The 55,321-nt window shown below is 67.9% G+C and carries 57 protein-coding genes, 2 pseudogenes and 1 other annotated feature (2 of these 60 running past the window's edge); of the genes and pseudogenes, 30 read left to right on the top strand and 29 right to left on the bottom strand.

The features are described 5' to 3' along the window. Positions 1-495: the 3' portion of a GNAT family N-acetyltransferase gene (locus ABMY26_RS09835; RefSeq protein WP_372395510.1), read on the top strand. 102 nt of this gene lie to the left of the window's left edge; 495 of the gene's 597 nt are visible here — the last part of the coding sequence; the start codon falls outside the window, past its left edge; it ends in the stop codon at positions 493-495. 196 nt (positions 496-691) lie between these two features. Beyond that, positions 692-817 (top strand): hypothetical protein, encoded by a 126-nt coding sequence (locus ABMY26_RS09830; RefSeq protein ID WP_372395509.1) that lies wholly within the window; start codon positions 692-694, stop codon positions 815-817. A gap of 8 nt (positions 818-825) precedes the next feature. On the opposite strand, the gene ABMY26_RS09825 is transcribed toward ABMY26_RS09830, so the two are convergent. The 9 genes from ABMY26_RS09825 to ABMY26_RS09785 form a co-directional block, all read right to left on the bottom strand. Continuing rightward, entirely contained in the window at positions 826-1,308 is a 483-nt protein-coding gene (locus ABMY26_RS09825) for a GreA/GreB family elongation factor (protein WP_372395508.1), read from the bottom strand. Positions 1,309-1,318: 10 nt separating this feature from the next. After that, on the bottom strand, positions 1,319-2,353 hold the full coding sequence (locus tag ABMY26_RS09820) for a hydantoinase/oxoprolinase family protein (RefSeq protein WP_372395507.1): 1,035 nt from the start codon (positions 2,351-2,353) through the stop codon (positions 1,319-1,321). Next, positions 2,346-2,831 carry an ATP-grasp domain-containing protein gene (locus ABMY26_RS09815; protein ID WP_372395506.1) on the bottom strand — a complete coding sequence of 162 codons (486 nt, stop codon included), beginning with the start codon at positions 2,829-2,831 and terminating at the stop codon, positions 2,346-2,348. The genes ABMY26_RS09820 and ABMY26_RS09815 overlap by 8 nt, the downstream gene beginning before the upstream one ends. After that, complete coding sequence (locus ABMY26_RS09810) at positions 2,828-3,019, bottom strand: hypothetical protein (protein ID WP_372395505.1); 192 nt, start codon at positions 3,017-3,019, stop codon at positions 2,828-2,830. Before ABMY26_RS09810 ends, ABMY26_RS09815 begins: the two co-directional genes overlap by 4 nt. Positions 3,020-3,248: 229 nt before the next feature. Beyond that, on the bottom strand, positions 3,249-3,749 hold the full coding sequence (gene fae, locus ABMY26_RS09805) for a formaldehyde-activating enzyme (protein ID WP_372395940.1): 501 nt from the start codon (positions 3,747-3,749) through the stop codon (positions 3,249-3,251). Next, positions 3,632-4,708 (bottom strand): triphosphoribosyl-dephospho-CoA synthase, encoded by a 1,077-nt coding sequence (locus tag ABMY26_RS09800; protein ID WP_372395504.1) that lies wholly within the window; start codon positions 4,706-4,708, stop codon positions 3,632-3,634. The genes fae and ABMY26_RS09800 overlap by 118 nt, the downstream gene beginning before the upstream one ends. Next, positions 4,705-5,538, bottom strand: coding sequence for a RimK family alpha-L-glutamate ligase (locus tag ABMY26_RS09795; protein ID WP_372395503.1), 834 nt, complete (start codon positions 5,536-5,538; stop codon positions 4,705-4,707). Before ABMY26_RS09795 ends, ABMY26_RS09800 begins: the two co-directional genes overlap by 4 nt. Before the next feature lie 100 nt (positions 5,539-5,638). Further along, entirely contained in the window at positions 5,639-7,732 is a 2,094-nt protein-coding gene (gene mch, locus ABMY26_RS09790) for a methenyltetrahydromethanopterin cyclohydrolase (protein ID WP_372395502.1), read from the bottom strand. Continuing rightward, on the bottom strand, positions 7,714-8,166 hold the full coding sequence (locus ABMY26_RS09785; protein ID WP_372395501.1) for a hypothetical protein: 453 nt from the start codon (positions 8,164-8,166) through the stop codon (positions 7,714-7,716). The genes mch and ABMY26_RS09785 overlap by 19 nt, the downstream gene beginning before the upstream one ends. Here ABMY26_RS09785 and ABMY26_RS09780 point away from each other — a divergent pair. The 9 genes from ABMY26_RS09780 (at position 8,149) to ABMY26_RS09740 (ending at position 16,455) form a co-directional block, all read left to right on the top strand. Further along, complete coding sequence (locus ABMY26_RS09780) at positions 8,149-9,990, top strand: formylmethanofuran dehydrogenase subunit A (protein ID WP_372395500.1); 1,842 nt, start codon at positions 8,149-8,151, stop codon at positions 9,988-9,990. The genes ABMY26_RS09785 and ABMY26_RS09780 overlap by 18 nt on opposite strands. Continuing rightward, on the top strand, positions 9,981-10,679 hold the full coding sequence (gene fhcD, locus ABMY26_RS09775; RefSeq protein WP_372395499.1) for a formylmethanofuran--tetrahydromethanopterin N-formyltransferase: 699 nt from the start codon (positions 9,981-9,983) through the stop codon (positions 10,677-10,679). Before ABMY26_RS09780 ends, fhcD begins: the two co-directional genes overlap by 10 nt. Further along, complete coding sequence (locus tag ABMY26_RS09770; protein WP_372395498.1) at positions 10,676-11,428, top strand: formylmethanofuran dehydrogenase subunit C; 753 nt, start codon at positions 10,676-10,678, stop codon at positions 11,426-11,428. Before fhcD ends, ABMY26_RS09770 begins: the two co-directional genes overlap by 4 nt. Positions 11,429-11,774: 346 nt before the next feature. Beyond that, entirely contained in the window at positions 11,775-12,794 is a 1,020-nt protein-coding gene (locus ABMY26_RS09765) for a GlxA family transcriptional regulator (protein WP_372395497.1), read from the top strand. Between the two features lie 191 nt (positions 12,795-12,985). Further along, on the top strand, positions 12,986-13,492 hold the full coding sequence (locus tag ABMY26_RS09760) for a dihydroneopterin aldolase (protein WP_372395496.1): 507 nt from the start codon (positions 12,986-12,988) through the stop codon (positions 13,490-13,492). 4 nt (positions 13,493-13,496) lie between these two features. Then, positions 13,497-14,198, top strand: a complete 702-nt coding sequence (locus tag ABMY26_RS09755) for a uridylate kinase (protein WP_372395495.1) — start codon at positions 13,497-13,499, stop codon at positions 14,196-14,198. Between the two features lie 355 nt (positions 14,199-14,553). Continuing rightward, positions 14,554-14,760 carry a hypothetical protein gene (locus tag ABMY26_RS09750; RefSeq protein ID WP_372395494.1) on the top strand — a complete coding sequence of 69 codons (207 nt, stop codon included), beginning with the start codon at positions 14,554-14,556 and terminating at the stop codon, positions 14,758-14,760. Further along, positions 14,753-15,955: a DUF6513 domain-containing protein gene (locus ABMY26_RS09745; RefSeq protein WP_372395493.1), complete on the top strand. Its 1,203-nt coding sequence runs from the start codon at positions 14,753-14,755 to the stop codon at positions 15,953-15,955. Before ABMY26_RS09750 ends, ABMY26_RS09745 begins: the two co-directional genes overlap by 8 nt. Beyond that, on the top strand, positions 15,877-16,455 hold the full coding sequence (locus ABMY26_RS09740; protein WP_372395939.1) for a DUF447 domain-containing protein: 579 nt from the start codon (positions 15,877-15,879) through the stop codon (positions 16,453-16,455). Before ABMY26_RS09745 ends, ABMY26_RS09740 begins: the two co-directional genes overlap by 79 nt. Positions 16,456-16,501: 46 nt before the next feature. Here the strand turns inward: ABMY26_RS09740 and ABMY26_RS09735 are convergent, their stop codons facing one another. Together ABMY26_RS09735 and ABMY26_RS09730 are read right to left on the bottom strand one after the other, a co-directional pair. Next, complete coding sequence (locus tag ABMY26_RS09735; RefSeq protein ID WP_372395492.1) at positions 16,502-17,584, bottom strand: aldo/keto reductase; 1,083 nt, start codon at positions 17,582-17,584, stop codon at positions 16,502-16,504. A 25-nt stretch (positions 17,585-17,609) separates the two neighbouring features. After that, a complete protein-coding gene (locus tag ABMY26_RS09730; RefSeq protein ID WP_372395491.1) occupies positions 17,610-18,602 on the bottom strand; it encodes an MBL fold metallo-hydrolase in 993 nt (330 codons plus the stop codon). Between the two features lie 176 nt (positions 18,603-18,778). Here ABMY26_RS09730 and ABMY26_RS09725 point away from each other — a divergent pair, with 176 nt between their 5' ends. Both ABMY26_RS09725 and ABMY26_RS09720 read left to right on the top strand, forming a co-directional pair. Further along, a complete protein-coding gene (locus ABMY26_RS09725) occupies positions 18,779-19,705 on the top strand; it encodes a LysR family transcriptional regulator (protein WP_372395490.1) in 927 nt (308 codons plus the stop codon). Positions 19,706-19,780: 75 nt separating this feature from the next. Beyond that, complete coding sequence (locus ABMY26_RS09720) at positions 19,781-20,035, top strand: hypothetical protein (RefSeq protein WP_372395489.1); 255 nt, start codon at positions 19,781-19,783, stop codon at positions 20,033-20,035. On the opposite strand, the gene ABMY26_RS09715 is transcribed toward ABMY26_RS09720, so the two are convergent. Further along, on the bottom strand, positions 20,028-20,522 hold the full coding sequence (locus ABMY26_RS09715; protein ID WP_372395488.1) for a lipocalin-like domain-containing protein: 495 nt from the start codon (positions 20,520-20,522) through the stop codon (positions 20,028-20,030). The genes ABMY26_RS09720 and ABMY26_RS09715 overlap by 8 nt on opposite strands. Positions 20,523-20,574: 52 nt before the next feature. Further along, on the bottom strand, positions 20,575-21,408 hold the full coding sequence (locus ABMY26_RS09710; protein WP_372395487.1) for an SDR family oxidoreductase: 834 nt from the start codon (positions 21,406-21,408) through the stop codon (positions 20,575-20,577). Between the two features lie 95 nt (positions 21,409-21,503). Between ABMY26_RS09710 and ABMY26_RS09705 the strand changes: the two genes are divergently transcribed. Next, the gene (locus ABMY26_RS09705) at positions 21,504-22,403 is read left to right on the top strand and encodes a LysR family transcriptional regulator (RefSeq protein WP_372395486.1); all 900 of its coding nucleotides are present in this window, start codon (positions 21,504-21,506) and stop codon (positions 22,401-22,403) included. A 251-nt stretch (positions 22,404-22,654) separates the two neighbouring features. Here ABMY26_RS09705 and ABMY26_RS09700 read toward each other — a convergent pair whose 3' ends face one another. The 7 genes from ABMY26_RS09700 to ABMY26_RS09670 all read right to left on the bottom strand — a co-directional run bounded on the left by ABMY26_RS09700 (position 22,655) and on the right by ABMY26_RS09670 (position 30,184). Next, entirely contained in the window at positions 22,655-23,956 is a 1,302-nt protein-coding gene (locus ABMY26_RS09700) for an NAD(P)/FAD-dependent oxidoreductase (protein WP_372395485.1), read from the bottom strand. Between the two features lie 39 nt (positions 23,957-23,995). Next, positions 23,996-25,432 (bottom strand): FAD-binding oxidoreductase, encoded by a 1,437-nt coding sequence (locus ABMY26_RS09695; RefSeq protein WP_372395484.1) that lies wholly within the window; start codon positions 25,430-25,432, stop codon positions 23,996-23,998. A gap of 70 nt (positions 25,433-25,502) precedes the next feature. Beyond that, positions 25,503-26,579 (bottom strand): polyamine ABC transporter substrate-binding protein, encoded by a 1,077-nt coding sequence (locus tag ABMY26_RS09690; RefSeq protein ID WP_372395483.1) that lies wholly within the window; start codon positions 26,577-26,579, stop codon positions 25,503-25,505. Between the two features lie 47 nt (positions 26,580-26,626). After that, entirely contained in the window at positions 26,627-27,739 is a 1,113-nt protein-coding gene (locus tag ABMY26_RS09685) for an ABC transporter ATP-binding protein (protein ID WP_372395482.1), read from the bottom strand. Beyond that, positions 27,736-28,542: an ABC transporter permease gene (locus ABMY26_RS09680; protein ID WP_372395481.1), complete on the bottom strand. Its 807-nt coding sequence runs from the start codon at positions 28,540-28,542 to the stop codon at positions 27,736-27,738. The genes ABMY26_RS09685 and ABMY26_RS09680 overlap by 4 nt, the downstream gene beginning before the upstream one ends. Continuing rightward, positions 28,539-29,399 (bottom strand): ABC transporter permease, encoded by an 861-nt coding sequence (locus ABMY26_RS09675; RefSeq protein WP_372395480.1) that lies wholly within the window; start codon positions 29,397-29,399, stop codon positions 28,539-28,541. The genes ABMY26_RS09680 and ABMY26_RS09675 overlap by 4 nt, the downstream gene beginning before the upstream one ends. A 155-nt stretch (positions 29,400-29,554) precedes the next feature. After that, positions 29,555-30,184, bottom strand: coding sequence for a cupin domain-containing protein (locus tag ABMY26_RS09670; RefSeq protein WP_372395479.1), 630 nt, complete (start codon positions 30,182-30,184; stop codon positions 29,555-29,557). 216 nt (positions 30,185-30,400) lie between these two features. Here ABMY26_RS09670 and ABMY26_RS09665 point away from each other — a divergent pair, with 216 nt between their 5' ends. After that, positions 30,401-31,888, top strand: coding sequence for an aldehyde dehydrogenase (locus tag ABMY26_RS09665; RefSeq protein WP_372395478.1), 1,488 nt, complete (start codon positions 30,401-30,403; stop codon positions 31,886-31,888). 71 nt (positions 31,889-31,959) lie between these two features. Next, positions 31,960-32,865, top strand: coding sequence for a dihydrodipicolinate synthase family protein (locus ABMY26_RS09660; RefSeq protein WP_372395477.1), 906 nt, complete (start codon positions 31,960-31,962; stop codon positions 32,863-32,865). 391 nt (positions 32,866-33,256) lie between these two features. On the opposite strand, the gene ABMY26_RS09655 is transcribed toward ABMY26_RS09660, so the two are convergent. Beyond that, positions 33,257-33,463: a hypothetical protein gene (locus ABMY26_RS09655; RefSeq protein ID WP_372395955.1), complete on the bottom strand. Its 207-nt coding sequence runs from the start codon at positions 33,461-33,463 to the stop codon at positions 33,257-33,259. Between ABMY26_RS09655 and ABMY26_RS09650 the strand changes: the two genes are divergently transcribed. Both ABMY26_RS09650 and ABMY26_RS09645 read left to right on the top strand, forming a co-directional pair. Further along, positions 33,462-33,752: a cysteine rich repeat-containing protein gene (locus ABMY26_RS09650; RefSeq protein WP_372395938.1), complete on the top strand. Its 291-nt coding sequence runs from the start codon at positions 33,462-33,464 to the stop codon at positions 33,750-33,752. The two genes, ABMY26_RS09655 and ABMY26_RS09650, sit on opposite strands and share 2 nt — an antisense overlap. Then, positions 33,691-33,999, top strand: a pseudogene (locus ABMY26_RS09645) (ABC transporter ATP-binding protein); the annotation flags it as partial. The gene ABMY26_RS09650 and the pseudogene ABMY26_RS09645, both read left to right, overlap by 62 nt. Before the next feature lie 96 nt (positions 34,000-34,095). Here the strand turns inward: ABMY26_RS09645 and ABMY26_RS09640 are convergent. Further along, positions 34,096-34,824, bottom strand: coding sequence for a GntR family transcriptional regulator (locus ABMY26_RS09640; protein WP_372395476.1), 729 nt, complete (start codon positions 34,822-34,824; stop codon positions 34,096-34,098). 215 nt (positions 34,825-35,039) lie between these two features. On the opposite strand from ABMY26_RS09640, the gene ABMY26_RS09635 reads away from it, so the two are divergent. From ABMY26_RS09635 to ABMY26_RS09595, 9 genes and pseudogenes are all read left to right on the top strand, one after another. Beyond that, complete coding sequence (locus tag ABMY26_RS09635; RefSeq protein ID WP_372395475.1) at positions 35,040-36,284, top strand: M20 family metallopeptidase; 1,245 nt, start codon at positions 35,040-35,042, stop codon at positions 36,282-36,284. A gap of 63 nt (positions 36,285-36,347) precedes the next feature. Beyond that, positions 36,348-37,919 carry an ABC transporter substrate-binding protein gene (locus ABMY26_RS09630; protein WP_372395474.1) on the top strand — a complete coding sequence of 524 codons (1,572 nt, stop codon included), beginning with the start codon at positions 36,348-36,350 and terminating at the stop codon, positions 37,917-37,919. Positions 37,920-37,923: 4 nt separating this feature from the next. After that, complete coding sequence (locus tag ABMY26_RS09625; RefSeq protein ID WP_372395473.1) at positions 37,924-38,871, top strand: ABC transporter permease; 948 nt, start codon at positions 37,924-37,926, stop codon at positions 38,869-38,871. Next, positions 38,864-39,694, top strand: coding sequence for an ABC transporter permease (locus ABMY26_RS09620; protein WP_372395472.1), 831 nt, complete (start codon positions 38,864-38,866; stop codon positions 39,692-39,694). Before ABMY26_RS09625 ends, ABMY26_RS09620 begins: the two co-directional genes overlap by 8 nt. Then, positions 39,691-41,277: a nickel ABC transporter ATP-binding protein NikE gene (gene nikE, locus ABMY26_RS09615; protein ID WP_372395471.1), complete on the top strand. Its 1,587-nt coding sequence runs from the start codon at positions 39,691-39,693 to the stop codon at positions 41,275-41,277. The genes ABMY26_RS09620 and nikE overlap by 4 nt, the downstream gene beginning before the upstream one ends. Before the next feature lie 18 nt (positions 41,278-41,295). Then, positions 41,296-42,522 (top strand): M20 family metallopeptidase, encoded by a 1,227-nt coding sequence (locus tag ABMY26_RS09610; RefSeq protein ID WP_372395470.1) that lies wholly within the window; start codon positions 41,296-41,298, stop codon positions 42,520-42,522. Further along, positions 42,519-43,658, top strand: a complete 1,140-nt coding sequence (locus ABMY26_RS09605) for a M24 family metallopeptidase (protein ID WP_372395469.1) — start codon at positions 42,519-42,521, stop codon at positions 43,656-43,658. The genes ABMY26_RS09610 and ABMY26_RS09605 overlap by 4 nt, the downstream gene beginning before the upstream one ends. Positions 43,659-44,101: 443 nt before the next feature. Next, positions 44,102-44,686, top strand: a pseudogene (locus ABMY26_RS09600) (transposase); the annotation flags it as partial. A gap of 73 nt (positions 44,687-44,759) precedes the next feature. Continuing rightward, complete coding sequence (locus ABMY26_RS09595; RefSeq protein WP_372395468.1) at positions 44,760-44,939, top strand: hypothetical protein; 180 nt, start codon at positions 44,760-44,762, stop codon at positions 44,937-44,939. 267 nt (positions 44,940-45,206) lie between these two features. Here the strand turns inward: ABMY26_RS09595 and ABMY26_RS09590 are convergent, their stop codons facing one another. The 7 genes from ABMY26_RS09590 to ABMY26_RS09560 form a co-directional block, all read right to left on the bottom strand. Beyond that, entirely contained in the window at positions 45,207-45,782 is a 576-nt protein-coding gene (locus ABMY26_RS09590; RefSeq protein WP_372395467.1) for an ABC transporter transmembrane domain-containing protein, read from the bottom strand. A 259-nt stretch (positions 45,783-46,041) separates the two neighbouring features. After that, positions 46,042-47,079: an ATP-binding protein gene (locus tag ABMY26_RS09585; protein ID WP_372395466.1), complete on the bottom strand. Its 1,038-nt coding sequence runs from the start codon at positions 47,077-47,079 to the stop codon at positions 46,042-46,044. Between the two features lie 38 nt (positions 47,080-47,117). Then, on the bottom strand, positions 47,118-47,807 hold the full coding sequence (locus ABMY26_RS09580) for a response regulator (protein ID WP_372395465.1): 690 nt from the start codon (positions 47,805-47,807) through the stop codon (positions 47,118-47,120). Positions 47,808-47,915: 108 nt separating this feature from the next. Beyond that, entirely contained in the window at positions 47,916-49,376 is a 1,461-nt protein-coding gene (locus tag ABMY26_RS09575) for an efflux transporter outer membrane subunit (RefSeq protein WP_372395464.1), read from the bottom strand. Continuing rightward, a complete protein-coding gene (locus ABMY26_RS09570; RefSeq protein WP_372395463.1) occupies positions 49,373-50,380 on the bottom strand; it encodes an HlyD family secretion protein in 1,008 nt (335 codons plus the stop codon). Before ABMY26_RS09570 ends, ABMY26_RS09575 begins: the two co-directional genes overlap by 4 nt. Further along, positions 50,367-51,116 carry an ABC transporter ATP-binding protein gene (locus ABMY26_RS09565; RefSeq protein ID WP_372395462.1) on the bottom strand — a complete coding sequence of 250 codons (750 nt, stop codon included), beginning with the start codon at positions 51,114-51,116 and terminating at the stop codon, positions 50,367-50,369. Before ABMY26_RS09565 ends, ABMY26_RS09570 begins: the two co-directional genes overlap by 14 nt. 10 nt (positions 51,117-51,126) lie before the next feature. Further along, positions 51,127-52,254, bottom strand: coding sequence for an ABC transporter permease (locus tag ABMY26_RS09560; protein WP_372395461.1), 1,128 nt, complete (start codon positions 52,252-52,254; stop codon positions 51,127-51,129). A 227-nt stretch (positions 52,255-52,481) separates the two neighbouring features. On the opposite strand from ABMY26_RS09560, the gene ABMY26_RS09555 reads away from it, so the two are divergent. The 3 genes from ABMY26_RS09555 to ABMY26_RS09545 form a co-directional block, all read left to right on the top strand. Beyond that, entirely contained in the window at positions 52,482-53,651 is a 1,170-nt protein-coding gene (locus tag ABMY26_RS09555) for an SDR family oxidoreductase (protein ID WP_372395460.1), read from the top strand. Further along, on the top strand, positions 53,648-53,989 hold the full coding sequence (locus tag ABMY26_RS09550; RefSeq protein WP_372395459.1) for a multidrug efflux SMR transporter: 342 nt from the start codon (positions 53,648-53,650) through the stop codon (positions 53,987-53,989). The genes ABMY26_RS09555 and ABMY26_RS09550 overlap by 4 nt, the downstream gene beginning before the upstream one ends. 147 nt (positions 53,990-54,136) lie before the next feature. After that, positions 54,137-55,321, top strand: a protein-coding gene (locus ABMY26_RS09545; protein ID WP_372394606.1) for an IS3 family transposase whose coding sequence is annotated in 2 segments (ribosomal slippage) — positions 54,137-54,431 and positions 54,431-55,321 — 1,233 coding nt in all (it continues 47 nt past the right edge of the window). Because the reading frame shifts where the segments join, the coding sequence is not laid out codon by codon here. Beyond that, positions 54,421-54,537, top strand: a sequence feature (AL1L pseudoknot). It overlaps the preceding gene by 117 nt.

Genomic DNA, 55,321 nt, shown 5'->3' with positions numbered 1-55,321 from the left:
GCCGCGTACGAAGAACGCTATCTGTCGGGGTTGGGCAGCCTGCCGGACGGGCTCATCCTGGCCGCCTTCGACCGCAACCGCATGGTCGCGGCCGCCACCGGCGCACCGCTCGACCAGGAACTGGACGCCTTGCGCGACCCCTTCGCCCATGCGGGCCGCGATCCACGCTCGATTTTCTTTTTCGGCGAGGTGGTGGTGCTGCCCTCCCATCGCGGGCGGGGCGTGGGCACCGCCCTGCTCGAGATCGGCGAATTCCATATACGCGAAGCCGGCCGCTTCGCGACCGCCGCCTTCGGCGAGATCGTGCGGGCCACCGACCACCTCCGCCGTCCCAAATCGTACCGGACGCCCGATGCCGCGTGGCGGCGGCTGGGCTATCGGCTGGAGCCGGAAATCGGAGGCACCCTGTCCTGGTGCGACGCCTTCGACCGCGAGGAGACCGCCAAACCCCTTCGCTTCTGGGTCAAGCCCATCATCCCGAGCATCGGAGCGTGACGCATGCCGCAGGACGGCCTTGTCTTCGACCTTCCGGCCGGGGAGAATGCGGGCGGCGATTGCCCGCTGCTGATCCGCGAAATCCCCTACCGCGATCCGGCCGCCGCTTTCGCACCCTGGTCCGGCCAGCCTTTCGCCACCCTGCTGCACAGTGCCGAGGAGGCCGGCGGCCGGGGCCGGTGGAGCATCGTGGCCGTTGACGCCGGACCGCGTCGTCGCCCAGGCCGGCGGAGGAATCGTCGCCGATTCCGATCCCGGCCATGAGCATGACGAGATGACGGTGAAGATCAGCCCGCTTCTGCGCGCGCTGGATGGCGGCTGAGCCGGGGGTCAGGACGCCGACACCGAACGAAGGGTGAGCGACAGGGGGCCGTTCCGGCGCGGCCATTCAACCACGTCGCCGGCCCGTCCGCCCATCAGCGCCTCGCCCAGCGGAGATTGCCAACTGATCCGGCCGGCAGCGGGATCGACCTCCTCCCCACCCACAAGCGTGAATGTCCACCGGCGCCCGCCCTCATCCTCGGCGACGATGACGGAGCCGAAGCCGGCCTCCTCCGCCGAACCGGCCGGGCGCATCACCACCGCGGCGACCAGACGGGCGCGGAACAGGTCGACCCGCCGCTTGGCGCTGCTCATGGCCTGCCGGTCCTCCGGCGCATCGGAGCCCCGAAGTCTCGCAACCTCCGCATCGGCCGCGGCAAGCTCCTCCTGCCAGGCGGCGACGGTGGCGGCTGACACATGCAGGCGGCCGGCGACCTGCGGCAGCGGCCCCTCGGTTTCGGCATCGCTTTCCTTGACGAAGGCACGGCTCATCCCGGGGCCCTCAGCCGAGCAGCGCCATGGCCGCCGCTGGGGCGCAACTGGCGACCCAGCCCTGACCGTGGGCACCGACCACATCGCAGAAATCCCGGTAGGGGCGGGCCAGCCGGGCAGCCACCTCCTTCACGACGGCACGCCCGACGCCGGCCCCGACCACGGGCGCGTCCACCGGCAGGGGCGGCGTTCCGGCCGACAGCACCCGCGAGGCGGCATCGTGGATGCGGCGCAACTGGCGTTCGGTCAGATCTCCGGCCATCGCCCGCCAGACCGCCGGCTCGTAGTCGCCGGCGTCATGCCCGACCATGCGCGCAAGACGGCGCAGGCTGGCCTCGACCGTCTTCGCCCCGTTGTCGGCGGCGGGGTGCTGGTCGGCGGCCTCGTCGAGCCGGCCGAGCACGCGGAAGAGGTCGGCACTGGTGGCGAAATATTCGGCCATCATCGGCAATCGCTCGCCGGCGACCAGCGCGGTGCGCTCCATCGCCATCACCGCCGTGCGGGTCAGGCCTGTATAAAGCAGTTCCTCCACCGCCATGCGTTCATGATCGGTGACGCCGCGCGCCACCACGGCGCCATCCCGTACCGGCACGATGTCCGTGGTGGTGCTGCCCATGTCCACCAGCAGCGCCGCCGGCAGGCGCCGGGCAAGCACGGCGGCGGTCGCCATCCAGTTGGCCGAGGCCACGTCCATCACCCGGCCACGCGCTTCCACAGGTGACAGCAGCCCGCGGCGGCCGGCATAGACACGCAGCCGCCCCTTCGGCAATGCCGCGCCCATGCGGTCGATCAGCGTGTGCACGCCCTGGGCACGGTCCTCGAACAGGTCGACCAGCTCGCCGGTCATCGTCACCACATGGTCGGCGTCGGCCGGCAGGCGCTCCAGCACCGCGGAGAGTGCGGTGTCGAGTTCCGCCAACCCTTGCCAAAGCCGGCAAGGCACCTGCACCGCATCGCATAGCCGGCCGTTCGCCGCCCAGGCTGCCTTCAAGTGGGCGCCGCCGATGTCCCAGCCAACCACGGTCGATCCAAAGGTGTCAGACATTCGCATCCTCCCGGCCGGTGTCGGCCGATCCGGTGTGGAACAGATCCAGGATATGGCCCGCCGGGTTCCAGCCCAGTACCCGCGACAGCCCGGAATAGCCGACGGACAGGCGCGGGTTCACCTCCACCGCCACCGGGCCGTCCGGCCGGTCGATGAGGTCGACGGCGACATAGCCGCGCAGGCCCGGCATCGCGGCGGCAACGGCACGGGCCAGCGGCTCCCAGGCGGAACGGCGGTGGTCCATCGCCCCGACCTCCACGCCATGGAAGGAGAACTTCCCATTCCCTCGCTCCACCTTCTGACGGTTGCAGCCGAGCAGCCGTACCCCGGCGGCATCGTCGACCAGCATGGACAGGCTGCACGCCTCGCCGTCGACCAGCGGCTGGACGATCCAGCGGCCGGCATGCGGCGGCATCCAGGCGGCAACATCGTCGACGATGAAGGTATCGAGGCAGCCGGCGCCATCGTCCGGCTTCACCACATGGCGGGCGGCGGGCGGCGGCGGAGCGCCGAGGGGAACCGTGGGAATGGCCGCAATGCCGTGCCGACCAGCGCCGCGACCATCGCGTCGGCTTCCGCCATCAGGTCGGCCGGAAGCGGCCCGTTGCACAGCGCGCCGCCGGTGACATACTCGCAGACAAGAACCCGACGAAGACTGTTCGCCATGGACATCGTTCCCGTCATCGACCCGCTGGGCGGGCAGGTGGTTCATGCCAAGCAGGGGGAGCGCGACCGCTACCGCCCCATCGAACGCGCGCCGACCTCGACTCGATCCGCGGCGGCGGCCACACTCGCCCCATCGTCGCCGCGCTGCAGGCCCGCTGGCCCTCACGGGCGATCGCCATGACACTGGATCGGGCCGGGTCGGGCGAGGGTCCGATCAGGCGGCGTCCGATCAGGCGGCGGCGAACGGGTGAACCGCGGCGGCCTTGCCGTCCAGCATCTCCTGGGCGGTCGGGCTGCCGGCCACCGCGCGCTTGAGTGCCAGCTTGGTCGCCTCATGGTTGTAGTCCTGGATCTTGCGGTCGTCTTCCGCCTGCCAGTGGATGAAGACGCCGACGGAGATGAAAAGGTCGTCGGCCTCGTCGGCCGGGATGGTGCCGTCCTCGACGCATTCGGCGACCGCCAGGGCGACGGCGCGCTGGGCCGGGCCGAACATCTGCACGGCCTGCTTGGCGTTCTTGATCGTCACCTTGTTGAACATGACGGTGGAGGGCTTGACCATCAGGTTCGGCGCCAGCACGGCCAGCAGGCCGTTCACGCCTTCCTTCTGGTTGGTCAGGGTCTGGCAGAAGGCGGTCTCGGCGGCGCTGCCGCGCGGACCGACGATGAGATCGATGTGGGCGACCTCGTTGCCGTCGCCCACCAGAGCTTCGCCGACCAGAACCTTGTCGATCTTAGGCATTGCGCGTCCCTTGCGGTGGTTGGTTTGATGAAGTTCCGCCGGCCGTCGTCCGGCGGCCACGGTCCGGCAGGCAACTCGCCGGCCAGCCGAAGCACGAACAGGCAGGCCACCGTCAGATCGGCGGACGTGCCCGGATTGAGGCCGCGGCGCTTCAGCGCACGGTCGAAGGCAAGAAGCCGGCGGGCCGCTCCCGAATGGCCGCCAAAGGCGGAACCGACGGCAAGGCGCCGCTCCAGCCGGAAGGCCCGATCCCGCACCCGTTCCGCCACCGCCGCGCCATGCTTGCGGGCGATGTGGGTGTCGGGGTGCAGCGCCATGAAGCCCAGATGGATGGCGCTGGCCGCCTCCGCAGCGCTGGCGCCACGACGCATGGCCAAGCGGCCGCGGGCCACGCCGAAGGTGAAGACGTCGGCGAAGGCGCTGGCATATTGCCGCGCGATCAGGTCGCGGTCGGACGCCGCCGCCATGGCCGCCCGCAGGTCGATACGGGGGGCCTCGGCGACGTCATGCTGCGGGGCCTCCCCCAGCCCGGCAGGCAGCGCCAGGCGGATGGCAGCAAAGGCGCCGCCGGCGTCGGCGACGCCCAGCCCGTCGAGCACCTGCGCCAGCCTCAGCCGCAACGGTTCGCCCTTGTCTCGGCACAGAGCCGCAGCCGCGAGCGGTGCCAGCAGCAGCACGATCCCGAGATTGGTGTTGCAGCCGGCCACTTCCCGCGTCGCCTCGACGGCGCGCAGGATCGCTTCCCCCACCGGTTGGTTGGGCGTGGCGAGAATCGGGGCGATGGCGGCGGCGCTGTCCAGGAACTGCGTCACGCTCATTCCGTGGCCTTCGGCGTGGACGTGGACGTTGCCGGGCTTCAGCGCCATCAACTCGAGCCGGCATGCGGTGAACACCGCCTCCTCCACCAGGGCCCGGCAATGATGTCCAGGCGTCGGCAACGGGGCGCTCATCCGGCCCTCCGCGCTTCAAACGATGCAGGCGAAGCGGAGGCCAGCCGGGCCAGAACCAGATCCGCCAATGCCTGCGCCACATCCACCGGCGTCACCGCCTGGAGACCGCGCCAAGCCGGCATGCTGTTGACCTCCAGCACCAGGAACCGACCGTCGGGCGCGCGGATCACGTCCACCCCGGCATAGTCGGCGCCGACGGCGGCGGCGGCGGCCAGCGCAAGCTCGCCCAACACGCCCGACGGACTGGCCGGATGGCAGCGCGCACCCTGCTTGACGTTGGTGATCCAATGGTCGCCCTGACGGACCATGGCGGCCAGCGGACGCCCGTCCACCACGAAGACGCGCCAATCGAACCAGCCGCCATGCGCGGCACCGACATACTCCTGCAAATGGTAGACGCCGGCGACCTCGTCCGGGCCGGGCAGAGTCATGCCGGGGTCGAGCCGGCGCAGCCCCTTGCCCTGCGATCCGAACAGCGGCTTCAGCACCGCGGTCCGTCCCTCGTCATGGAGGACGGCCAGGATGGATGCCGCCTGGATGGGATCGGCGACGGTCCAGGTCCGCGGGGTCGGCACCCCGGCGGCGGCCAGCCGGAAGGCGTTGGCGCTCTTGTCGACGCAGCGTTCGATGGCCGCGGGGCTATTGGCCACCCTCACCCCGCAATGGGCCAGCGCACGCAGCACGCCCAGCCGCAGCGTGACCTGCTCGAAATTGCCGGCGGAGATGGTGCGGACCAGACAGGCATCGGGCAATCCGCTATCAGAGCCCGGGCCATCGAAACCCGGAACCACCGGCCCGTCCGGACCGAAGCCGCAGGCGCTGAGCGACACCGGAACCGCCTTCGCGCCACGCCGGGAGAAGGCGGCGGGTGTGCCAGTCGGCGCCGTCCACGAAGTTGGCGATGCGGTTCCGTCCCATCGTCCGGTCCCCCTACCCGCCGATCCCGAAGGAGCGGTCGAGCAGCGCCGGAGCGAGCGCTCCCGCACTGAAGCTCCTGCCGCTCCCGAAGGCGGTGACGATCGCGCGGGCCGGGCTGAACAGCATCGGGTCGATCTTGAAGAAATCGCAGCCGCTCGCCGCGAACAGGTCGGCGAAGGGCCGGCCATAGTCGGCGGAGGCCGAGCTGGGAAGGCGGGCCGCCAGATCGGCAGCGTCGTCGTCCGGCCGGTCGACCAGCAGATGGACGGTGCCGCCGAACAGGATGGCATCGTTGGTCCGGCCCATCGCCTGGACGAAATCGCGGCCAGGTGGCGGCAGCGGCGCACAGCCGATGCCGTCGCGCACCCGCTCCAGCGGAAAATGCAGGGCGTGCAGCTTGTACAGCCCCACCTCCAGCACGCGGGCGACGATCTGGACGATGCCGGCCGGACTGCGGGTCGGCGTCAGGATCAGGGTCACGCGCTCGGCCGGCACGCCGCAATCGCGCGCCACCTTCTCCACCACGGACGCCGGCGGCCGCTTGTCCGTCTCCAGCACCAGAACGGCGCGGTCGGCCATGTCGCGATAGCCAAGTTCGGCGAACAGCGGCTCCTTCACCGCCAGGGCGCGGCCGGGGCCGGAGCCCAGTGCCGAGAACCTCTCGCCCGTCAGTCTCCAGCCGGCATATTGGCTGCCCAGGCAGGCCAGGACCGGATCGGCGGCACCGCCCAGGCAGATCTCGGCGATGCGGCGGCCGGCCTCCAGGCTGCCGGGCCGGCCGATGCCGGCATCGATCACGGTGCAGCCGGCCGGATGCTGCTCCACCCCGATCCGCAGCATGGCGGCGTCGGCCACCAGCGCATGCACCAGGGTGGCGGCAAGCCGGTTAACACTGAAGGAAGGGATGACATCGCCGGTGCTCTCCATAGGGCGGGTTTTCTCCACAAGGCCGGCCCGCCGCGCGCAGTCCGTGACGATGCGTTCGAGACGGCTGGACAACCGGCGCCGTGCCTCCGCCTCGTCTCCGCCCCAGGCGGTGACGCTGCACAGCGGCTGTCCTTCTCCAATGGTCCCGCCGGCGCGGGGCAGGTCGGCGCACCAGGGGGCCCAGGCGAAATCCACCGGCACCGTCAGCGCGGTGGCTGCGTAGGCAACCGCCCCGGCGATGACGCCCGGACGTGGTGCTCCCAGGCTCCAGTGGCGTCCGGAAGCCGCATCGAGATGGGCGCGCATCGCACCGCCCAGCCGGTGACGTTCGAGCAGGTCGAGGGTGGCGCCCGGACGCGGGTTGACCTCCAGCACCGTCGCCGATTGCCCATGCGATTGCCCATGGGATTGCCAGTCGACCAGCAGGTCGAGGCTGTTCAGCCCGACCAGCCCGAAGGCCGCTGCGATGCGCCGCGCCGCCTCCGCCAGGCGGTCGGCCAACGGTTGCGGCATCGCCGCCGGCAGCACCGCCCCACCATAGCGAAAGGGCGCGTCGGGCACCGGATCGGCCCATTGACGGCTGATCGCCACCGGCTCGCACCGGCCGGAGCGGTCGGCGATGAAGGCGACGGACACCGCCCGGCCTGGCGCCCGCCGTTGCAGGTAATGGCCACCGGGCAGCGGCCCCCCGCCCCAGGGGAGGATATGCCCGCCCCCGGCCGCACCCGCACGCTTGACCAGCCACTCTTCCGGACCTGCATCATCGGGAACCTCCGTCCGCATTTCCGGATGCGAGATGCCCAGTTCCTCAAGTCCCAGCGTCGCCAGCCGTGCGGCGAAACCGGACGGATCCTTGACCGCCCGCACCACATCCGGCCCATTGCCGAGCAGGCGGTAGGGACCGGCCCGCATCAGGGCGGCCAGCAGGGCGGGCGCCTGTTCGAATCCCGGTCCGACGATCAGGCCGCTGCCCGGCGGCGCCAGCGCACGGCCGGCGGCGATCAGCGCACCCGGGTCGAATCCGGCGGCCGGATCGCCCGCCACGCGGCGGGCTGGCACCGGCACGTCAGCGTCGCCGAACTGGTCCAGGGTCGCCACGGCGGCCCTTGTGCGCGCAACCGCCTGGGCGATGGCACGGCCCGACAGTGCGGCGACAAGGATCAGGCCGCTTTGCGGCATTGGGCGCGGGCCAGGGCGAAGGCGTCGTCGAATGACAGATAGACCGGCTTCGTCGCCTCGCGCATCGCCTTGAACAGGCCATGCTGGGTCTTGAACTTCACGTTTCCGATGGCGAGTGCGCCGATGCCGACCGCATCGGTCCCGTCGATGGAAACACCGTCGCTGAAGGCATCCACCCCCTCCACGCCGGCCGGCGGCACCGCATTGACGTCTGCCACCACCCGCACCGAGGAAGCGGCGGCGATCTGCGCCCGGCTGAGCACCCGCACGCCGGCGCGGGCGGCCGCCATCACCACGTCGATTTCCTCCAGGATGGCGGCTTTGCGCGCGTCGGTCGAACCGTCCACCGCCCCCAGCGTCACGCCGAACCGCGCATGGTAGGACTCCGCCCGCTCGGCGACGGACGCCGCACCGTCATGGCCGACCAGCCGCACGGAGGCTCCGGCGCGCGCCGCCAGCACCGCCGCGACACCGCCGACCGGCCCCTTGCCACCGAACACCGCGACCCGCGCCCCGGCGAGCCCCATCCCGGCCTTCTCAAGCTGGACCTCGATCTTCGCGATCATCGCCGCAGCGGCGGCCGCGTCTGCGACCCGACCGGGGCTCCCGGGACCGCAGACGGCGGCACCCTCCGCGAGCCCACACGCGACCTGCATCTGAAGGACGGCCGCATCGCGGCGACTCCTCCGGATGGTGCCCGCATCGCGGAAGTGGTCGATCTCGACGGCCGCATCGTCATGGCCGGCGCCATCGACATCCACAGCCACATCGGCGGTGGCAAAGTGAACCTCGCCCGCCTGCTTCTTCCGGAGGAGCATCGCGAGCATGGCAGCGGCCCGGATGGGCTGCGCCGCTCCGGCAGCGGCCTGTTCACACCGTCCAGCTTCGTCACCGGCTACCGCTATGCCGAGATGGGCTACACGGCGGCCTTCGAGCCGGCGATGCTGCCGTCCAACGCGCGCCACACCCATCTGGAGCTTGCCGACGTCCCGATCGTCGATAAGGGCTGCTACGCCGTCCTCGGCAACGACGATTTCCTGCTGGAACGGCTGGCCGCCGGGGCGACGCAGTCGGAGGTCAACGACTATGTCGCCTGGATCCTGCACGCCACCCAGGCGGTCGGCGTCAAGGTGGTGAACCCCGGCGGCATCAGCGCCTTCAAGTTCAACCGGCGCCGCCTGGAGCTGGACGAGGCACATCCCCATTACGGGATCACGCCGCGCCGCATCCTGACCACACTGGCCACCGCGCTGTCCGACCTGGGGGTGCCGTATCCGCTGCACATCCACTGCAACAATCCGGGAATCCCCGGCAACGAATCGGTGACGCGCGACACCATCGCCGCGCTCGACGGCCTGCCCGCCCATTTGACCCACCTGCATTTCCACAGCTACGGAACGGAGGGCGACCGCCGCTTCTCCTCGGCCGCCGCCGAGATCGCCGAAGCGGTGAACCGCAGCCCGAACATCTCGGTCGATGTCGGCCAGATCGTCTTCGGCCAGACCATCACCGCGTCGGCCGACATCATGTCGCAGTTCCGCAACAGCAGCCTCGCCAGCCCGCGCAAATGGGTGTGCACCGACATCGAATGCGACGGCGGCTGTGGGCTGGTGCCGTTCCGCTACCGCGACAAGGCGTTCGTCAACGCCCTGCAATGGGCGATCGGGCTGGAGCTTTTCCTGCTGATCGAGGATCCCTGGTGGGTCTATCTGACCACCGACCATCCCAATGGCGGCCCCTTCACCAGCTATCCGCACCTGATCCGGCTGCTGATGGACCGCAGCTTCCGCAACGACCAGCTGGCGCGGATCGACCCCGATGCCGCTGCACACAGCCGGCTCGGCTCCATCGACCGCGAATATACGCTGGAGGAGATCGCCATCATGGCCCGCGCCGGCCCCGCCCGCGTGCTGGGGCTGCGCGACCGCGGCCATCTGCGCCCCGGCGCCGTCGCCGACGTGGTGGTGTATGACGACCTGCCCGACCGCGAGGCGATGTTCGCCGCCCCCGCGTGGGTGTTCAAGAACGGCCGGCCGGTGGCGCGGAACGGACAGCTGACCGCCACCGGCTGGGGCGACACCATCGTCGTCCGGCCGGAGTTCGATCCCGCCATCGAACGGCGGCTGAAGCCATGGTTCGAGGATCACCAGACCGTGCGGCTCGGCAACTTCCGCATCGCGGACGCGGAGATCCTCGACCACGGCCGCGGCGGGCTGTCCATCGTTCCGGCCCTGACGACGTCCGGCTCATGCTTCTGAACGGCATCCACATCGAGAACACCTATGCCGAGGCCTTCGACATGAAGGCGACCCGGCTGATCGTGACCGCCGACACCCTGGCCTGGGCACGCCATGCCGGCATGGCGGCGACGGGATTCGCCACCTCGGTCATCGCCTGCGGCTGCGAATCCGGGATCGAACGGGAATTGTCGCCGGAAGAGACGCCGGACGGGCGTCCCGGCGTCGCCCTGCTGTTCTTCGCCATCGGGCGCAGCGTGCTGGGAAAGCAGGTGGAGACCCGCCTCGGCCAGTGCATCCTGACCTGTCCCGGCACCGCCTGCTTCGCCGGCGTACCGCGCGGAGCCCGGGAGGACCTGATCCCGCTGGGCCGGAAGCTGCGCTATTTCGGCGATGGGCAGCAGATGTCGAAGCTGCTGGACGGCCGGCGTTACTGGCGCATCCCGGTGATGGACGGCGAATTCCTGTGCGAGGAATCGAGCCGGAGCGTTCCTGCGGTCGGCGGCGGCAATCTGCTGATCCTCGCCGATGCCCGGATGGCCGCGCTGGAGGCGGCGGAAGCGGCGGCGGACGCCATGCGTGCCGTGCCCAACGTGGTGCTGCCGTTCCCCGGCGGGGTCGTCCGCTCCGGCATCTGGGGCGTCACCGCCGGCAATTACGGCGGCAAGCTGGGCCGTCACCATTTCCACCTTAACGGGCTGCTGCCATGAGCGTGCTGTGCTTGCGTCTGAAAGGCCCGCTGACCGGCCGGGTCGATGCCTCTCCCCTGCTGCCGCACCGGCTGGCGGAGCTGACCATGACGGAGATCGCCGCCTTGCCGCTGCGGCTCGGTCGCGGCCACATCGCCGTGGGCGACCTGTTCGATCTGTCGGGAAGCCCCGGCGGCGCCATCGAACTGGAGGGCGACGACCGGCTCGACTTCGTCGGTGCGGGACTGGCCGGCGGCGCCATCCAGGTCGCCGGACCGGTCGGCCACCGCGCCGGCACCGGCATGAGCGGCGGCGTCCTGACCATCGAAGGCGATGCCGACGACGAGTTGGGTGGCGCCCTGCCCGGCGGGCGGTCTGGGATGACCGGCGGACGGATCTTGCTCCAGGGCAGATGCGGCTACCGCGTCGGCGAACGCATGCGCCGCGGACTGATCGCCGTCGGCGGCGATGCCGGCGGCTACGCCGCACTGCACATGAATGCCGGCAGCCTGCCGATCGGCGGAAAACCGGGGACGGCCACGGGCCACGGCATGCGAAACGGGACCATCCTGTTCCGCGGTGAGATCGATCCGCTGCCGGGGTTCGCAGACTGCGGCCTCAACCAGCTGCCTTTCCTGTCGGTCCTGGACAAGCACCTGTCCGAACTGGGCGGGGTTCCGTCTTCTTGCCGGGGCATGACCGGACGGGTGCGCCGCTTGCTGGGCGACCGCGGATTCGGCGGACGCGGCGAGTTGCTGGCCTGCCTTTGAAAGCTCCCGCCCCCCGAATTCTTCCGGCAGCATCCATAGGGGGACGCGGGGCTACCCCACCGGATGGGCTGCCGTTCTCCCATATGGATGGTTTGCGCAAAAAACAATCCCGACTCGATCAACGTCGTGCTCCTTCAAGAATAATGTCCGCTTTGTTCAATGTGACCGGGCCGCATCCTGCGTAGGCTGCTTGTCATAAAAATTAGATGGTGCGGAAATGAAATGACCGCCCGCCCATCCGAACGTGGCTTCAGAACGGAACAAGGCCGCGGGAAAACAGCGTGTTCGCCGACCATTCGCGACCCACGAAGATACGAACAGGAAAGCGGAAGAGGGGCACGGGACAATGAAGTGCATCGAACAGCAATCCGGCGTTTCCACGGTCGACACCATCGGATTTCTCCTGGTGCCTGACTTCTCCATGATCGCATTCACCGCGGCGGTGGAGCCTCTCCGCCTTGCCAATCACATCAGCGGAAAGGAACTCTATCGCTGGGTGCTGCTCTCCCCGAAGGGCGGTATCCAGCGGGCCAGCAATGGCATCGGGATCTGCGTCGATCACGCCATCGCCGACGCTCCCCCGCTGTCCACCGTGATGCTGTGCAGCGGCATCGGAGGCCACTGGTACGAGGATCGGGCGATGTTCTCGTGGATGCGGCGTTCGGCGGCCCAGGGGATCGCCTTCGGCGCCCTGTGCACGGCCAGCCATATCCTGGCCCGGGCCGGCCTGCTGGACGGCTACCGCTGCACCATCCATTGGGAGAATATGGCCGGTTTCGCCGAGACCTTCCCAGAGATCGAGGCGACCGGCGAGCTGTTCACGATCGACCGCAACCGCTTCACCTGCGCTGGCGGCACCGCCGCCACCGACATGATGCTGCACCTGATCGCCGCCCGTCATGGCGAAAAGCTGGCGATGGACATCGCCGAGCAGCTACTGCACACCAAGATCCGCGCCGGGAGCATCCGCCAGCAGGAGGAGTTGCAGGCCAATCCAGTGCTGGACCACGAGGATCTCAACGCCGCCGTGGCGGTGATGCAGGCCAACATCGAAGAACCGCTGGATCTGCTGACGCTCGCCGAGGAGCTGGGCCAGTCCCGCCGAAATCTGGAGCGGCTGTTCCGCAAATACATGAACTGCTCGCCGGCCAAATACTATCTCGGCCTGCGGATGAAGCGGGCGCGACAGCTGCTGTGCCAGACACGCATGTCGGTCATGGAGGTGTCGATCAGCTGCGGCTTCATTTCCGCGACCCATTTCAGCAAATGCTACCGCGATCATTTCGGCATCGCACCGCGCAGCGACCGTCAGAACCAGCGGCACAGCCCGCTTGCCGCCGCGCACGAGTTCGCCAGCCTGACCTGATGCCGCACTTGGCGCCTCGGCATAGGGCAGGGCCGGCTCCGGGAATTCATGCGGGCGACGGCGGAAAACGCCAATAAGGTGTCGCATCCAAACAGGTGCCGCCCCTTGGATGCCGGTAGGGTTCAAAACGGCCTGTCTTACACCCAGTCCGTGTTTGATCCCGCCGGAGAACTGCCAGGAGGATGGCACCGATGCTCGAAACGATCCTTTCCGCCCAATGCGCGCGCGGCATGGCCGCCGACTCCGGGCTGTCCGCCATCCCCTCCGGCCTGTACGAGCTGTTCCTGGAGAATGTCGTCCTGCCCTGCCGGATCGGCGTCTTCGATTACGAGCGCGACGCGCCTCAGCGGGTGCGCATTGACCTGTCGCTGAAGGTGCGCCAGGACGGGGCCCAGTTCTCCGACGATATCGGCGACGTGCTGTCCTACGACGATCTACTGTCGGGGCTGAAGCGGATCCTGATGGACGAGCACACCAATCTGGTCGAGATGCTGGCGGAGAAGATCGCCTGCATGTGTCTGGCCCACGAACAGGTGCAGTCGGCCCGCGTGTCGGTAGCGAAGCTGGACATCTACGACGGGGTCGCGGTTCCCGGCATCCGGCTGGAGCGGATGCGCGAGCAACCGGCAGGTCCGTTCCTGCCGGCGTCACGCCGCATGATTGCCATGGCCGACCGCATGGCCGACCGGCGGATTTGACCCGATGACGGCAACCGCATCGCCTGAAGACGGATCGCCAGACGCCTCGGCACGGCCCTGGGTGATCAAAATCGGCGGCAGCCTGTCGGATTGGCACCGGTTGGGAACCTGGCTGGACCTGATCGCCCGCCCCGGCCATCTCCATCCCGTGGTCGTCGTGCCGGGCGGCGGCCCCTTCGCCGATGCCGTGCGCGACGCCCAGGACAACTGGCGCTTCGACGACCGGCTCGCCCACCGCATGGCCCTCTTGGCGATGGAACAGTTCGGGCTGATGCTGCACGGCATCTGCCCGACCCTGCAAACGGCGGCGACGCGCGGGCAGCTGCGCTCGCTGATCCGGGCGCGGATGCCGGCGGTTTGGCTGCCGTCCGCCATGGCGCTCGACCAGCCCGAGATCGCGGAAAGCTGGGATGTCACCTCGGACAGTCTCGCGGCATGGCTGGCGGTGGAGTTGGATGCGGCGGCGCTGGTTCTGGTCAAGTCGGGACCCTGCCCTTGTGCTGCGACCGACGCGGCGGCACTGGCCCGCGACGGGCTGGTCGACGCGGCTTTCCCGCTCTGGCGCGCGCGTTTCGCCGGCGAGAGCTGGTGCATCCATCGCGACAATCACATCCTGATGGCTGAGGCGCTGGCGGGCCGCGGCAATCCCGGCTGCGTCCTTCTGCGCAGCCCCGAGGTGGAACCTCTGCCGGGCGTTCGGGCATGAATGAGATCTCAGCTCCTCCCGCTCCGCCACGGCTGGCCTGGGCGCTGACCGGATCCGGCCATTGCATCAAGGAGACGCTCGACCTGATGGCGCGTCTGGCGCCGCTCGACGTCTTCCTGAGCAAGGCGGCCGAGGAGGTCATGCGCATGTACCGCCGCCGCGACGGCAACTTTCCCCCGGCACCTGCCTGTTCCGCGACCGTGCCGCCAGTGCGCCGCAGATCGGGCGCTTCTATTTCGGCGAATACCACACGCTGGTGGTCGGGCCGGCCACCTCGAACACGGTCGCCAAATGCGTGTAGGGCATCTCCGACACGCTGCCGACCAACGCCTTCGCCCAAGCCGGCAAATGCCGGGTGCCCTGCATCGTCTTCGCCTGCGACACCGCGCCGGAGATGACGACCGAGGCGCCGCACGGCATGGTGCCGGTCTATCCCCGGCGCATCGACCTGGAGAATGTCGAACGGCTGCGCGGGTTCGAGGCGACCACCGTCGTCGAAACCGTTCCCGAACTCGAAGCGGCCCTGTCGGTGCGTTTGGGAGAGCGCGCCTCGAATGTCTGACCACCTCGTTTTCGTGACCGGAAAGCTGGCGGAACCGCGCCTTCGGGCGGTGCTCGACGGGATGGCATCCTCACCCTTCAGCTTCGACGTGGTGCAGATCGGCGTCAGCGTTGCCGCCCTGATGACCGAGGAGTTGATCAGGCGACGCCTTCCGCCCCCGGCAGCGGGATCACGGGTGATCCTGCCCGGCCGGACCCGCTGCGACCTGACAGCATTGTCCGGGCATTTCGGCGTCGCCTTCGAACGCGGGCCGGAGGAACTGCGCGACATTCCCGCCTATCTCGGCGGGCGGACGGTACGGACCGACCTGTCCCGCCATGCGGTGCGGATCTTCGCCGAGATCGTCGACGCCCCCCATCGCTCCATCGACAATCTGCTGGAGGCCGCCGCAGGGCTGCGCCGTGACGGTGCCGACGTGATCGACCTCGGCTGCCATCCCGGCGAACGGTTCGACGGGCTGGAGCTTGCGGTTGCCGCGCTGGTCGCCGCCGGCCATACCGTCAGCGTCGACAGCGCCGACCCCGAAGAGCTGCTGCGCGGAGCGGCGGCCGGCGCCTCCTACCTGCTCAGCCTCGACGAGGACACGCTGTGGGTGCTGGACCGGACGGCCGCGACCCCGATCCTGATCCCGGCCAAGCCGCGCGACCTTGGCTCCCTATGCCGCGCCGTCGACCGGCTGCGGACATCGGGCCATCACTTCCTCGCCGATCCGGTGCTGGACCCCATCCATTTCGGTTTCACCGAGTCGGTGGTGCGCTATCGCTCCCTGCGCCGGCGCTACCCCGACATCGAGATCCTGATGGGCATCGGCAACCTGACCGAGCTGACCGACGCCGACACCACCGGCACCACGGCCCTGCTGATGGGCATGGTGTCGGAACTGTCGATCGGCGCCGTCCTCACCCTCCAGGTCAGCCCACACGCCCGCACCGCCGTGCGCGAGGCCGACCGTGCGCGACGGATCATGCAGGCCGCCTCGGAAAGCGGCAGCCCGCCCAAGGGCATCGACGACGGGCTGATGGCTCTGCACGACCGCCGCCCCTTCTCCGGCACCCCGGCCGAGATCGCTGAGACAGCCCGCGGCATCCGCGACCCCTCCTTCCGGGTGGAGAAACCATCGTCACCACGCTGGGCACCGACGGAACCCCGCACATCGCTCCTTTCGGCATCGCCCGGACCGGCGACGATCTGGTGATCGCCCCGTTCCGTCCCTCCGTCACGCTCAACGCGCTGGAGGCAACCGGCCGGGCTGTGGTCAACCTCACCGACGACGCGCGGCTGTTCGCCGGCTGCCTGACCGGACGGCGGAACTGGCCGCTGGTGCCGGCCACCACCATCGCCGGCGTGCGTCTGGCAACCAGCCTCGCCCACTGGGAAGTGGAGGTGGTGCGGGTCGAGGCCGATCCGGTGCGCCCGCGCTTCCATTGCCGGAGCGTCCATGAAGTGACACATGGGCCGTATGCCAGTCACAACCGTGCCGCCGCAGCCGTGATCGAGGCGGCGATCCTGTGCAGCCGCCTGTACCTGCTGCCGTGGGAGAAGGTGGAGCGGGAAATGGCCTACCTTGCCACAGCCGTCGAGAAGACCGCCGGGATGCGGGAGCGGGAAGCCTGGGGCTGGCTGTGCGACCGGGTGGCGGCTTTCCGGGCTGAAGGACGCACTCGTACTTCATCGATCGCCACAGCCGTTCGATGAAGACGTTGTCCACCCACCGGCCGCGCCCGTCCATCGATCCCCGGGGTCACTGCAGGCGTCGCGCGGCGTTGGCCTGAGCCTCCCGGATCAGACCGGAATACATCTTCTCCTTGCCGGGGTACCAAGGCATGGAGCCGATGGTTCCGAAGCCGGGGATCGTCTCCATATGCGCGACCATGCGGGCGCGCATGCGTTCGTCGGGAAGCGGGCCGGTCATCGCCTGGACATTGTCGCTCATGTGGTCGGGGTTGGACGTGCCGCACAGCACGCTCGTGACGGCGGGATGCGCCATGACCCATTTCAGGAAGAACTGCGCCCAACTCGTCGCGCCGAACTCCTGCGCGAAGCCCGGAAGCGGCTGTCCCTCGACCACCTTCATCAGGCGTGCCTTTTCAAGCGGCAGATTGATCAGCACGCCGACGCCCTTGTCGGCGGCGGCCGGGAGCAGGCGGCGTTCGGCGTCGCGGCTGAAGATAGAGTAGTTCGTCTGGATGAAGTCGACGCCGTCGCGTTCCACGATGGCCGTCAACTGGTCGTGCGCCGACGACTCGTGGTGGGTCACGCCGACATGACGTATGAGCCCTTCCCGCTTCCAGGCCTTCATCAGCGGGATGATGACGGGCGCATTGGTGATGCTGTGGCATTGCATGAGATTGATCGTGTCGCGCCAGGTCCGCAGCCGCGATTGCCGGAAGCTTTCCTCGGCGTGGCTTTCATCGCCGAGATACTCTCCGGTGGCCCAGACCTTGTTGGCAAGGAACATCCCGTCGGATCCCGGATACTCACCCATGAATTGACCGACGCTGACTTCGGCCGAGCCGTAGAGCGGCGAGGTGTCGACGACGCGGCCGCCCGCGGCGACGTAGCGCTCGAAGACCTGCCGGAGACCGTCGCGGCTATCGCCGGGCTTCAGATCGAAGGTCAGGAAGGTGCCGAGGCCGAGGGTCGTGACCCGTTCGCCGGTGCGCGGCAAGGCGCGGGTCAGCACATCCGGATTCGATCCCGAAGCCGGCGACCCCGCATTCGTATCCTGGGCCTCTGCCGTGGCTTGGGTGGCCAGGGCAAGCCCTGTTGCCGCCGCCCCCATCGTGCCGAGGAAACCGCGTCTGTTGATCGTCGACCGGTCCATGAAATCCCTCCTTTTTTCCCGGGTGTCAGAACTGCCAGTCGGCAGGCACCCAGACGTAGGCGCCGTCTGTCTTCAACATCCGGCCGAGGCCCGGGAACGGAAAATGGAAACCGAGCACGGGAATGCGATCGGCCGCCGCCCTGTCGAAGATGCGCCGGCGGGAGGCAAGGGCCGTCTCCTTGTCGCGGTCCGGGCCTGGAAGCCAGGGCCTGTCCACGTTGACGACCGGGTGATAGGCAAGGTCTGCCGTCAGCAGCAGTTGGTCGTTCCCGGAATGGACAAGAAACGTCGCCATGCCCGGGGTATGGCCGGATGCGACGACCGTCGTGAGGCCCGGCACGATCTCTGCGCCGGCTTCATAGAACTCGATATCGGTCTTGACCGGCTCGAGGCTGCTCTTGATGGCTGCCGCGAACCGCACACGGAAATCCTCCGGGACCGGCATGTAGGAGAGATCCGGATCGGTGCGGACGAAGAAATCCCAGTCCGCCTTCGGGACGAAGACCGTGGCGCGGGGGAAGGCCTTGCCGCCGTCTGCGGCCCTCAGGTTGCCGACATGATCGGGGTGGGTGTGCGAGACGACGACCGCGTCGATGTCAGCGGGACCGAGGCCGATCGCCGCCAGGTTTTCAAAGATGCGGCCGCCGTTCGGACCCATCGTCCTGCCGGCGCCGGCCTCGACAAGTATCCTCCGCCCACCGGCTTCGATCAGCAGCGTGTTGAGGTTGAGCGTCATGTGGTCGGTCGGCAGGAATGCCCGCCGCAGCACCGCCTGAAGCTCCGCCTCGGGCGCGTCGCTTGCATAGATGCGAGGCGGGCCGCCGATAACGCCGTCGCTCAAGACGGTCGCCCTGATCTCGCCGACCCGCATGCGGTAGTGGCCGGCGTTGCCGCTCAGCGAGGATGCGGCCTGGGCATTCGCGCTGCCGGAACCGCCCAAAGCCGGGACGAACATGCTCGATGCGCCTGCCACGGCCGACAGCATGATGGTGCGTCTGTTGAGAGTGAAGGCATTCATCGGTCTTCCCTTTTCGGTTGGGCACGCTCGCGCTTCATTCGGGTCTACGGGGCCGAAGATGACCGGTGAAAGGAAGCGGGCGGAGCGCGACAGCCAGTTCGGTGCCAACCATGACATGGGAGTATTGATCTGATAAGGTACGCAACAATGAACAACTTGATTAGATATGCTTCTCAATGAGCCCGGTTCGCCTGGACAACCTTGATGTGTTCGTCTCCATCGTCCGCTGCGGCGGTTTCCGCGCGGCAGCGCTCGAGAGAGGGGTGTCCTCATCGGCTTTGAGCCAAACGATGAACGCCTTGGAAGAGGCTCTTGGCATTCGGCTCCTCAATCGGACGACGAGGAGCGTAGCTCCGACGGAAGCAGGACAACGCCTCCTCGATCGTTTGGCCCCGGCGTTGAGCGATATCAGGCTCGCCATCGCAGAGGTCGATGAGTTGAGGGATAGCCCATCCGGAACTTTGCGGATCAATGCGCCGGCACCCGCCGTCGATCATCTTCTCTGCCCGCTGGCGTTCGACTTCATGGATGCCTATCCCGAAGTGAAGATCGAGGTCATCAGCGACGCGGCTGTCATCGACATCGTCGAGCAGGGGTTCGATGCCGGCGTCAGGTTCGGCAAGCATCTGGCGCAGGACATGATCGCGCTCCCCTTTGGCCCTATGCTTCGATATGCGATCGTCGCTTCACCGGACTACATCGAAAGGCACGGCCGGCCGCAGATACCGCAAGATCTCGTAAGTCATGATTGTATCAGGCGCAGATTTCCTGGTGGCTCTCTCGTTACCTGGCGGTTTGCCGATGGCGACGAAGAGATACAGATCTCTCCCACGGGCCGACTGACAGTCAGCGCGGCGCAAAACGAGTTGCAAGCGGCGTTGGCCGGCAGAGGAATCGCACATGTCTTCGATGACTATGCCAAACCCCATATCCTGAATGGTCGGCTGGTGGAGCTCCTTGCCGATTGGAGCCCTATTTTGCCGCACTGGTTCCTGTACTACCCCAGTCGCCGCCTGCCGAGCGCTGCCATGCGTGCATTCCTGGATTACATGAAGAGCTACGACTGGCAGGCTGGAAAACAACGGCACCACGCCAAGCGGTGATCGCGCGAACGAGCGTCAGAGCAGGAATTGATAGCGCGCCGGCACGAAGCGGAATCCTGCGTCGAGCGGCTCGACATGGCCGACCGACGGATGGGGCATGTGTTAACCGATAAAGGGGGTTTTCTCAGCAGCCAGCATGCCGAAGATCCTTTTGCGGCTGCTGGCGGCAGCGCCTTTGTCCATGTCGAACGAAACTTCCCAATCCGGCTTCTGCAGGGAAGCAACGAAATGGTTCGCCGTATCGCCCGTCAAAAGCAGGTTGCGGCCTGCCGATTCGAAGAGGAACGGCCATGTGCCCGGGGGGTGATCACCTTCCACCGCCTCATTTGACGCGCTGCCATTCGATCCTGATTTCAGTACCTTCCGGCCTACGGAATTGTTCGGTCATGCGGTCGCCGGCAACGACCAGCCTCAGATCGTCACGCGTTCGGACGCTGCCAACCCAGTTTGGAAATGTCGCCCCTTCGACACGGTTTCCGCTGAATTCTCCCTTTTCATCGACTGTGTAGGTCCCAAAAAACCCGATACTGCGTGACATGGCCATGCGATTTTCATCATCCGTCCCCTCACCGCGAGCTTTGGAAGCAAACCGCGGGATGTCGGCGTCGGTAAGAACTTCCACGAAGTGCATGTCGGGAGTGAAGACGAGAAGGCCGTTAGGGTTTTCTCCATAGGCGGAGATATTTTTCCCGCCGGGGTCGATCGTTGCCGACATCATGCGCCAAGTGCCTACGACTTGGTTCGCTTCGGCGGTCTGCGCGAAGGCAGAAGACGAAATGCTAATCGCGAGAGCCAATATAGCTGGTCGGATGGACATGTTGTTTCCTGTCCTGTTCATGAGATCTGTGTTTCCAGGCCGCTGCTGCGGTTCACAGATCCTGCCTGTCGGCGGAATTCGCCACTCCCCGCTGCGCCTCAAGGGCAGACAGGCGTGCGGAAAGCGCCTGTGAGATGGATGAATAGGCAGTGCTACCCAGCGCCAACCGCAATGGCGGCGTCTCGCTCTCGGCGGCCGAGATGATTGCGGCTACGGTGCGCGCCGCATCTCCCTTGATCTCGAAGCTGCCATCGGCAATCGCCCGGCGGACAACGCCGGCAGGGGTTTCATCGTAGGCATCCATCGGTGTCGCGCGAACGAGATTGGCTCCGAAATTCGTCCCGGTCGGTCCCGGCTCGGCAATGATGACGTCGATACCGAAAGGAGCCACTTCCTGTGCCACGGCTTCGAGGAAGCCCTCGATGCCCCACTTGGTCGCGTGATAGAGGCTGAAGCCCGGATAAGCGATCTGCCCACCTTCGGAGGAAACCTGGACGATACGTCCGCCGCCTTGCCTTCGAAGAAAGGGCAATGCGGCACGGATCAGATGGATCGATCCGGCAAGGTTGGTGGCGATCTGCCGATCGATCTGCGCATTCGTAAGCTCCTCCGCAGCACCGAACAGGCCGTAGCCCGCGTTGCTGACGATCACGTCTATCCGGTCGTGTCGCTGAAAAGCACTTTCGATGGCTGACGCAATGCCGGCCGGCTCTACCAGATCGAGTTGGACGATATCCAGGCGTTCACGGAGATCCCGCTTCAGTGGTGTCAGCGCTTCGGAACGGCGCGTTGTTGCAACCACCTTGTGCCCCTTGACAAGCAACTGCTGCGTCATCTCGAGGCCCAGCCCCGAAGAAGCACCTGTGATGAGCCATGTCTTGTGCATGTGAACTCTCCATCTGTTCATCTCCGAATGTAAATCAGCGATATTAGTGATATAAGATCTTCAATATGAGATAGCATGGTGAGGAATATTCACGAATGGTGCGTCCCAGCCTGAATGACCTGGCCGCCTTCGCGGCGGTGGCCAGCCACCGCAGTTTCCGCAGGGCCGGCGAGGTCATGGGTGTTTCGCGCTCCGCACTCAGCCACACAATCATTGGACTGGAGGAAAAATTGGGCGTCCGGCTTTTCAACCGGACGACACGCAGCGTCTCGCTGACCCAGGCTGGCGCACGCCTGCTCGCACGCCTCGATCCGGTTCTTCAGGACCTCGATCAGGCACTCGATACCCTCTCGGAGGAGCGCGGCACCCCAAGCGGCGCACTGCGGATCAATGCGAACAAGAGCGGTGCCCGCATCCTGCTAAGAGACGTCGTGCCTCGCTTCCTGGATCTCTATCCCGATGTGGAGCTCGATCTGGTTTCGGAAGGTCGGCTCGTCGATATCGTGGAACATGGTTTTGATGCCGGAGTGCGTTTGCTGGAGTCCGTGCCGCGAGACATGGTCGCGGTGAAGTTCGGAGGTGAGGTCCGATTCATCGCCGTGGCGGCTCCGTCCTACATGGAGGGTAAGGCGACACCGAATACGCCGGACGATCTGCATGCCCATTGCTGCATCCGCCAACGCCTTCCCAGCGGGAAGCGCTACCGCTGGGAGTTTTCCAGACGCGGGGCCGAGATCGCGATCGATGTCCCAGGCAATCTCACCCTTGATGACAATGATCTTCTCGCACAGGCGGCGGCGGACGGGCGTGGCATCGCCTATGTCCCCGAATATTTCGCCAAGCCGTTTCTGGAGTCTGGCCAGCTTGTGACCATTCTCGATGACTGGTGCCCGCCGATGCCAGGGCTGGCGCTCTATTACCCCCGCAGCCGGCACGTGCCATCCCCGCTCCGTGCCTTCATCGACCTGTTGAAACAAGTGGACAGTACACGATGACGCCGTTCTGGCGACTGGCACCATGGCTTCATCGGGCAGGCGGAGGAAACCCAGTACGCCCAGCCAACCGGCGCTGAAGCGTACAAACGCCACTTGCCGGCAGTCCATGACCGTCTGCTCGATACAGGCGGTTCCGTCGGGTCTCGCGCCAAGGTGAGCGAGTATGGGCGGGAACTGCCTCTTAGCCGTCTTTGGTTGAGAATGGCGGCGTGTATTTTCACCTGTTCTATGGCCTCACCCCTGGCTTGGTTTCAGAAACCCAGACGGTCCAGGATGCGGCCGTGCTGCACGATGCTCCAGACGCCCAGCGGCCACAGGGCGTGGAAGCGGATCGCCTTCGGCTCGACAACCGGCAGGTCGATGCTGGCGGCATGCCCATCGATCAGCCGACGCGCCATCTGTTCGGCGATCGCCGTCCCCAGCGCCACGCCGCGTCCGTTGCAGCCGAGATAAGCGAGCACATCGGGTGCCGGCTCGTGCAGGTGGGGCCAGTGATCTTTCGTGACGGCGAGCCGGCTGTTCCAGCCATGGGTCCAACGCAGACCGGCAAGCTGCGGCCACAGCGTCTCCGCATAGTCGGTCAGATAGGCGAGCGGCGCCGGCGTGGCGATCGGCCGCATCGGTCCGCGCCCCCCCATCAGCAGCCGTCCCCTGCCATCGATCCGGTAATAGACGGTGATCCGGCCGCTCTCATAGACCGCCGGACGGTCCGGCAGGAGGCCGCGCAGGCGGTCGGCATCGAGCGGCTCGCTCGCCGCGATGGCGCTGAACACCGGCACCACCGTGCGCCGCAACCCCGGCCAGAGGTCGCCGGTGAAGCCGTTCGTGGCGATCAGGAGCTTTTCGGCCTCGATGGTGCCGGTGGGCGTTTCGATGGACCAGCCTCCGGGACGCCGGCTAAGCGCCCGCGCCGGCGTGCGGCCATGGACCGCTGCGCCGGCGGCAATGGCCGCCGCCGCGAGGCCGCGCACATAGGCAAGCGGGTTCAAATGGCCGCCGCGCCGGTCGAGCATCGCGCCGTGATAGGCCGGGGTACCGGTGGCACCGGCCGTCTGCTGCCGGTCGAGGAAGGACACCGGCATGCCGCGGGCCATGCACTGGCGGGCGGTTTCCGCCACGCCGCCGGTCGATCTGACGCTGCGCGCCACCCGGAGCGTGCCGCTCTGCCGCGCCTCGCAGGCGATGCCCAGCCGGTCGATCAGGGCGAAGGTCCGGTTGGTCGTCTCATAGGCGAACCGGACCATCCGGGGGCCAAGCTCCGGACCCCAGACCTGTTCGATGGTGTCGGGATCGAACTTCAGTCCCGGATTGAGCTGGCCGCCATTGTTCCCCGAGGCCCCCCAGCCCGGTTCCCCCTGGTCGATCACAACGACGTCAACCCCGGCCTCCGCCAGATGAAGCGCCGTCGTCAGGCCGACGATGCCGCCTCCGACGATTGCGACCGATGCCCGGCGCGAGCCATCGAGCGGCGGGGTCGGCGGCCCCGGAGGCGCGTCCAGCGAATAGACGTTGGGCGGCATGGCGGGCGGCATGGAAAAGGGGTGGGTCATCATGGCGGCTTTCCGGAAGGGAACGACTTTTCCGCGGTCTCCTCAGGCCGGTTCGGCCGGCAGGAAGATCTTGCCCGGATTCATCAGCCCGTTCGGGTCGAGCATCTGCTTGATCCCGCGCATCAGCATGAGTTCGTCGGGATTCTTGGTCCGTGCCAGCCGCTTGCGGTAGGTGTAGCCGACGCCATGCTCGGCCGTGATGCTGCCGCCAAGTTCCATCGCGATGTCGTCGATGATCACGTCGACGTCGTCCGACGCGGCCTCGAACGCCTCGGCAGTGGCGAAACGCTCGTGCGGGAACAGCACGACGACATGGATGTTGCCGTCGCCGATATGGCCGACCATCATCACGTTGGCGTCGGGATAGGCGGCGAGCACCGCGGCCTCGACCCGCTCGACGAAGGCCGGCTGCTCGGCGACCGGAACCGAGGTGTCGTGCGACATCGTCTTGCCGGCAAGCTTGAATTCGCCGGTGACGCCGTGGCGCAGTTTCCAGATCGCCTCCTCCTGGGCGAGGCTGGAGCCGATGACGGCGTCGCTGACCAGGCCGGCCTCGAAGACCTCGCCGAGAAACGCCTCCATGTCCGCCGCCAGCGGCGCTTCGGGCTGCGAATCCCCCACCTCCAGCAGCAGGTACCAGGGGGCCGGCTGGGCGAAGGGCATCACCGTGCCGGTCACATATTTGAGCACGAAGTCCATATAGGACGAGCCGATGATCTCGAAGCTGGAGATCCGCTCGCCGAATGTCCTGCGCGCCCGCGCGAACAGGGTCAGCGCATCCTCCACGCTGGCTATCTGCATCATCGCGATGGAGCGCGAGCGGATGGCCGGGAACAGCTTCAGCGCCGCGGCGGTCACGATGCCGAGCGTGCCTTCGGCGCCGACGAACAGCTGTTTCAGGTCGTAGCCCGAATTGTCCTTGCGCAGCCGGCGCAGGCCGTCGAGCACCGTGCCGTCCGCCAGCACGACCTCCAGCCCGAGCACGAGCTGCCGCATGTTGCCATAGCGCAGCACGGCGATGCCGCCGGCATTGGTGGCGATGTTGCCGCCGATCTGGCAGCTGCCCTCGGCGCCGAGGCTCAGCGGGAACAGCAGTCCGTCGCGGGCCGCCGCCGCCTGGATGTCGGCAAGGATGCAGCCCGCCTCCACCGTGATCGTCTCCTCCGCCGCGGAGAGCGCACGGATCCGGTTCATGCGGTCGAGACGCAGGACGATGCTCGGCCGCGGTCCCATCGGCGTGGCCGCGCCGCACAGGCCGGTGTTGCCGCCCTGCGGCACGATCGCCACACCGGCCGCGGCGCAGGCCTTCACCACGCGGGACACCTCCGCCGTGCTTGCGGGCTTGACCACCGCCAGCGCCGCGCCAGTGTAGCGGCCGCGGTGGTCGGTAAGGAAGGCGGCGGTGTCGGCCGAAGCGGTGACGACATACCGCTCCCCGACGATCGAGGTCAGTTCGGCAAGCAAGGCATCGTGGGACATGGCATTCGCACCGATGGCAGCGGCAAGGGGCGGGATCGAAGAGCGGGGCGGAGACGGGACTCGTCGGCGGTCAGGTCAGCATCCACTCGGCATAGCGTTTCTGCATCGCCGTGTAGTTCTCGCTCCACCATTGGGAATCGACGATCACGTTCTTGCCGTTGGTGAGGTCGGGCAGATACTGGCTGGCGGGACCGCCCTTCACCTCGTCCATCGCCGCGACGCTGTTCGGCAGGTAGTAGCCGCGCGTCGCCCAGGCGACCTGGCGGTCGGGCCGCAGGCAGAAGTCGATGAAACGCATCGCCGCTTCCTTGTTCTTCGTGCCCTTGGGGACCGCGAAGTAGTCGAGCGAATTGATCGTCTGCGCGAAGGAGAAGTCCAGGGTGGCGCCCGCCTTCTGGGCCGATTTCACCCGGTTGAAATAGCTGTAGGAGAAGTCGGCCTCGCCCTGGACGATCGCGTTGACCTGATCGGGCGTGGTGGCCGCCCATTTGCTGACATGCGGCTTGATGCGGTCGAGCATGCGGAACGCCCGTTCGACGTCGAGCGGATAGAGGTCCTTGGGCGCGACGCCGTCGGCGATCAGCGCGGCCTCCAGCGTTTCCGACGCCAGCGACCGCATCACCCGGCGGCCGGGGAAGCGCGCGACGTCGTAGAATCCGGCAAAATCGACGGGGTGCTTGCCGTCGGGAGAGCGCTTGGCATCCCAGACCAGCCCGCCGCTGTAGAGGTAGAGCGGCATGTAGTCGGAGGCCGCGGCCTGCACCAGCGGCCCCGGCTTGACGATCGAAAGGTCGAGCTCCTCCCACAGCTTGTCGCGGGCGCCGGAGGTGGCGAAGGCGGCGGGGGCATCGATGACGTCCCACTGCACCGCCTTGCTCTGCACCTGCGCCTTCACCTTCGCCATGTCGCCGTTGTCGACCAGCGTGACCTTGATGCCGGTCTCCTGGGTGAAGGGATCGGCGAAGATCTCACGCACCATCTTGTTGTAGTCGCCGCCCCAGGAGGTGACGGTGAGGGTGGTGTCGGCGGCATGGGCGCGGCGGGAGAAGACCGCCGGGGCCGCCATCAGGCCCGCGATGCCGGCGAGGCCGGCGGCACCGCCCTTCAGCAGCCCGCGCCGCGAAGTCAGGAACGTCGTCTTGGTCATGGGCTCTTCCCCCTCGTCTTTTCGGCAGTGGTGAATGGCGGTCGGCGTCAGCCGGCCGGTGACGGTGTGTTGGGCGGCGATGGAAGCAGTCGGGCGTGATCCATGGTCCAGCCGGCGCGAACCGTCTCGTCGCGGCGGGTGCCGGCCCGGCCCGGCTGGTTGAGTTCCTGGACAATGACCATGCTGCCGTCCGCACAGCGCACGAAATGCCGCACCACCCCGCCGAGCAGGATCGAATCCTCGATCCGGCCGGCGACGCTGGTGGGATCGGCGCGGTCCGTCAGCACCATGTTTTCCGGCCGGACCAGCAGGACGCCGCGCTCGCCGGGCCTGACCGGCCGGTCGGGCGCCGGCACCGGGAAGGCGCCGAGCGCGGTCTTCAGCGTGACGGTGCCGCCCTCCCCCGCCGCGATCTCGCCGGGGATCAGGTTGGAGCTGCCGATGAACTCGGCGCTGAACACGGTCTCCGGCTTGAAATAGAGGGTGTCGGGCTGTCCCTGCTGCTCGATCCGGCCGCCGTTCATCAGGACGATGCGGTCCGACATGGTCAGCGCCTCGTCCTGGTCGTGCGTCACGTAGAGCATGGTGATGCCGAGCTCGGCATGGAGCCGCTTGATCTCGAGCTGCATCTGCTCGCGCAACTTCTTGTCGAGCGCGCCGAGCGGCTCGTCCATCAGGATCAGCGCCGGATTGTAGACGATGCAGCGGGCGAGCGAGACGCGCTGCTGCTGGCCGCCCGACAGTTCGCGCGGCTTGCGGCCGGCGACATGGCCGAGCTGGATCAGGTCGAGCACGCCGGTGACCTTGCGCCGGATCTCGTCCTTGGGCAGGCCGCGCACCTGCAGCGGGAAGGCGATGTTCTCGAACACCGTCATGTGCGGCATCAGCGCGTAGTTCTGGAACACCATGCCCAGGCCGCGCCGGTTGGTCGGCAGGGTGGTGGCGTCGCGGCCGTCGATGACGATCCGGCCGGAACTCGGCATGATCATGCCGGCGATCAGGTTGAGCAGGGTCGACTTGCCCGAGCCGCTCGGCCCCAGCAGCGTGACGAACTCGCCCTTCGCGATCGACAGGTCGATGCTGTGCAGGGCCTCGAAGTCGCCGTAGCGTTTCGTGACGGCATGGAGCTGGACCATGGCGGAAGCGGACGGAGCGTTCATGAGTGCGCCTCGGTCTTGCGCTGCAGGGCGATGATGCCCAGAGCGATGAGCAACGACAGGACGGTGAGCAGCGTCGACACCGCGGCCAGCACCGGCGTCAGTTCCCAGCGGATGGAGCTGTACATCTTGACCGGCAGCGTCATGGCGTCGGTGCCGGTCAGGAAATAGGCGACAACGACCTCGTCCAGCGACATCAGGAAGGCGAAGAGCGCGCCGACGGCGATGGCCGGGCCGAGCTGGGGCAGCACCACGCGGAAGAACACCACCCGCCGCGAGGCTCCCATGATCGACGCCACGGTCTCCAGAGCGATGTCCGAATGCTGCAGTCCCGACATCACCGAGATCATGATGTAGGGCGTGGTCAGCATGACATGGGCGAGAACGACGCCCGCGGTGGTGTCGAGCAGCCCCCAGTTGGAGAATTGCAGGTAGAGGCCGAGCCCGAGAACGATGACAGGCACCAGCATCGGCATCATGAAGAGGCCGCGCAGCAGCCCCCGTCCGGGCAGCTCCGACCGTGCCAGCGCATAGGCGGCGGGCACCGCCAGCAGCAGGGCGATCACCGTGGTCGCGACGGCGACGACCAGGCTCTGCACCATCGATCCCCACCAGGCCGGATCGGTGAAGAACTGCCGGTAGAGCCCGAGGGAGAACTCCCGCGGCGGAAACTCGATCTGTCCGGAATTGCCGAAGGAAATCGGCACGACGATCAGGCTCGGCACCAGCAGGAAGAGATAGCAGAGCCAGGCGGCGGCGGTGACGAGGCGGCGGGCGGTGTGGCTGGAGCCGAACAGCGGGTTCATGCCGCACCTCCCGACAGGCCGCCGCGCACCCGGCCGAGCATCGCGACCAGCAGGCCCGAGATCGCCAGCAGGGCCACGGCCGTCGCCGAGGCGGCGGTCCAGTCCAGCGTCTGGCGGGTGTAGAAATCGACGAGATTGGCGACCATCATGTCCTGACGCCCGCCGAGCAGGGCCGGCGTGATGTACATGCCGATCGACAGCGTCACGTTGATCAGCACCCCGGCGACCACGCCCGGCATGCTGAGCGGCAGGATGATCTTCCAGAAGATGCGCAGCGGGCCGGCCCCCATCGTCTCGGCGGCGAGCACGAGCCGGCGGTCCAGCGCCAGCAGGCTGCCGAGGATCGACAGGATCATGAAGGGCAGCAGGAAATTGATCATGCCCAGCACCACCCCGACGCGGTTGAACATCATCGGCAGGTTGATCTGGCCGCCGCTGAGGAAGCCGAGCAGCTGGTTGACCAGCCCCTGGTTGCCGAACACCGCCACCAGCGCGAAGCTCTTGACAAGGATGCTGGTCCAGAACGGCAGCATCACCATCACCAGGCAGGCCGTCCGGCGCCGCGGCGGCTGTGCCGCCAGATGCATGGCGACCGGATAGCCGAAGACCAGGCTGACCAGCGTGCCGGTGATCGCGATCTCGAAGGTGTTGCGCAGGACCTTGAGGAACAGGGTGCTCGACGCCAGCTCGGCATAGGCCCGCAAGGACAGCTGGCCGTCATAGAGGCTGGTCCACAGCGTGAGGCCCAGCGGATAGAGCAGGATGGCGAACATCAGAACGGTCAGGGGGGCCAGAAGCACTATCGCCGACCAGGGACCGAGACCCGATGCGCCCGATGCGGTGGATGAACTGGTCAACGCAGCACGTCCTTCAGTTCCGGCACGGGATCCGGGGGCGCCTGCGGCGCGCCCCGGCGGGGAATGCTGAAACTATGAGCGCCAATTTTCAGTAAGGCAACGGGTATTTTCAATATTCTAAAAACGGCGGCGCCACTGACCGCCGACGGGCCGGATCAGATGTCGGCGTTCACCCAGAAGACCGTCGCCGGCCGCGCGCTGCTGTTGGCGAAGCGGTGCGGCTTGTCGCTGGAAAAGGCGAAGCAGTCGCCCTCGTAAAGCATGAAGGTCTCGCCGTCGATCTGCAGTTCCAGCGAGCCCGACAGGATGAAGCCGATTTCCTCGCCCTTGTGCGTGTAAGGCTGCGCACCGGAACTGCAGCCCGGCTGGATAGCCATGAAGAAGCCGCGCAGCCGCTTGCTGGCGACCGGGGACGCGACGTCCTTGCGGATGCCGTCGAGGTCGAGCAGCTGCGACCGTTCCCCGGCCCGCACGATATAGCGGCTTTCGGTGTTCTTCGAGGATGACGGGTCGATCAGCCAGGCCGGCATGACCCCGAAGGCGGCGGCGACCGTGTAGACGGTCCGCACCGTCGGCGACACCAGCCCGCGCTCCAACTGCGACAGCGTGCCGATCGACACGCCGGTCGCCTTCGCGAGATCCGTCAGCGTCATGCCCGCCTTGAGCCGCAGATCCCGGATCCGCTGCCCGAGCTTCTGCGTCTCTTCATCCACATTGGCGCCGGCGTTGGCACCGTTCGCCTGGGCGCGCTCGGCGCCGTCCTCAGCGGTCTTCGTGTGCGGCATCGATGTGGCGCATCCGTTCATCTGATCGGGACCGATGCCATTGCAGCGGCAGCCCCATAGTGATCGTCAAGATAGCAACCGGTTTCAGCGGTGTCAGTTCATTTTTCAGAAAACGAAAAATTTGCGGTGGAGCGGTCCGCCGCGATCACCTATCATCCCGTCACCCGACGAAGGCCGAACGGCCCGTCGCCGCCCCCCCTGGTTGAAAGAGACCCCATGTCAGCGACGATCGATTGGCACGCCCGCGCCGCCGCGCTCAGCGTCAACGGCAGCGCCTTCGTGGACGGACGCTACGTCCAGGCCCGATCGGGCAAGACCTTCGACTGCACAAACCCGGCGACCGGCAAGGTCCTGGCGCAGGTCGCCGCCTGCGACGCCGAGGACGTCGACCACGCGGTCGCGGCGGCGCGCAAGGCCTTCGAATCCGGTGTCTGGTCGCGCATGGCGCCGCGCGAGCGCAAGAAACGCCTCGCCGCCTTCGCCGACCTGATCGCCGCCAACACGGAAGAGCTGGCGCTGCTCGAAACACTCGACATGGGCAAGCCGATCCGCGACAGCCTCGCGGTCGACCTCCCGCTGTCCGCGCAATGCATCGACTGGTATGCCGAAGCGATCGACAAGCTCTACGACGAGATCGCGCCGACCGCGCCGACCGCGGTGTCGCTGATCCGCCGCGAACCGCTCGGTGTCGTCGCCGCGGTGGTGCCGTGGAACTTCCCGCTGCTGATGGCCGCCTGGAAGCTCGGTCCGATCCTCGCCGCCGGCAATTCGGTGATCCTGAAACCGGCGGAGCAGTCGCCGCTCACCGCCATCAGGCTCGGCGAGCTTGCCGCAGCGGCCGGCATTCCCGACGGCGTGTTCAATGTGCTTCCAGGCTTCGGCGAGACCGCCGGGCGGGCGCTCGGCCTGCACATGGACGTCGACGCGGTGGCGTTCACCGGCTCGACCGAAGTCGGGAAATACTTCCTCCAATATTCCGGCCAGTCCAACATGAAACGGATCGGCCTGGAATGCGGCGGCAAGAGCCCGAACATCATCCTGGCCGACGCGCCCGACCTCGATGCCGCGGCGACCGCGGCGGCCTGGGGCATCTTCTATAACCAGGGAGAGGTCTGCAACGCCGGTTCGCGCCTGATCGTCGAGCGCAGCGTCAAGGACGAGGTGGTCGAAAAGGTGATCGGCGTCGGCAGCGCCATCAAGGTCGGCGACCCGCTCGACCCGGCGACGGAGATGGGCGCCATGGTCGACAGCCGGCAGGCCGACCGCGTCATGGACTATATCGAGAAGGGCAAGGCGGAAGGCGCCACCCTCCGGCTCGGCGGCAAGCGCATCGCCTCCGATGGCTGCTTCATCGAGGCAACGCTGTTCGACGACGTCACCGGCGGCATGACCATCGCGCGCGAGGAGATTTTCGGCCCGGTCCTGGCAACGATCGCCGCAGCGGACGTCGACGACGCGATCCGCATCGGCAACGACACGAGCTACGGCTTGGCCGCGGCGGTGTGGACCCGCGACATCAACACCGCGTTCAAGGCATCCTCCGCACTCCGCGCCGGCGTGGTCTGGGTCAACTGCTTCGACCATGGCGACATCTCTTCGCCCTTCGGCGGGTTCAAGCAATCCGGCTTCGGGCGGGACAAGTCGCTGCACGCGCTCGAGAAATACACCGAACTGAAGGCGACCTGGATTCATCTCGGCCGCTGATGCCGGTTCTGCGGGGGACGGGCCGCCCTTCCGCCGCCCCTCCCACCCATCCGGATTCGCTTGAGGAGACCATGCCCTTGCCGCTGCCGATGTTCCGCGGGCTGATTCCCGCCTTCCCCACGCCACTGCACGCCGATGGAACGCTCGACGAGAGCGGGCTCGAACGGATCGTCGCCTATCAGATCGAGCGAGGCGCGTCCGGGGTGCTCCCGCTCGGCGGCACCGGCGAAGCGGCCTCCTTCGACCTCGCCACCGGCCGCCGCATCATGGAGGTCACGGTTTCCGCCGCAGCCGGGCGCGTGCCGGTGATCGGCGGCGTGCTCGCTCCAGGTCTCGGCGGCGCGCTCGACATCGGACGGATGTGCCGGCAGGCGGGCGCCGACGGCCTTATGGTCATCCCACCCTATTATGCGCGCACCGACCAGGAAGGAGTCCTGCGCTATTTCCGGGCGCTCGTCCCGGAACTGGGCCTGCCGATCCTCTATTACGACAATCCCTTCCGCAGCCAGATCGTCACGGCACCGGAAACCATCGCCCGCTTGGCGGCGGAGCGGCTGATCGTCGGCATGAAGGCATCGAACACCGATCTTTACCACCTCGACCGGCTGACGAAGCTGGTCGATGACGACTTCAGCCTGCTGAGCGGCCAGGACACCCTGTTCGTCCAGCAGGTGATCCTCGGAGCCAAGGGCGGCATCCTGACCTCGGCCGCCCTGCTGCCCGGCTATTGGGCGAAGATACAGGCGCTTGCCGAGACCGGCCAGGTCGCCGAAGCGCTGGCGGCCCAGGGCAGGCTGAACCCCCTGATGGATGCCCTGTTCGCCGAGCAGTTTCCCGAAGCCGTCCGGCGGGCCTTCGCCCTGATCGGCTTGCCGATCGGCCGGTCGCTCCCACCGGTCGGACAGCTTTCCGATGCCGTGGAATCGGCGCTCGCCGCCGCGGTCGAGGCGTTGGTGGCGGACGGCACGTTGGCGTAGGTCCTGTTCTCAAAGCCGGCACCGTCAGGTTGGTGTCGGACGGGTTGCCGGAGCGGGCAAAGGCGGGATATTGAGCGGCATGACGACACCCGCCGAACGCCGCTATGCTGGTTACCGCTCCCCCGCCGAAGTCATGAGACGGTGCGGCAATGGGGCCTGAAGTTCGGCCGCGCCGTCGCCGACCGGTTGCGCCGGGGGTGGAGCACCGCCAGCACAAGGGGCTCAACAACCGAGCCGAGCACTCGCACCGACCGACCCCTCCCGCTCCACGGGGTCGGGTATCTGCTCGACGCGCAGGCGCAGGCGGGTAGCCATGGTGCGCAGGCAGTGCCGGTTGCGCCAACGGCGCCTGCAGCGCGAGCCGCACCGTCACCACCCCGGCCGGCAACACCTACTCCCACACCGGCAGCATCGGCCGCTGAACCGCCACGGCCCAGCCACGAAGGAAAACCGCCATGACCATCAGCAGCCACACGGTGCGGCCGGCCCTTCGCCGGGCGCTGTTCGCGGCCTTGCTGGCCGCTGCCACCGCCGCCGCCGGAAGCGCCGCCGCCCAGGTGCCATCCTCCCAGGCGTCACCGGAGACTCGCGCCCGCATGCAGGCCATCGCCCAGGCCTGCCGGGCCGACGGCCAGCGTCTGTGCAATGGCGTTCAGCCCGGCGGCGGCCGTATCCTCGCCTGCCTAAACCAGCAGATCGAGCGCGTTTCCGTCCCCTGCAGAGACGCGCTCGCCGCGCTTCCGCAGCAGGCCCGCCCGATGTCCCTGTCGACCGCCGGCACCACCGCCGCGCCAAGCGCCTTCGCGGTCGAACGGAGGCGGCGAGCAACAGCGCGTCGCGGTGGCCCGCGCGCTGGCCAACGATCCCCTGCTGATCCTGGCCGATGAGCCGACCGCGGCGCTGGACAGCGTGCGCGGACGACAGGTGATCGCGCTGTTCCGCCAAATCGCCGACGAACGCGGCGCCGGCATCGCCGTCGTCACACACGACCCGCGCGCGCTCGACCTGTTCGACCGCACCATCGACTCGTCCGATGGCAAACTCGTCGGCGCCGGCACGGGGACCGGCGGCTTGGATGCCGCAATGGGCCTTGCTCCAAGCTCCGGCTTGGGCAGGCGGCTGTCCCCACAGTGATGGTGTGAGAAACGGCGTCCGGGCGGATCGGGCCCAAGCATCATGGAGGGACAGCCATGGATCGTTGTGCGAGAAGAGCGCGATTGATCTCGCCCGTCAGCGTACTTCGTTTACATATCTGTGGTCGTCCGTCAGCGTCCTGTGGTGGCTGATGATGGTCAAGGTTCCAGTCTGGTCGAACGCCTCCTCGTCGATGACCAGAAGCGGCGTCGGGTCGGGGACGCCGAGGTCGGCGCGATCCTCGGCAGTGGCGAGCCCGGCCGAGACCCGCTCGCGCACGGCGGAAATGCGGATGCCGTGAACGTCGAGCAGATGGATGTAGAGCCGCTGCGGCACCAGCGATGGTTCCAGCGGGAAATCGGGCACCCGGCGGGCCACCAACGCGATGTGGGAGCGCATCACCGCCCTCCCCTCCACCCGGCGCAGCCGCGCGATGCGGATCAACGGCTCCCCCAGCGCCTCGCCCAGCAGGGCGGCCTCGTCGGCGGTGGCCGGACTGCGCGAGATATCCGTCACCACTGCCTCGGACGACAGCAGCCGGCCGTCCCCGCCATGCAGGCGGTAATATTGGAAGAAGAAGCGCAGGCTGTGCTGCGGCGTGCGCCCGGTGACCACCGTCCCTGTCTTGCGCCTGCGCATCAGCATGCCGTCCGCCGTCAGGTCGGCCAGCGCGCGGCGCATCGTTCCCACCGCAACCCCGTAATCGGCAGCCAGCGCGACCTCGCCCGGCAGCACCATGCCGGGCGGCCAGTCGCCCAGCAGAATGGCTTCCGCCATCCGGCGCTTGACGTGCTCGTAAAGCGGAATCGGCAGGTCACCCGCCATGTTTGCCGTCTTTTTGCTCACTACCGCCTCGAAAATAGCCAGAAATTGCCCGAATCTTGACGATTGACAAAGATTTGTGCGCCGGTCACATTTCTTTATAGAATATAGAAAACAGCGAGCGTGTCATGGACAATCGGCATGGAAGCGGCCGGCCCACCGGTGACGACTCCCTCGATGCTGCGATGGCCTGGATCGCGCGGTCGACGGAACCCGCCGTGGCCGATCTCGCCCGCATGATCGCTGTCGACACGTCCTTTCCTCCCGGTGCCGGCTACGACGCCTTCGCCGACCTGATGGATGAGCTGATCGCCCCGCTGGGCTTCCGCTCCAGCCGGATCGTCGTCCCCGATGCCCTGTGGCGGGTGCCCGGCGGGCCGGCGTCCGGCCGGCGCACCAATCTCATCGGCGAGCGGGAGACGGGCAAGCCGGTTCTCGGGCTTTATTTCCATGTCGACACCGTGCCCGCCGCCGCCGGCTGGGACAAGGACCCGCTCCGGCTGACCCGCGAGGGCGACCGGCTGTACGGGCTGGGCGCCGCCGACATGAAGGGCACCATCGCCGCCGTGCTGCTGGCTCTGCGCGCAGCCGAGGCCTGCGGCCTGCCGCTCGCCTACGATCCGATGCTGCTGTTCTGCACCGACGAGGAGGGCGGGCTCTATCCCGGCGTGCGCTATCTCGCCGAACAGGGGCTGCTGAAGGGCCATGTCCTGAACTTCAACGGCAGTGCGGCGCCGCGCATCTGGTCGGGCTGCTTCGGCCTGTTCAACCTGCAGATCCGGCTGCACGGCCACACCGTCCATGCCGGCGAGGGCAACCGCTCCGGTTCCGGCGTCAACGCCATAGAGGCGGCTCTGCCGCTGCTCCAGGCCTTGACCGACCTCAAGCCGGTGGTTGCGCAACGGACCTCGGCCCTGCCGCCGCCACCGACCGCGTCCGGTCCGCTGGCCGCCCGGCTCGACATCGCCGCCGCCCATGGCGGCATCTGCGGCGGGCAGGTGCCCTCGCTGTTCGAGATCCTGGTCTGCCGCCGCTATGCGCCGGAAGAGGCGTACGAGGAGGCGCGTGCCGAAATCGAGGCGGCCATCGCTCGGGCGATGGCCGGAAACCCCGACATCGCCGTGGACATCCAGCTGGTGGGCCATCTCGCCCCGACCGGCGATCCGACCGGGCCGCACTGGCCGCGCTGGCAGGCCGCGCTGTCGGCCGGCTTCGGCTACCGCCCGGACGAGTTCCGCGCCTGGGGGGCGGCCAGCTGCTCCGACTTCGGCTGGGTCCAGCGCACCGGCATGCAGGAGGTGCTGCTGACCGGACTCGGCCGGCCGGAGCGCAACGTCCATTCCCCCGACGAACACACCACCGTCGCCGACATCGTGGCCTTGGCGCAGAGCGTGCTGGCCTATCTGGCCGCCGGCTTCGCTCCCGACCTGATCCCAGAAAACCCCGATCCCAGAAAACCCTGATCGAAGCATCGATCCGAACGCCGTGCCGACCCCAGGCCGCGGCCCGCAGAAGGAGTCCGACCGATGAGTTCCGTGACCCGCCGCCTCTTCCTCGCCGGGACCGCCGGCCTCGGCGCCCTGCCCGTCTTTGGCCTTCCGGGCGCCGCGCCGGCCTTCGCGCAGCAGAGCGCCGCGCGCCGCGGCGGCCTGCTGCGCATCTCGGTCGATCAGGCCGCCAGCGTCATCCACCCGCTGCGCACCCGCGTGAACCCGGAATATCTGGTGGCCGAGCTGCTCTATTCCGGCCTGACGAGGCTCGCCGCCGGCATGAAGGTGGAACCGGACCTCGCCGAATCCTGGTCGCCAGACCAGACGCTGACCGAATGGACCTTCGTCCTGCGGCAGGGCCTGACCTTCCATGACGGCTCGCCCTGCACCGCCGCGGACGTGGTGGCCACCTTCACCGCCATCCTCGATCCCAAGACCGCCTCGCCGGGCCGCACCAATGTCGGCCCGATCAAGGAGGTGACGGCCAAGGACGAGCGGACCGTGCTGTTCCGCCTGAGTTCGCCCTATGCCGACCTGCCGGTGGCGCTGGCCTACACCAATGCCCGCATCGTCCCGGCCAAGGTGATCGAGACCGACCTCGACAGCCTGTCGCGCAGCGCCGTCGGCACCGGCCCCTTCAAGCTGGTCTCCTTCGAACCCGACCGTAAGATCGTGGTGGAGCGCAACCCGGCCTATTACGACCCGGCGCGCCCCTATCTCGACCGGGTCGAGGTGCTGGTCTATCCCGACCGCACCGCCGAAGCCTCGGCGCTGATCTCCGGCGACATCGACCTGATGCTGGGCACCGCCCCCGGCGAATACCAGCGGCTGGAGAAGGCCTCCGGCGTCAAGGCGCTGCGCGTCCCGTCGGGCCAGTTCCTGAACGTCAACATGGGCTGCGACCAGAAGCCCTTCTCCGACCCGCGCGTCCGCAAGGCGCTGGCGCTCTCCGTCGACCGCGAGGCGATGGTGGGCTTCGTCGCCGGCGGCTACGGCACCCCCGGCAACGACACGCCGATTAGCCCGGCCTACCGCTTCTACCGGGAGCAGCCGCTGCGCAAGGCCGATCTCGCCCAGGCGAAAAAGCTGCTGGCCGAGGCCGGCTATCCGAACGGCGTCGACCTGACCATGATCGCGTCGGACAAGCCGGGCACCCGCACCGAACTGGCGGTCGCCATCCGCGAGATGGCGAAGCCCGCCGGCTTCCGCATCCAGGTGCAGACCATGCCGCACGCCACTTACCTGGATCAGGTGTGGAAGAAGGGCAATTTCTACGTCGGCTTCTACAACATGCAGGCGACCGCCGATGCGGTCTTCTCGCTGCTCTACACATCCGACGCCGCTTGGAACGAGACGCGCTGGAACAACAAGGACTTCGACGCCCTGGTCGCCGAGGCGCGGGCCAAGACCGACGAGGCCGAGCGCGCCGCCCTCTACGCCAAGGCCCAGCAGCTGATGCATGACGAGGTGCCGTCGGTCATCCCGGTCTTCTTCGACCTGCTGGCGGCGCGGCGCGATTATGTCGAGGGTTACGACCTGCACCCGCGCGGCTCGGTGTTCCGCCTCGACTTCGTCTCGCTCGGGGCGACGGCGCCCAAGCGGGGTTGAGGCCGTGAGCGCATCCTGGCTCCTGCGGCGGCTGGCGCTGATCCTCTACACGGTCTTCATCGTGTCGGTGCTGGTCTTCGGCATCACCCAGGCGCTGCCGGCCGACGCCGCCGTCACCCTGCTGGGCGAGAACGCCACCGCCGAGGCGCTGAACGCGATCCGGGAGCGGCTGGGCCTCGGCGACCCGATCTGGTGGCAGTATCTGCGCTGGGTCGGCCATGCCGCGACGGGCGATTTCGGCCTGTCGATGCGTACCGGCCAGCCGGTGGGGCCGGAGATGCTGACGGCGCTTGGACGCTCGCTGCTGCTGGCCGTCGCCGCCATCCTGGTCATGCTGGCGATCGCCGTGCCGCTGGGCATGGTGGCGGCGGTGCGCCAGGGCAAGCTGGCCGACATGGCGACCGGGCTGATCTCCTATCTCGGGGTTTCCTTCCCGGAATTCGTCACCGCGACGCTGCTCGCCATGCTGCTGGCCGACACCCTGCAATGGCTGCCCGCCACCGGCTACGTCTCGCCGCTGGAGGATTTCGGCGGTGCGGTGCGGCATCTGGCGCTGCCGGTGCTGACCGCCTCGCTGATCCTGGTGGCGCATGTCGCCCGCATGGTGCGGTCGGAGACGCTCGACGTGCTGCACAGCGACTACATCCGCGCCGCCCGGCTGAAGGGGCTGCCGGAGCGCACGGTGCTGGTCCGCCACGCCCTGCGCAACGCGCTGCTGCCGGTGGTCACCATCGTGGCGCTGGATGTCGGCTATCTGCTGGGCGGCATCATCGTCATCGAGGAGATCTTCGCCATTCCCGGCATCGGCCGGCAGCTGATGGTGGCGGTCACCGCCCGCGACCTGCCCTCGATCCAGGCCGGCGCCCTCATCATGTCGGCGACCTACGCCGTCGCCAACACGCTGGCCGACGTCGCCTACGCCGTCCTCGACAAGAGGATCCGCTATGACTGACCTGCTGCGCCGCCTGATGCGCACGCCGCAAGGCGCCATCGGCCTGATCCTGCTGGCAATCCTTGCCGCGGCCTGCCTGTTCGGCCCCTGGCTGGCGCCCCACGACCCGGAGAAGATGGATTTCCTCGGCCGCTTCCGCCCGCTCGGCGCCCAGAACTGGTTCGGCGCCGACCAGTTCGGCCGCGACGTGCTGAGCCGCCTGCTGGTCGGCGCCCGCTCCACCCTGCCGATGGCGCTGGCCGCCACCCTGCTCGGCACCGTCGCCGGGGCGGTGATCGGTACCGCGTCGGCCTATCTCGGCGGGCGCTGGGACGAGGCGATCATGCGCACCATCGACGCGGTGATGGCGGTGCCCGGCCTGCTGCTGGCCCTGCTGCTGGTCAGCACGCTGGGCAACGGCGCCGGCAACGCGATGATCGCCATCGCCGTCACCTTCGCCCCCGGCATGGCGCGCGTCACCCGCGCAGTGGCGCTGACCGTCCGCGGCCAGGACTATGTCAAGTCGGCCACGGTGCGCGGCGAGAGCGCGCCCTGGATCATCTTCCGCGAGATGCTGCCCAACGTGATGGCCCCGGTGGTGATCGAGGCGACGATCCGCGTTTCCTTCGCGGTGATGCTGTTCGCCACCCTCAGCTTCCTCGGTCTCGGCGCCCAGCCGCCGGCCTCCGAATGGGGGCTGATGGTGGCGGAGGCGCGCCAGTACGTCCATCAGGCGCCCTGGATCATCATCGCGCCGTCGTTGGCCATCGCGATGACCGCCATCGCCTTCAACCTGCTCGGCGACGGGCTGCGCGACGCCATGAACCCGCGGGACGAACGATGACCGCAGTCCTTTCCCTGCGCGATTACACGCTCGACTATCTCACCGGCAGCCGCCCCTTGCGGGTCCTGCAGGACATCAGCCTCGACATCGCGCCCGGCGAGGTGCTGGGGCTGGTCGGCGAATCCGGCTCGGGCAAGAGCACGCTGGCCTGGGCGATCATGCGGCACCTGCCGAAGAACGCCCGCGAGCTGTCGGGCAGCATCCGGCTCGGCGACACCGACCTGCGCGGCCTGCCGCCGCGCGAGCTGACCCGCATTCGCGGCCGGCGCATCGGCATGGTGTTCCAGGATCCCTCGACCGCGCTGAACCCGACGCTGACCGTCGGCCGTCAGGTGACGGAGACGCTGACCCGCAACCGCGGCCTCCACCGGCGCGAGGCCTGGGAGCTGGCCCTGGAGCTGCTGGGCCATGTCGAGCTGCGCGATCCGGACACGCTGATGCGCCGCTATCCGCACGAGATCTCGGGCGGCGAGAAGCAGCGCATCCTCATCGCCACCGCCTTCGGCTGCCGGCCGGAACTGATCGTCTTCGACGAGCCGACCACGGCGCTCGACGTCATCACCGGCGCCCGCATCCTCGACCTGTTCGCCCGGCTGCGCGCCGAGACCGGGGTGGCGGCGCTCTACATCTCGCACGATCTGGCCCTGGTCTCGCGCGTCGCCGACCGGGTGGCGGTGATGAAGAAGGGCCGGCTGGTGGAGGAGGCCCCGGCCGCCTCGATCTTCTCCCGCCCCGCCCACGAGGAGACGCGCAAGCTGGTGGCGGCGGTGCCGCGCCCGGAAAACCGACTGGTCCACGACCGTCCGGGGGACCGCGTCCTGCTCGCCGCCGAGGCGATCTCGGTCCGCTATGCCCGACCGCGCCTGTTCCGTCCGCCCCCACCGCCGGCGACCAGCGCGGTCGGCTTCGACATCAGGGCCGGCGAGATCCTGGGCATCGTCGGCGAGTCCGGCTCCGGAAAATCCTCCATCGCACGGGCACTGACCGGTCTGGCCGACTTCTCCGGCGGTATTCGCTTCGACGGCCGGCCGATCGGCTCGGCCCGCGACATGGACGGTGCCTATCGCCGCGCGGTGCAGATCGTGTTCCAGCATCCCGACGGCTCGCTGAACCCGCGCCAGACGGTGGGGGAGATCCTGTCGCGCCCGCTGAAGCTGTTCGGCACCGGCTCGGCCAACCTGAGCGCCGAGATCGCCCGACTGCTGGAACAGGTGCGGCTGCCGGCCGCCTACGCCACGCGCTGGCCGCACCAGCTTTCCGGCGGCGAGAAGCAGCGCGTCGCCATCGCCCGCGCCTTCGCCGCCAAGCCTTCGCTGGTCATCTGCGACGAGATCACCGCCCCGCTCGACGTCTCGGTCCAGGCCTCGATCATCGAGCTGCTGCTGTCGCTGCGGGCCGAGACCGGGGCCGCCTATCTCTTCATCACCCACGACATCAACCTGATCCGCCAGATCGCCCACCGCATCGCCGTGATGCGCCGGGGCGAACTGGTCGACCTGCTGCCCATCGATGCGGTCGACGCCGACCATGTCCACCCCTACACGCGCGACCTGATGGCCGCCTCGCCGACCCCGGTCGGCTGACCCTCTAGGATTTCCCCCATGGACACAGCAGACATTCTCGCCCGCCTCGACACGGATGCCGCCCTCGCCTTCCTGGCCCGCATGGTCCAGCACAAGAGCTACAGCCAGACCGAGGGCGAGCGCGAGCTGGCCCGCTTCATGGCCGCCTCCATGTCCGGCCTGGGGCTGGAGGCGGAGCTGACGCCGGTGCCCGGCGGGCGGGTCAACGCCGTCGGCCGCTGGCGCGGCACCGGCGGCGGCAAGAGCCTGCTGTTCAACGGCCACATCGACACCAACCCGGTGACCGAAGGCTGGACCGTCGATCCCTGGGGCGGGAAGATCGACGACCGCTTCATCTACGGCATCGGCTGCTCCAACATGAAGGCGGGCGACGCCGCCTATTTCTGCGCGGTGAAAACCCTGATGGACGCCGGGGTCAGGCTCCGCGGCGACGTCATCCTGACCTATGTGGTGGGCGAGCTTCAGGGCGGTGTCGGCACGCTGGCGCTGATGGACCAGGGTCTGCGCGCCGACTGCTTCATCAACAGCGAGCCGACCGACCTGCAGGCGATGACGATGCACGCGGCGGCGCTCAGCTTCGTCATCGAACTGGTCGGCGACACCCGCCACCTGTCCAAGCGCGAGGAGGCGGTCGACGCCATCTCCGCCGCCTGCGACCTGATCCCCCGGCTGAACGCCCTGGCGCTGTCCGGCGCCAAGTCGCCGGAACACGCGACGATCAACCGCGTCCATGTCGGCGTCGTCCACGGCGCGCTCGGCAAGGAGCTGCACGAGTGGCGCTCGCCGCAGGTCGCCGACTTCGTGCGGATCAAGGGCTCGGCCCGCTACGCCACCGGGCAGAGCGAGGGGGGAGCCTTGGCCGACCTGCGGCGCGAGCTGGATGCCCTGGAGGCGCGCTTCCCGGGGCTGAAGGCCACCGTCTTCTCCGAAGACCGTGGCGGCACGCCGACCATGCCAACCTTCGAGGTGGCGAAGGACAGCGCGATCGTGCAGGCGGTGAACCGCGCCTACCGCGCGGTGCGCGGCACCGACCAGCCGACCGGCGCCATCACCCCGCCCGGCTTCTACGGCACCGACGCCGGTCACCTGCAACATTCCGGCGGCATGGAGGGCGTCGTCTGCGGTCCGGGAGGACGCTACAACACCATGCCGGACGAGCGGGTCGACATCGACGACTATCTCGACATGATCCGCGTCTACATGCTGACCATCCTGGAGATCTGCGGCGTGGAGCCTCGCGAATGACCGGCTCGGCCGCCGGGCGCTTCGCACCGCGGATGGCCCGGCTGCGCGACGCCATGGCGGCCGCGGGCTGCGATGCCTTCCTGGCCGACCATGCCGAGCTGATCGCCTGGATCGGCGGCTACACCGTGTCGGAAACGCTCTACCGCGCCGTCATCGTGCCGATGGACGGCAACCCCTGCTTCGTCCTGCGCTCCATCGATGCCGGCCCCTGCCGCTCCGGGGTATGGTTCGACGAGGTGGCCACCTTCGACGACCATGAAGACCCGCATGGCGCGGTGGCGAATGCGCTCGCCGCACATGGCCTTGCCGGCGCGCGGATCGGCATCGATCCGGTGTCCTACGGCCACACCGTCGCCACCGCGCAGCGCCTTGCCGGATTGCTCCCCGACGCCCGCTTCATCCCGTTGCCGGGACTGAGCGACAATCTGCGCGCCTGCAAGTTCGCCGACGAAATCGACGCGATCGCGGCGGCGGCGGCCATCGCCGACCGCTGCATGCTGGGGTTGGAAGGCCACGTCCGTCCTGGCCTGACGGTGCGGGAGGTGGCGGCGATGGCGGCAGCGGCACAGCTCCGGCTCGGCGCCGATGACGGCGGCCCGGGGCCGATCCTGGTTTCGGGCGGCCATGGAAGCGGAAGCCATGTCGATTTCCTGCACGGCAGCGGCCTCGACCGGACGCTGATGCCGGGCGACATCCTGCATGTCGAGCTGACGCCACGGGTCGGGAATTACGGAGCCAGGCTGATGCGGCCGGTCTTCGTCGGCACGCCGCCGGCCGAAGCGCGAGAGACCTTCCAACAGCTGGCAGAGCTTCAGGACCGGCAGATGGCCGCCATGCGCCCAGGTGCGGCGGCCCGCGATGTCGATGCCCTGCTGCGAGCGGCAGTCTTGGCCACCGGGTTGCGCACCGATTACGGTAACGTGACCGGCTACGCCATGGGCCTCTACGCTCGCACGCCACGGCCTAGCGATTTCTCGCACGCCTTTCACCCTGGGGCCAACTTCCATCTGCAGCCGGGGCAGGTGTTCCACATGTACGCGTCGGCGCGAGGCGTTGCCGTGAGCGAGACCGTTCTCGTGACCTCAGCCACGCCGCGCCTGCTGACGACCTGCCCGCGTCGGCCCATGCAAGGTTGAGCCCGCCGCATCGTCCCAGCATTGAGGTGACGATGCCCGACGACTTCGGTTCTTTAATTGCGGGTACGGGAGGCAAGCCCTCAAAAGATGGATCATCGGCAACGGCGTTGACGAAGCGACCTGCCGGCTCTGTGGTTCTTTCCGAAGTCGGCACGAGCCCGCCTCACCATGGCCGCTGAAAGCTCTGCTCTTCCAAGGTGCGCAGCGCGTTCACCCCGGAGGGTGGAGGCAAACAAAGTCGCGGAATGACCAGCGCTTCGTACGCCTCCGGTGAGGCTGCCGGTCACGTCCCTGAACGTGGTGTAGGAGCTGTGGGGAACCGGCCCGCCGAAGCGCCCCCCAGAGCTGGCGTAGGCGGGCCGGTTTTCCACAGCGGGGCGGTCATCGTGGGTCTTCGGTAGAGTCTGGTCACCACACCTCAACCCGACCGAAGGGTGACCACGATGACCGACGAGATGATGGCGCTTCGCGCGCTGCTGGAGAAGAGCCCTGACGCTGACGTCTTGCGCGAGATGATCGGCTTCGCAGCCGAGCGGCTAATGGAACTGGAGGTGCAAGGCCTGACCGGCGCCGCCCACGGTGAGCGCTCCGCCGAGCGGCTGGTTCAGCGCAACGGCTACCGCGAGCGTGATTGGGAAACCCGCGCCGGCACCGTCGAGCTGCGCATCCCCAAGCTGCGCAAGGGCAGCTACTTCCCCGGCTTCCTGGAGCCGCGCCGCATGGCCGAGAAGGCGCTAACCGCCGTGATCCAGGAAGCCTACGTCCACGGCATCTCGACGCGCTCGGTGGATGATCTGGTGAAGGCGCTCGGCATGAGCGGCATCTCCAAGAGCCAGGTCAGCCGGCTGTGCGAGGAGATCGACGAGCGGGTGAAGACCTTCCTGGAGCGTCCCATCGAAGGCGATTGGCCGTACCTGTGGATCGACGCCACCTACGTGAAGGTTCGCCAGAACGGGCGCATCGTCTCGGTCGCCGTGACCATCGCGGTGGCCGTGAACACCGACGGCCGGCGCGAGGTGCTGGGCATGATCCGGCGGGAATGTCGATCGAGACGCCGTCGATCGTTGGCCGCTGAGAACCGTCATAGGAGAAGCTGACCTCATGGAGGCGGATCGCGCCGCGGAGGCTTTTCTGATCGGGAACGGTCGGGTCGGGCCGTTCACGGATTTCAACCGGCCGGTCGAGATAATCGAAGATGCGCGCAAACAAGGCACGCGTCGTTCTGATCTCGACCCCGGACCTCAGAACCTCCTCCAGCGGCCAGAGCAGTTGCTCCTGTAGGGCGATCATGGCGACCAGCGTGCCGATGGTCACTGCTGCGGTTCCCTGGCTCATCAGGAAGCCACCGAGCAGCAAGGTCAACCCCGGCAGTGCCTGCAGCACCAGATCGATCACCGCCCATTGCCACTGACCGGCGGTGTGGGATCGTACCTCAAGCGCCGCCACACCCTCGGAGGCGCGGACGAACCGCCGTGTCAGATGGTCGGTGCGGCCCATCGTGCGTGCGAGGATGATGCCGGAGATCGACAGGGATTCCTGCACCATCGACTACAGATCGGCGATGCGGAGCTGCTGCTCGTAGGTGATCTCCTCGCGCAATTTCCCGACACGATGGCTGATCCAGATCGCGGCCGGCAGAACCAGGAAGGAGAACAGCGCCAGTCGCCATTCCAGCGCCAGTATGGCGATCATCGTCATCACCACCGTGCTGACATTGCGCGTCAGCTCGCCGGCGGTGTGGGTGACGAGCGCCTGCAGGCCGCCGATGTCGCTGGCGATGCGGGACTGCACCTCGCCCGTCCGCGTCGTCGTGAAGAAGCCGAGGGACAGGGATTGCAGATGCGCGTAAACCCCCACCCGCAGGTCATGCATGATCGCCTGTCCGACCCTTGACGTGATCGCCACCTGAAGGGCACCGATCACGGTTCCGAAACAGGCAAGAGCGATCAGGCTGCCGGCGAGAAGTGCCAAAAGCCCGAGATTGCCGTTCGGCAGCGCGTCATCGATGATGGCGCGCAACAGGAAAGGCGAGGCGATGCCCAAAGCCGATGACCCAACGATCAGGATAAGCAGCAAGATCAGGCGGGCTGCATAGGCCTTGAACAGACCGAGCACGCGACGCACGGAAACGTGCTTCGCTGCAAGATCGTCGTAAGAGGACTCCTCGAATTCCTGGCTTCTATCTACCATAGGTCATCTCTGGTCGAACTGTAGGTTTCGCTTGGCGCCGAGGCGGGCGACGATGGCCGCTCTGCAAAGAGGAGCGCCATCGCACCGTCTTCTCAGATCGCGACTGCTTGACTGAAGGCGGACGCACGGGCGCAGGCAGATCGTCCGACATCGGACCTGCCGAGGGCCGGGCAGCATGCTTGCGTGTTTACGGTCAGAGTTTCGGTAGGCGGATCTCGAAGGTAACGCCTTGCGGTTCCGACGCCATGGCCACCGCGATGCCGCCATGGGCCTGCGCGATGGCCTGCACCACCGCCAGGCCCAAACCGCTGCCGCCGCTCTCCCGCGAACGGGACGCGTCGCTCCGCCAGAAGGCGTCGAAGACCTGGGTCTCCGCCTCCTTCGGCAATCCGGGACCGTGATCGCAGACCCGCAGAATGGCATGGTCGCGCGTCACACGGGTTTCGATGCGGACCTCGCAAGGGGCGGCGTAGCGCCGGACGTTGTCGAGCAGGGCGGTCAGGACCTGCCGGATGCGGGCGCCATCGCCGCGGATCACCACGGACCCCAGGTCCATATGGATCGACACGCCGGCCAGCTGAAGCATGGGCGTGGTGACGGCCACCACCGAGGCGACTTCCTGGGCAAGGTCGATGGTCTCCAGCCTCAGCTCAAGACGCCCGTTCTGCGCCAGGGTCAGGACCTTCAGATCGTCGACGATCCGACTCAGCCCCTCGACCTGGACAAGGAGCCCCTGGAGCGACGGCGTGTCAGGTGTGAAGACACCATCGACGTAGCCCTGGATCTGGCCGCGCAGAATGGTCAGGGGCGTGCGCAGTTCATGGGCGATGGCGGCATGCCACGCCCGCATTTCCGTTTCCGCCCGGTCCAACTGCCCGGCCATGTGGTTGAAATCCTCGATCAGCTGGCGGGTTTCGGCGAAGGACGCTTTCGTCGGCGCGGCACGCGCGCTCAGATCGCCGGCTGCAACCCGCCGGGCCGCTGTCGCGACCGCCTCCAGCGGCTGGATGAGCCGGCGGGAGAAACGCATCGCCGCGAGGATCGCCCCTCCCAGTCCGATGGCCCACAGCACGAGGAAAGCGGTCCATTCCGGCGTCGTCGGCCAATAGCTGTCCGGTTCGGGAATGCCCTCCAGCCCCTCGGGTGCCCAAAACCGGAAATAGACAAACTCGTAGAACAGGAAGGACCCGGCGCACATGATGATGAGCGCCAGCCCGGTCACGCCCGCCATGGACGCAACCAGCTGCCGGTTCAATGACTTGGCCGACTTCATGGAATGGTCGACAGCCGATAGCCGACGCCCCTGATGCTCTCGAAGAAATCGTCGGTTCCGGCCGCGTGAAGCTTGCGCCGGATGTTGCTGGCATGGGTGTCGATGGTCCGTTCCAGCGTGTTGCTTTCCGGCAGGCAGGCGTCGATCAGGTCGGCGCGGCTGAAAACGCGGGTCGGCTGCCGCGCCATATGCGACAGGATGCGGAATTCCGTCGCCGTGAGGTCGATGCGGACCCGGCCGTCGGCGCCCTCGACGGCGACGGCATGGGCCGTCAGGTCGATTTCCAGCGGACCGACCCGCAGCACCGCGATGTCGCTCCGGCCCATCGCGCGGCGCAGGACCGCCTTGACCCTGGCAACCACCTCCAGCGGGTTGAACGGCTTGACGATGTAGTCGTCGGCACCGATCCGCAGCGCCTGGAGCTTGTCGAGGTCCTCGTCGAGCGCCGTGACCATGATGACGGGGGTATCGCCGCGACGTCTGATCGCCGCCAGAACCTCATAGCCGTCGAGCTTGGGGATCTTGACGTCGAGGAGCACGATGTCGGGCTGCAGCTGATGATGCAGATCGAGGGCGATCTGCCCATTCTCCGCACGGACCGTCCGCAGCCCCTCACGGTCGAGATACCCCGTGATGATCCGGGCGACATCGGGCTCATCCTCCACAACCAACACCAACACGCTCATTTCCTGCTCCAGATTTCGGCTGTGGGACTCATGGTAGCGCCGCTTTATGGACGTTCCGTGGAGAATGTGCAGAGACTGTCGCGCCGTTCGCAGAATGACGGGCCGGACCTATCCGGACACAGAAGGGCAGCCGCCCAGGGCACGGTAGAGGGCGGCAGCATTCTCCAGCCGTGCCCGCCTGGCGTCCAGCAGCGCCTGATCGGCGGCGAGCAGGCTGCGTTCGACGTCCAGGACCTCCAGGTAGCCGACCGCACCGGCCAGATACCGGTTCATCGTCATCGTCCGACGACGTGCCTCCACCTCGCGCAGGGCGGTCCGGGCGGCGACATCGCGTTCCAGCGACGCCTGCCCGGCCAGGGCATCGGACACCTCGCGGAAGGCCGTCTGGATGGTCCGTTCATACTCGATGACGGCCGCGCTTTCGCGCGCCCGCGCCAGATCCAGATTGGCTTGGTTCCGCCCACCGTCGAAGATCGGCAGGCTCAGCTGGGGAACGACCTGCAACGCGCCGCTGCCGGCGGTGAAGAGGCTGCGGAGTTCGCCGGACGCGACACCTCCCATGGCGGTCAGGCGGATCGAGGGGAAGAAGGCGGCGCGGGCGGCGCCGATCTGGGCATTGGCGGCCTGGAGCCGCTGCTCCGCCGCGACGATGTCGGGACGCGCCGTCAGCAGTTCGGAGGGGAGGCCGGCCCGCGTCACCCCCCACCCGGCACCGAAAGCGGCGGAGGTGAAGGGCGGCGCATCCTTCGCTCCCGCCCTGTCGCTGTAGCCGGTCAGCAGGGCCAGGGCATGGTCGGCGCGCGCGTGGACGAGCTGCTGCTCGATCAGGTCGGTGTCCGCGGCCCCGACCAGCGATCTGGCCTGCTCCAGTTCCAGCGGGGAGGAAACGCCGGCCGCGACCCGACGCGTCAGCAAGGCGACCGCCGCCGTCCGCGAGGCGATGGCACGCCGCGCAAGGTCGACACGGGCCGCCGACGCGCGCTCCAGCACGTAGCCCCGCACCACCTCGGCCAGCACGCTGATCCTCGCCGCCCTCTGCGCCTCCTCCGTCGCCAGATACTCGTGCAGGGCCGCATCGGACAGGTTCTTGGCCTTGCCGAAGAAATCCAGCTCATACGCCGCCAGGGTGACTCCCGCCTGATGGGCGGACTCGTTGTTTCTCGCCGGATGGGTGGTCGTGCCTTCGAGGGCGACGGTGGGAAGGCGGGACGCCGACTGCACTCCGTGCAGGGCACGCGCCTCCTCGACCCGTGCCGCCGCCAGCTTCAGATCGCGGTTGTGCTCCAACGCCGTCGTGACAAGGCGTCTCAGCACGGGGTCGGGGAATTGCGTACACCAGACCGTGCTCCGGATGGCGGATGCCCCCTCGTTCCCCGATGCCGGCTGGTTGGCCGGCCGGGTATCGGGCGATTGGGCGTCGGGCGATTGGGCAGCGGCCGGATAGCTGGCCGGGATCGGCGCGGCGGGCCGCTCGTAGAGGGGGGCCAGCGAACAGCCCGACACCAGGGCAATAGCACAGACGGCGGCGAGGGCCGCGGCCCGGCGATGAGTCCTCGACGGAGCGGTCATCCCCGGACCTCCTTCGAGGTCCGCAGCGCCGGTGTCTCCGGCCGGGCATCGCCGGGGAGTGGGCGGGCGGTGAGGAACTTCGCAAGTCCGCGCTGTCCGATCAGGAAGCGTTGGCCGGTGCGGGGCGACAGGGCGACCACCGCCTCCACCACGCGCTCGTCGACACGCTGCGTGGCATCGCTCGGGTCGATCTTCCTTTGCCCGAGGATCTCGCCGATGCGCAGAACCTCGCCGGACAGCGGCTCGGACGTGCTGTCCAGCGTGACCGTCACCGGCTGGCCGGCATGGACCTGCCGCATCAGCCGCTCTTCGACATCGACGCGGAAGATGAAGCGCTCGTTGGGCACCAGGGTGAACAGGGTGGAGACGCTGAGGGTCGAGGCGCCGCTGCCCGGCCGGGCCTGAAGCCGGACGATCCGTCCATCGACCGGCGCCCGGATCTCGCGCTGGGCGATCTCCATGTCCGCGGTTGCCAGCCGTGCCTGGGCGAGGCGGATTGCCGCCTTGTGGACGGCCAGATCGGCCTCGGCCTCCTCCAGGCGGCTTTGGGCCTCGTCGACCAGCTTGACCGCTTCGGCGCCGTCCCGGCGCAGGCGGTCGAGCCGGTCGCGTTCGCGGCGGGTGGCGGCGGCACGGACCCGCAGAACGGCGCCGCGGGCCTCCGTTTCGGCAAGGGCGGCACGGGCTTCGTCCAGCGTGGCGCGGGCCGCCCGGTCGTCCTGCCGCGCCAGCAGATCGCCGGCGCGCACGTCGGCGCCTTCCGACACGAAGATCGCCGAGATCACGCCGTCCCGCTGGGCGGCGATCTGGATCATGCCGCCTTCGACGTCGATCCGGCCGCGACCGGCCGCCGCGACCGGCGCCTCCACCGACAGAATTTCCTGGTCTCCCGAACCGGCCCCGGACAACTCGTCCGTCATTGCGGTGGAGACGGCCAGCCCGACGCAGGAGCCAATGGCGATCACTGCCAATCCGCCCAGCATCAGGCGCTTAGGACGCAGCATTTTCAATGTCCCAATGATGGAAGGTGTCAGGCGTTTCGGGCCGTTCGTCGGACAGGATCCGACCGTCATCGATGGTGACGATGCGGTCGGCGTGGCTGACCAGACGGCTGTCGTGGGTCACGCACAGGACCGCCGCCCCATTGCGGTGGGCGATCCTGCGCAGGATGCGGATCACCAGATCGCCGTTGGTGCGATCAAGGGCCGAGGTCGGTTCATCGGCGAACAGCAGGGTCGGCTGCTTGACCAGGGCACGGGCGATGGCCACCCGCTGCTTCTCGCCGCCGGACATGGCCGATGGCTTGAGGTGGGCCCGGTCGCCCAAGCCGACCTCCTTCAGGCTCTCCCACGCGCGGCTGTCGATGTCCGCCGCCGGGGCGCCGGTCAGCTGGAGAACCAGCCGCACCTGATCCAGGGCGCTCAAAGCGCCGAAGAGGTTGGGACTCTGGAAGATGAACCCGCAGTGACGCAGGCGCACGGCGGTCAGGTCGGCCTCGCCGAGATCGGCGATCGGTTGGCCCAGAATGCTGACCGTGCCGCGGTCGGGACGCGACAGGCCGGCCAGCACCGCCATCAGCGTGGATTTGCCGGAGCCGGACGGTCCCATCAAGAGGGTCAGCTCGCCGCAGCGTGCCGTCAGGTCGATCCCCTTCAGGATGTCCATCCGGCTGTCGCCGCTGCTGTAGGATTTGTAAAGGCTCCGGGCGGCGAGCGCCGGCGTGTCCGAGGAAACGAGCATCGTTGTTCTCCTATCGCAGCAGATCGGCCGGTTCGCTGCGGTACAGCACCGACAGGGCGACCAGTCCCGACAGACAGGCGATGGCGGTGACGAACAGGGTGGTGATGCCGCCGAGCCACCATGTCAGCACCAGCGGGATCCCCATGATCCAGGCCAGCCCGCTGAGCAGGCCGGCGATGACGAACATCAGGAGGTTGCCGACAAGAGCGACCCACAGGGATTGTTCGAGGACGATGGCGCGCAGCTGGCCGACCGTGACGCCGAGGGCGCGAAGCGTCGCATATTCCTTCAGCGAGGCGATCACCGCTCCGCGCAGGGTCTGGCCGGTCACGCCGATGCCGACCAGAAGCGCCAGCAGCATGGAGAAGCCGAACGAGGTTCCCGCCCCCGACTCCTCCAACCAGAACAGGGCGGACTTTGCGGTCAGCTCCTCCGGCGTCGCGACGCCATAGGTCTGCACCCCGCCGGCGGCTTCCAATTCCTGCCGGACCTGTTCGACATCGAAGCGGGGATCGAGCTTCAACAGGAAATACGGAGGCCCGTTGCTGGTCCAGTCCGCGTTGATCCGCCGGAGTGATTCGGCCGAGGTGAAGACAAGCGGCATGAGATTGCTGCGGAATCCGCGAACGAATCCGCCGATGGTCACGCGCTTGCCGGCGATCTCCGCGGTGCCGCCGATGGTTGCCCCCAGCTTGGCCGCGTCGGCCCGGTCCACCAGCACCGTCTCGGGATTCGACAGGACCGCCAGCGTGTCCGCCGTAATGCCGTCAAGTCCGCTGAGTTCGCCCGGCCGGATGTTGACCCCGACGATCATGACGTTCTGCCGCGCGCCATCCCCGGTCCGCCAGTCGGTGTATCCGAGGCTCATCTCGTGAACCTCCCGAACGGCGGGGTGGGACCAGAACAGCCCTTCGACACGGGCCGGAACGACAGTCGACTGGTCCCAACTCTGAATGTTCGGGGCGGTGATCCACAAATCGGCCTTGGACCGCGTGAGCGGGAGGGTGAAGGCGTCGAGCTGGCCCAGCAGCAAACCGACCTGGACCAGGATCAGCAGACCGGAGAAGGCCAGCGTCAGGATCGCCGCGGCGAACCGCCTCCATTCATGCACAAGATTTTGTCGAGCAAGCGAAACCATCGAATGTCCCCGGGCTATCTGCCCGAACCAAGTGCCATCCGGTCGTGGAGGGACCATCCATCGATTGTCGAGATTGTGCAGAGACGGCGGAACGGGGGATGAAATGCGGGAGCCGACCCGGCCTTGATGGAAGCTCCATGAAATCTGCACAGAGCGATGGAAGGTTTCCGGCAAGCCACAGTCGCCGCGATGCGACGCAGCAGCCTTCCATCAAGGACACGATACAGATGACGACTGTTCTTTTGACCGGCGCGACGGGATTCATCGGCGGCGCCGTTCTCGCTCACGGCCTCTCCCACGATCCGGATTGGCATTGGATCTGTCTTGTGCGGGGCAAGGGGGAGGAGCAGGCCCGTGCCCGGCTTGTCGAAAACCTGATCCGCTTCATGGGCGCCGATGCGGCCCGCAAGGCCATTCGGCGGGTCGAGATCGTCGTCGGCGACATCACCGATCCGGCAAGCCTCGAAGACGGGCGTCTGGATGCCGTGACCCACATCCTGCATCTCGCCGCCGACACCTCCTTCCGTGCGCAGGAGCTTTGCCATCTGATCAATGTCGAGGGCACCAGGGCGCTTGCCGTGCGGGCGCGGCGCATGCCGCATCTGCAGCGCTTCCTCTATGGCGGAACCGCAATGATCTGCGGGGGCAACCCGCCGCCCGTGGTCACGGAATCCGATGCACCGGCTGAGGCAGCGCAGCACCTCGTTCCCTACACCCGGACCAAGGTCGCCGCCGAGGCGATGCTCCGGCAGGAGTTTGCCGACCTGCCCGTCGTCATGGTGCGCCCCTCCATCGTCACCGGGCACCGGACGCTCGGCTGCATCCCCAGCAGCAGCATCTTCTGGATGTTCCGTGCCGGCGACCGGCTGCGTCTGGTGACGGGCGAGCTGGCGGGCGGCATCGACGTGGTTCCGGTCGATTGGACCGCCGAGGTCCTGGTCGGGCTTCTGGCCAAGCCGACGCTGGCCCATGACGTCTATCATCTTTCGGCCGGCGAGGCGAAACGCACGACCTGGGACAGTCTGGCCGCCGCCTTCGAGCGCTGCGACCCCCAGGGCGGCCCCCGTTGCTACAGCCGGTTCGACGACGGCGATTGGAAGACGCTGCGGGCGCGTTTCCAGGCGGTCTTCGGCCTCGACCAGCCGATCAAGCTGGCGATGCTGCGGGCGATGCGCGCCTATTACCAGTTCAGCACGCTCGGCGTCGTCTTCGCCAACGAGCGGCTGACCGCGGAGGGCTTTTCCCTGCCGCCGACGCTGTCGGACTATCTGCCCGCCTGCCTGTCGACCCCTGCCAACCTCTCGATTCTCGACCAGTTCGCCGACGATCTCGGCATGTTCGACGAAGCCCCTGCCGTTCAGGAAAATTCGGTTCAGCCGACTCCGGTGGCGGCATGACTGCGGCCGGCGCCTATGGGCTTCTCGGCCTCGCGATCCTGGCGGAAATCACCGCCACGATCGCGCTGAAGGCCGCCGACGGGATGAGCCGGATCGGCCCGATGGTGGTCGTCGCCGTCGGCTATGCCCTGTCCTTCTGGCTGTTGTCCGTGTCCCTCCAGCGCTTTCCCATCTCGCTCGTCTATTCGGTCTGGGCTGGGTTCGGCATGGCCGGCGCCGCCATCGGCGGCTGGTGGCTCTTCGGTGAGGCCCTGGCCCCGTCCGCGCTGCTCGGCATCGCGGTCATCGCCCTGGGCGTCTTCATCCTGGCCGGTGCGATGGAACCGTCCGCGGCCTGACCTCCGCGGCGCAACCGCTCACGACCACTCTTCACACATCGAACGCCCGGGATCTCGGCTCCGGTTCCGCCGCGATGCGCGGGGCGGGGCAAAGTGAACCGCGCCGGGTTTTCTGGAGGCCCCGTTTCTTGAGAGACTGGGGTCATCATGGCGAAGCAAGCATCACCCAAATACGCCCCTGAAGTGCGCGAGCGCGCGGTTCGAATGGTGTTCGAGCACGAGGGGGATCACGCCTCGCAGTGGGCGGCGATCGGCTCGATCGCGGCGAAGATCGGCTGCACGGCGGAGACGCTGCGGGGCTGGGTCCGGCAGGCCGAGCGTGACCAGGGCAAGCGGCCGGGGCCAACGACGGACGAGCAGGAGCGGATCAAGGCGCTGGAGCGTGAGAATCGCGAACTGCGCCAGGCGAACGAGATTCTGCGCAAGGCGTCGGCGTATTTTGCTCAGGCGGAGCTCGACCGCCCGTTCAAGAAATGATCGCCTTCATCGACGCGCACCGCGCCGTCCACGGGGTCGAGCCGATCTGCAAGGTCCTGCCGATCGCCCCGTCGACCTACCGCGCCCATGCCGCCCGGACGGCCGATCCGGCCAAGGCGCCGGCCCGCTCGCGAAGCGACGCGGAGCTGAGTTTGGCTATCCGACGGGTCTGGAATGAAAACTTCCAGGTCTATGGGGTGAGGAAAGTGTGGCGGCAGTTGGGGCGGGAAGGCATCGACGTGGCACGCTGCACGGTGGCCCGGCTGATGCGCCAAATGGGCCTGAAGGGCGCGACACGGGGCAAGGCGGTGCGCACCACGATCAGCGACCGGGCGGCGCCATGCCCGCTCGACCGAGTGAACCGCCAATTCCAGGCGCCCCGCCCGAATGCCTTGTGGGTGGCGGATTTCACGTACGTGGCCACATGGCAGAGCTTCGTCTACGTGGCCTTCGTCATCGATACCTTTGCCCGTCGCATCGTCGGCTGGCGGGTGTCGCGCACGGCACACGCCGGCTTCGTCCTCGACGCCTTGGAACAGGCGCTCCACGACCGTCGGCCGGTCAAGGGCAGCGGCCTCATCCACCACTCCGACCGCGGGTCGCAATACCTTGCCATTCGCTACACCGATCGCCTCACCGAGGCCGGCGTCGAGCCCTCCGTGGGCAGCGTCGGCGATTCCTACGACAACGCCTTGGCCGAGACCATCAACGGTCTCTACAAGACCGAGGTGATCCGCAGACGAGGACCCTGGCGCACTCTGGAGGCCGTCGAGTTCGCCACCCTGGAATGGGGCGACTGGTTCAACCACCGGCGCCTCCTCGAACCCATCGGCAATATCCCGCCCGCCGAGGCCG

Source organism: Azospirillum sp. HJ39 (assembly GCF_041507355.1).
GTDB lineage: Bacteria > Pseudomonadota > Alphaproteobacteria > Azospirillales > Azospirillaceae > Azospirillum > Azospirillum thiophilum.
The sequence above is the reverse complement of the archived record's forward strand: the minus strand, read 5'-3'. Positions and strand labels throughout refer to the sequence as shown.

Coding starts and splice junctions, on each gene's coding strand:
- ABMY26_RS09825 (WP_372395508.1), bottom strand. CDS start 1,308: ATGAGCCGTGCCTTCGTCAAGGAAAGCGATGCCGAAACCGAGGGGCCG.
- ABMY26_RS09820 (WP_372395507.1), bottom strand. CDS start 2,353: ATGTCTGACACCTTTGGATCGACCGTGGTTGGCTGGGACATCGGCGGC.
- ABMY26_RS09810 (WP_372395505.1), bottom strand. CDS start 3,019: ATGGCGAACAGTCTTCGTCGGGTTCTTGTCTGCGAGTATGTCACCGGC.
- ABMY26_RS09800 (WP_372395504.1), bottom strand. CDS start 4,708: ATGAGCGCCCCGTTGCCGACGCCTGGACATCATTGCCGGGCCCTGGTG.
- mch (WP_372395502.1), bottom strand. CDS start 7,732: ATGCCGCAAAGCGGCCTGATCCTTGTCGCCGCACTGTCGGGCCGTGCC.
- ABMY26_RS09780 (WP_372395500.1), top strand. CDS start 8,149: ATGGCCGACCAGCCGCACGGAGGCTCCGGCGCGCGCCGCCAGCACCGC.
- fhcD (WP_372395499.1), top strand. CDS start 9,981: ATGCTTCTGAACGGCATCCACATCGAGAACACCTATGCCGAGGCCTTC.
- ABMY26_RS09770 (WP_372395498.1), top strand. CDS start 10,676: ATGAGCGTGCTGTGCTTGCGTCTGAAAGGCCCGCTGACCGGCCGGGTC.
- ABMY26_RS09765 (WP_372395497.1), top strand. CDS start 11,775: ATGAAGTGCATCGAACAGCAATCCGGCGTTTCCACGGTCGACACCATC.
- ABMY26_RS09760 (WP_372395496.1), top strand. CDS start 12,986: ATGCTCGAAACGATCCTTTCCGCCCAATGCGCGCGCGGCATGGCCGCC.
- ABMY26_RS09755 (WP_372395495.1), top strand. CDS start 13,497: ATGACGGCAACCGCATCGCCTGAAGACGGATCGCCAGACGCCTCGGCA.
- ABMY26_RS09745 (WP_372395493.1), top strand. CDS start 14,753: ATGTCTGACCACCTCGTTTTCGTGACCGGAAAGCTGGCGGAACCGCGC.
- ABMY26_RS09735 (WP_372395492.1), bottom strand. CDS start 17,584: ATGGACCGGTCGACGATCAACAGACGCGGTTTCCTCGGCACGATGGGG.
- ABMY26_RS09730 (WP_372395491.1), bottom strand. CDS start 18,602: ATGAATGCCTTCACTCTCAACAGACGCACCATCATGCTGTCGGCCGTG.
- ABMY26_RS09725 (WP_372395490.1), top strand. CDS start 18,779: ATGAGCCCGGTTCGCCTGGACAACCTTGATGTGTTCGTCTCCATCGTC.
- ABMY26_RS09720 (WP_372395489.1), top strand. CDS start 19,781: ATGGCCGACCGACGGATGGGGCATGTGTTAACCGATAAAGGGGGTTTT.
- ABMY26_RS09715 (WP_372395488.1), bottom strand. CDS start 20,522: ATGTCCATCCGACCAGCTATATTGGCTCTCGCGATTAGCATTTCGTCT.
- ABMY26_RS09710 (WP_372395487.1), bottom strand. CDS start 21,408: ATGCACAAGACATGGCTCATCACAGGTGCTTCTTCGGGGCTGGGCCTC.
- ABMY26_RS09705 (WP_372395486.1), top strand. CDS start 21,504: ATGGTGCGTCCCAGCCTGAATGACCTGGCCGCCTTCGCGGCGGTGGCC.
- ABMY26_RS09700 (WP_372395485.1), bottom strand. CDS start 23,956: ATGATGACCCACCCCTTTTCCATGCCGCCCGCCATGCCGCCCAACGTC.
- ABMY26_RS09695 (WP_372395484.1), bottom strand. CDS start 25,432: ATGTCCCACGATGCCTTGCTTGCCGAACTGACCTCGATCGTCGGGGAG.
- ABMY26_RS09690 (WP_372395483.1), bottom strand. CDS start 26,579: ATGACCAAGACGACGTTCCTGACTTCGCGGCGCGGGCTGCTGAAGGGC.
- ABMY26_RS09685 (WP_372395482.1), bottom strand. CDS start 27,739: ATGAACGCTCCGTCCGCTTCCGCCATGGTCCAGCTCCATGCCGTCACG.
- ABMY26_RS09680 (WP_372395481.1), bottom strand. CDS start 28,542: ATGAACCCGCTGTTCGGCTCCAGCCACACCGCCCGCCGCCTCGTCACC.
- ABMY26_RS09670 (WP_372395479.1), bottom strand. CDS start 30,184: ATGCCGCACACGAAGACCGCTGAGGACGGCGCCGAGCGCGCCCAGGCG.
- ABMY26_RS09665 (WP_372395478.1), top strand. CDS start 30,401: ATGTCAGCGACGATCGATTGGCACGCCCGCGCCGCCGCGCTCAGCGTC.
- ABMY26_RS09660 (WP_372395477.1), top strand. CDS start 31,960: ATGCCCTTGCCGCTGCCGATGTTCCGCGGGCTGATTCCCGCCTTCCCC.
- ABMY26_RS09650 (WP_372395938.1), top strand. CDS start 33,462: ATGCAGGCCATCGCCCAGGCCTGCCGGGCCGACGGCCAGCGTCTGTGC.
- ABMY26_RS09655 (WP_372395955.1), bottom strand. CDS start 33,463: ATGCGGGCGCGAGTCTCCGGTGACGCCTGGGAGGATGGCACCTGGGCG.
- ABMY26_RS09640 (WP_372395476.1), bottom strand. CDS start 34,824: ATGGCGGGTGACCTGCCGATTCCGCTTTACGAGCACGTCAAGCGCCGG.
- ABMY26_RS09630 (WP_372395474.1), top strand. CDS start 36,348: ATGAGTTCCGTGACCCGCCGCCTCTTCCTCGCCGGGACCGCCGGCCTC.
- ABMY26_RS09620 (WP_372395472.1), top strand. CDS start 38,864: ATGACTGACCTGCTGCGCCGCCTGATGCGCACGCCGCAAGGCGCCATC.
- nikE (WP_372395471.1), top strand. CDS start 39,691: ATGACCGCAGTCCTTTCCCTGCGCGATTACACGCTCGACTATCTCACC.
- ABMY26_RS09610 (WP_372395470.1), top strand. CDS start 41,296: ATGGACACAGCAGACATTCTCGCCCGCCTCGACACGGATGCCGCCCTC.
- ABMY26_RS09605 (WP_372395469.1), top strand. CDS start 42,519: ATGACCGGCTCGGCCGCCGGGCGCTTCGCACCGCGGATGGCCCGGCTG.
- ABMY26_RS09595 (WP_372395468.1), top strand. CDS start 44,760: ATGGAGGCGGATCGCGCCGCGGAGGCTTTTCTGATCGGGAACGGTCGG.
- ABMY26_RS09585 (WP_372395466.1), bottom strand. CDS start 47,079: ATGGCGGGCGTGACCGGGCTGGCGCTCATCATCATGTGCGCCGGGTCC.
- ABMY26_RS09580 (WP_372395465.1), bottom strand. CDS start 47,807: ATGAGCGTGTTGGTGTTGGTTGTGGAGGATGAGCCCGATGTCGCCCGG.
- ABMY26_RS09575 (WP_372395464.1), bottom strand. CDS start 49,376: ATGACCGCTCCGTCGAGGACTCATCGCCGGGCCGCGGCCCTCGCCGCC.
- ABMY26_RS09570 (WP_372395463.1), bottom strand. CDS start 50,380: ATGCTGCGTCCTAAGCGCCTGATGCTGGGCGGATTGGCAGTGATCGCC.
- ABMY26_RS09565 (WP_372395462.1), bottom strand. CDS start 51,116: ATGCTCGTTTCCTCGGACACGCCGGCGCTCGCCGCCCGGAGCCTTTAC.
- ABMY26_RS09560 (WP_372395461.1), bottom strand. CDS start 52,254: ATGGTTTCGCTTGCTCGACAAAATCTTGTGCATGAATGGAGGCGGTTC.
- ABMY26_RS09555 (WP_372395460.1), top strand. CDS start 52,482: ATGACGACTGTTCTTTTGACCGGCGCGACGGGATTCATCGGCGGCGCC.
- ABMY26_RS09550 (WP_372395459.1), top strand. CDS start 53,648: ATGACTGCGGCCGGCGCCTATGGGCTTCTCGGCCTCGCGATCCTGGCG.